The sequence below is a fragment of the Rahnella perminowiae genome, assembly GCF_019049695.1.
GTDB lineage: Bacteria > Pseudomonadota > Gammaproteobacteria > Enterobacterales > Enterobacteriaceae > Rahnella > Rahnella perminowiae.
In genome coordinates, this window is the sequence record NZ_JAFMOT010000176.1 from 1 (window position 1) to 57,553 (window position 57,553).

Here is a 57,553-nt window from a genome sequence, read left to right on the forward strand (position 1 = left end):
CGCCAGGAAAACCATTAACGACTGGAGGCAGGATTATAACGAGTGTCGTCCACATTCGGCACTGAATTATCTGACGCCATCAGAGTTTGCAGCACGGTGGCGAAATGGAAAATGTGAAGGTAAACAAACCGACATTACTAACTGACGGTTGTATCTAATCCTGGGGGCAGGTCACACTACATGCCATGGTTCGAAAACCATGTCCACACACTTCCTTCTTTGTATCGTAGCCCATAGTGCGCAGGGCCTTGTTGACAGTGTTTTCGCTGATTGGTTTGTCATCACGACTAAAACCTATGAACATAAGTTCTTTATCGCCACTGATAGAATGAAGTTTTTCGAGCAGGGTTTTGGCTTGTTTGCTCAATGGCACAAGGTGAGGGTTTTTCATTTTCGAGCCTCTGCCAGAATACTTAACCCCATCCAACTCTTGACGTTCGCCTGGGATCGTCCATAAGGAATTTTCGAAATTCACTTCGGACCAACGTGCGAACCTAAGTTCACTTGAACGGATGAAAGTCAGCAGAGTTAACTGGACTGCGATTTGCGTTATGCCTTTACCTTTATAAGCTTCAATTCGTCTTAGAAGCTCAGGTAGCTGTTCGAAGGGGAGAGCAGGGCGATGGGTGCTTTTAGGTGTTGTCACAGCACCCGAAAGGTCATAGGCGGGATTTTGGTCAATCAAAGCGTTATGGACGGCATATCGCATTATTGCTGTTATGCGTTGTTGTAAACGCGAAGCCACTTCAAGATGCCCGCTTTTCTCAGCGTTTTTTAGCGGAAGCAATAAATCACGGGTTTTGAGTTCAGTGATGTTCCGTTTACCAATAACTGGAAACAGATGAGTGATTAAGCTGTTTAACACTGTGGTTCTGTGACTATCAGACCATGCCCTGTTGCTCGAATGCCAATCTCTTGCAACCGTTTCGAATGTGAGCAACCCTTTTTCTTCAATCTTCTCAGATTTTCGCTTCTCACCCGGATCTATGTTGTTTGCGATTAGCTTTCTTGCTTCGTCTCTTCTAAGGCGTGCAGTGGCAAGAGAGATTTCAGGATAAACACCTAACGCCAACATTTTTTGTTTACCGCCAAAACGGTATTGCAGACGCCAATATTTCGAACCGCTGGGCTGAATTAGAAGGTGCATACCACTACCATCAGTCAGCTTTACCGGCTTCTCCGCAGGTTTAGCATTTCTTACTTTTACCTCAGTGAGTGCCATAGAAAACCTCCCATACTGATGGTATCTGCATTATCGAACTTACCATACCAACCGTTATACCAACAAAATGTGCAGGATGTTGATAAAAGTTATTGGAATTTGGTAGACGAGGTGATGGGGTTAACTTGCTGAATTTAGAGAATAAAATAGACTTGAGGGGACGTTTGTAGACATTAAAATGGTGTCCCCTACAGGAATCGAACCTGTAACTAGCCCTTAGGAGGGGCTTGTTATATCCGTTTAACTAAGGAGACACGGGCGCCTGTGGAAAGCGCCCGCGTAGTATACCCATTTTTCTGGTAATAATAAGATACCAAGCTGTCGTTTGGTTGTTTCCTCGCCAGTCAGGGTTTTGCGGCCTCTTTTCTGGCGGTTTCCTGTTCCTCTTTTTTCGCTTCGGCTTTCTTCTGATTACTCATGTCGTTACGGATCTGCGCGTGGCTTATCAGCGCGAAGATAAAGGTGCCGCCGAAGATGTTGCCAGCCAGCGTCGGCAGGGCGAACGGCCAGATAAATTCGTACCAGGGGATGGCGCCGGAGAATACCAGATACAGGATTTCAACCGAGCCGACGACGATGTGCGTCAGGTCGCCGATCGCCACCATATAGGTCATCAGCATGATTACCCACAATTTGGCGGTACCGGCGGAGGGGATCATCCAGACCATGGTGGCAATCAGCCAGCCGGACACCATGCCGCCGACAAACATGCCCTGGGGGTCTTTCTTCATGATCTCCATACTGATGGTGCGAAACGCTTCGTCGGTCGCCGTGTCGAAAAAGGGCACCAGATGAAACACCAGCGCCGCCAGTCCGCCGCCGATGACATTACCTGCCAGCACGATGCCCCATAAACGCAGCAGCAGCAGAATGTTTCTGCCTGTCGGTTTTTGCATAATAGGTAAAACAGCAGTCACCGTGTTTTCGGTGAATAACTGCTGACGCGCCATGATCACGATAATGAACCCGACGGTATAACCGATGTTCTCAATGAAGAAGCGTTCCGGTGTATCGGGCAGACGGGCATGAAGAATACCTTTCGCCATCAGCGAGGCGCTGATCGACAATCCGGCGGCAACCGCTGACCACAGCAATGCCTGTCCGTCGCGCTCAAGCTCTTTTTCTCCTTCCATGCGGATAACTTCGTGAACCGCTGCCGCTTTTGACGGCAGGTTCTCTTCGCCGGTCTCGATTTCTTTTCCCTGCGTATGTTCGTCGCTGTCAACATCCTTGTCATCGTGATGCTGTTTTTCTCCGGCCATTATGATTCCCCAAAACTCAAGCAAAGTAATTGCAGATAGGTTCCTGAGTAAGCATAGGCGAGGCAGAGAAATTATGAGCAGGTATACAAAAAAGTTACAAAGCGTTAACCCATGAACCCTATGGAACATTGAGAAGATGTTTGCTGGATTTCAGGGTTTTCAAGCTTGTAAACTGCGCCTCCCTGAGCTGCGGCTCATCGGGTGCCTGTGATATGATACGCACTTGTGAAAAATAAGAGACATCACCATGTTTGAAGCCTTTAATCTGAGCTGTGTTCGTGATGAAAGAACCCTGTTTAGCGGCTTAAGTTTTACTATCGAACCGGGTGATATGGTGCAGATCGAAGGCCGCAACGGTGCCGGTAAAACCAGTTTACTGCGGATCCTTGCCGGATTGTCCTCTCCGGACGCCGGTGAAGTCCGCTGGCAGGGCGTAAGTACCCGCCGTCAGCGCGATATTTTCCATCAGCAGCTTCTCTATCTCGGTCATCAGCCCGGTGTAAAGTCAGTACTTACTGCGTTTGAAAACCTTGCTTTCTATCTGTCCGTGAATGGCCCGACGGTCAAAGGTAACGCCAGCGCAGAAGCGATTTATCAGGCATTGGAAAACGTCGGATTGCTGGGTTATGAAGATGTGACGGTGGCGCAGATGTCCGCCGGACAGCAACGCCGCGTCGCACTGGCGCGTCTGTGGCTGAGTGATGCGCCGTTATGGATCCTCGATGAGCCGCTGACCGCCATTGATAAACAAGGCGTTGCTACCCTGATTACGCTGTTTGAACAGCATGCGCAGCAGGGCGGGATGGTGTTGCTGACAACGCACCAGGATTTACAGGGTGTTAACCGCCACGTGCGGAAACTTCGTCTGACCAGTGCTGAGCCGGTGTGACGCGAAGGGGATACAAAAGGAATGTTTACGAAAGTCCTGCGCCGCGAGCTGAAAATTGCCTTTCGCAAAAGCGCTGAAATTATTAACCCGCTGTGGTTTTTCCTGATTGTGATTACGCTGTTCCCGTTAGGGATCGGCCCTGAGCCTAAACTGCTGGCGCGTATTGCACCCGGCATTGTCTGGGTCGCCGCGTTGTTGTCCTCCCTGCTGGCGCTGGAGCGATTGTTCCGCGATGACTACCTGGACGGCACGCTCGAACAGCTTCTTTTGTTGCCTTCGCCGCTGGCACTCACGGTTCTGGGGAAAGTATGTGCTCACTGGGTGGTAACAGGATTGCCGTTACTGATCCTCTCGCCGCTGATTGCGCTGCTGCTCTCACTGGATTTTGAAACCTGGCAAGCCGTTGCGCTGACGATTTTACTGGGCACGCCGACGCTGAGCTTTATTGGCGCGATTGGTGTGGCGCTGACCGTCGGGCTGCGCAAAGGCGGTGTTCTGCTTAGCCTGCTGGTATTGCCGCTGTATATTCCGGTGCTGATTTTCGCCACCGGCGCGATTGATGCCGCATCAATGGCGATGCCCGTCGGCGGTTATCTGGCCATTCTCGGTGCGATGCTGGCAGGCAGTGCCACATTAGCGCCTTTTGCGACAGCTGCCGCTTTGAGAGTAAGTATCCACTGACACTTTTTGCCGGTAAAAGGCGATAGCACAGCATTATTTTACGTGTCGTTACAATAGAGAAGAAAAAACGCAACCTTTGACTAACATCACACTTCTCTATAGTGAACAATAGAGAGGCCAATAATAAGTGCGGATGATTTATAACCGACCGCGCAAGAGCCCACCGAGGTTCCACGGCATATCACACAGTGACATTTTAGAGTGAGCAACGATAACAATGTGGAAATGGTTACATCAACTCGCAAGGCCTGAACGGCTTTACCACGTCTGCGGGCGGTTCATCCCCTGGCTTGGGATTTTAGGTCTTGCCTGCCTGCTGATTGGCTGGGTATGGGGTTTTGGCTATGCACCACCGGATTACCAGCAAGGTAACAGTTACCGGATTATGTATATCCATGTCCCGGCGGCTATCTGGTCAATGGGGATTTACAGCGGGATGGCGATCGCGGCGTTTATCGGCCTGGTGTGGCAGATGAAAATGTCCGACCTGGCGGTGGCGGCAATGGCGCCGGTCGGGGCTGTATTCACGTTTATTGCCCTGGTGACCGGCTCGGCATGGGGCAAACCGATGTGGGGCACATGGTGGGTGTGGGATGCGCGCCTGACCTCCGAACTGGTGTTGCTGTTCCTGTATCTGGGTGTCATTGCGCTGTATAACGCCTTTGACGACCGTCGTCTGGCCGGGCGTGCCGCCGGTATTCTGGTCCTGGTCGGCGTGGTGAACATTCCCATTATTCATTACTCCGTAGAGTGGTGGAACACGCTGCATCAGGGGTCCACCGACATGCAGCAAACCATCGACCCGAGTATGCGTTATCCGCTGCGCTGGGCGATTTTCGGTTATCTGTTCTTCTTTATTACCCTGACGTTGATGCGTTTACGTAACCTGATTCTGGTTCAGGAACGTCTGCGTCCGTGGGTCGCTGGCCTGGTGAATAAGGAGCGTCGCGGATGAGCCCTGCATTCTCAAGCTGGCATGATTTTTTTGCGATGGGCGGCTATGCCTTTTATGTCTGGCTGTCGGTCGCCGCGACGCTGCTCTCGCTGATTGTGCTGGTGGCGCATACCTTTATTCAGCACCGGCAAATCCTCGGCGAAGTCCGTCGACGCCAGGCGCGCGAAAAACGCATCAGTCAGTCCCAGTCTAAAAAACAGCCAGTCGCACAGACGTCACCGCTGGAACCGGACGCTTCCGGGGAGAAGTTATTGTGAATCCACGTCGTAAAAAGCGGCTGTCGCTGGCGCTGGTGGTGCTGATTGGCCTTGGTCTGAGCATTTCACTGGTGATGTATGCGCTTCGCTCCAACATTGATTTGTTTTATACACCCAGTGAAATCTTGCAGGGCAAAGGCGAAGATCACGAGATGCCGACGGTGGGCCAGCGCCTGCGTATCGGCGGTATGGTGATGCCCGGCTCAGTGAAGCGTGACCCGAAAAGTTTGCAGGTTAGCTTTAAAATTTATGACGCACGGGGAGCGATTGCTGTGACCTATAACGGCATCCTTCCCGACCTGTTCCGTGAAGGGCAGGGTGTGGTGGCGCAGGGCGTGATGGAACCGGGGAATGTGGTGAATGCTATCCAGGTGCTGGCGAAACACGATGAAAAATATGTGCCGCCGGAAGTTGCCGACGCCATGAAAGAAAATCACAAAGGGCCTGCTTCGGCCTACGTGGGTAACAATACAGGAAACGACCGTTCATGATGCCGGAACTGGGAACATTTGCACTCTGTCTGGCATTAGGTCTGGCGGTGTTACTGAGTATTTATCCGCAGTGGGGCGCGGCCCGTCAGGACAGCCGGATGATGGCGATGGCGCGTCCGTTGTCTTACGGCATGTTCGCCTGCATTGTGCTGGCCTTTATTATTCTGGTGCATGCGTTTGTGGTGAACGATTTCACCGTCGCCTATGTTGCCAATAATTCCAATACCCGCCTGCCGGTGTATTACCGCGTGGCAGCTACCTGGGGGGCGCACGAAGGGTCGCTGCTGCTGTGGGTGTTATTACTCAGTTGCTGGACGCTTGCCGTGGCGTTGTTCAGCCGCCGGATGCCGCAGGATGCGGTGGCGCGCGTGCTGGCGGTGATGGGGATGATCACCGGCGGGTTCCTGCTGTTTATTCTGCTGACGTCCAACCCGTTCATCCGCTCGCTGCCGAATTTCCCTGTCGACGGCAGCGACCTGAATCCGGTGCTGCAGGATATCGGGCTGATTTTCCATCCGCCATTGCTGTACATGGGGTATGTCGGTTTCTCCGTGGCGTTTGCTTTCGCGATAGCGTCGCTGATGGCGGGGCGTCTGGATACCGCCTGGGCACGCTGGTCGCGGCCGTGGACACAAGCCGCGTGGGTATTTCTGACCATCGGTATTGTGCTCGGTTCGGCATGGGCGTATTACGAATTAGGCTGGGGCGGCTGGTGGTTCTGGGACCCGGTTGAAAATGCTTCCTTTATGCCGTGGCTGGCCGGTACGGCGCTGATCCACTCGCTCGCCGTTACCGAAAAGCGCGGGACCTTCAAAGCCTGGACGGTGCTGCTGGCCATCACCGCCTTCTCGCTGTGTCTGCTGGGCACATTCCTGGTGCGCTCCGGTGTGTTGGTCTCGGTTCACTCGTTTGCCTCTGATCCGGCACGCGGCATGTTTATCCTGGCTTACTTAGTGATTGTGATCGGTGGCTCGCTGCTGCTGTACGCTTTCAAAGGGAATTCGGTGCGCGCGCCGGGCCGTCACGAACTGCATTCCCGGGAGAGTTATTTGCTCGGCAATAACGTTCTGCTGGTGGCGGCGATGCTGGTGGTGCTGCTCGGTACGCTGCTGCCGCTTATCCACAAACAGCTTGGGCTGGGCAGTATTTCTATCGGCGAACCCTTCTTCAACACCATGTTTACCTGGCTGATGGCACCGCTGGCGCTGCTGTTAGGTATTGGCCCGCTGGTGCGCTGGCGTCGCGATGAGCCGAGCAAACTGTGGCGTCGTCTGGGCGTGGCGCTGGTGGTGACGCTGGTGCTGTCAATTCTTCTGCCGTGGCTGTTGCAGGATAAAATCGTCGGCATGACCGTAGTGGGTATGCTGATGTCGGTGTGGGTCATTGTGCTGACGCTGATGGAACTGCACGAGCGTGCCACGCACCGTCACTCGTTCTGGCGCGGTCTGACCAAACTTTCCCGCAGCCACTGGGGGATGGTGCTTGGGCACCTCGGGGTCGCGGTGACGGTGATCGGCATCGCCTTCAGCCAGAATTACAGCGTTGAACGTGATGTGCGCATGAAGTCCGGTGATACCGTGGATATTCATGATTATCACTTTATTTTCCGCGATGTCCGTGACATCACCGGACCGAACTATACCGGCGGTGAGGCGAACATTGATGTCACGCAGAACGGCAAAAAAATCACTACGCTGCATGCGGAAAAACGCTTCTACAGCGTGGCACGCAGTATGATGACTGAGGCGGCGATCGACGGCAATCTGGCGCGCGACCTGTATGCGGCGCTCGGCGAAGAACTGGACGACGGTTCGTGGGCGGTACGGCTGTACTACAAACCTTTTGTCCGCTGGATCTGGCTGGGCGGCCTGTTTATGGCGGCCGGTGGGGTGTTGTGTATTCTTGACCCGCGTTATCGCATGAGTAAAAAACTCAGGAAGCAGGGTCTGGCGGAGGCGGAAGAAGCATGAACCGGAAACTTCTCTTTATTCCGTTGATCCTGTTTCTGGCACTGGCTGCGGCTTTTCTGGTGCAACTGACCCGCAATGCAAACGGTGATGATCCGACGCTGCTGGAATCGGCTCTGATCGGCAAACCGGTGCCGGTATTCAAACTGGAATCACTGGCGCAGGCGGGAAAAACCTACGATCAGTCGGTGCTGCGTGACGGTAAACCGATGCTGCTTAACGTCTGGGCAACGTGGTGTCCGACCTGCCGGGCTGAGCATCAATATCTGAATTCGCTGGCAGCAAAAGGTGTACGTGTGGTCGGACTCAATTATAAAGATGACCGGCAGAAAGCGGTAAACTGGCTCAATACGCTGGGCAATCCTTACATGCTCAGCCTGTATGACGGCGACGGCATGCTGGGGTTGGATCTGGGCGTATATGGTGCGCCGGAAACTTTCCTGATCGACGGGCAGGGCATTATCCGCTATCGCCACGCCGGTGACTTGAACGAAAAGGTCTGGCAGACCGAGGTGTTGCCGCTGTACAAAAAATACGGAGGTCACCCATGAAACTGATTTCATCGCTGCCCGCGTTGCTGCTGGGCATGCTGCTGAGTGTCAGCGCGTTCGCTGCCATCGACACGTATCAGTTCAAATCGCCGGAGCAGGAACAGGCTTACCGCGAAATAACGGCACAGCTGCGTTGCCCGAAATGTCAGAACACTAATATTGCCGCTTCGGATTCGATTATCGCCGCCGATATGCGCACCAAGGTATTTCAGTTACTGAACGAAGGGCAGAACAAACAGCAAATCGTCGCGTATATGGTGGCGCGTTACGGCAATTTCGTCACTTACGAACCGCCGGTCACGCCCTCTACCTTTATTTTGTGGCTCGGGCCAGTGCTGGTCATCGTTATTGGCGCAGGCATGATTTTTATGCGTTCCCGCCGTGGTATTGCGCGCACTGAACACACAACCATATCTATGTCAGAACAAGAGAGACAGCGCCTGGCGCAGTTACTTAAAGACAGTGACGGGAAAGGATCATGAGCATTTTTTGGCTGTGCATTGTGGTGATGCTGGTTATCGCACTGGCGCTGTTTATCGTGCCGGTTATCCGTGGCGACCGCGCAGAACAGACTTCCCGCGATGCGCTGAACAAAGCATTTTACCATCATCGCCTGAGTGAACTGGAAGAAGACGAAGCGCAGGGCGTGGTCGACGAGCGCCCGGCGCATATTCAGGAATTACAGGAAAACTTACTGACGGATATTCCCGCCGGGCAGATGCCCGTCGCCATGCAGCCGATTGGACGCTGGACGCTGGTGCCGGGCGGCATCTTGCTGGTGATCATCACGTTGGGTGTGTATCTGTATGCCGGTGGTCTGGGGCAGGTCAGTGCATGGAATCAGGTGATGCAGCGTATGCCCGATTTGCGTCAGCGGATTGCCGATGATAACGGTGTGCCACTGACCGCCATGGATGTACAGGATTTAGGGCTCGGATTGCGTACTGATTTGCAGGCAAATCCGGATAATATCCGGGACTGGGTGATGCTTGGCCGTGTCGGAATGGCGCTCAATAATGCCGCTACTGCCACACAGGCCTACGCCCATGCCTATCAGCTTGCACCAGACGATATGTCAGTCAAACTCGGTTATGCCGAAGTATTAACCCGTTCGTCTGATCCGCAGGATAACCTTACCGGCGGAAATCTTTTACGCAGTATGCTGGAAAAGTCTCAGGGTGATCTGCGTGTGTTAAGTCTGCTGGCCTATAATGAATATGAACAGGGGCATTATCCGCAAGCCATTGGTGCGTGGGAAGTTATGCAGAAAATCCTGCCTGCCGGTGACAAACGCCTGGAGATGGTTAACGCCAGCATTGCGCAGGCAAAACAGAAAGCCGGTCTGGATCAGGTTAAACTGACGGTAAATGTCACGCTTTCTGCTGAGGCTCAGCAGAAACTTTCGCAAAATGGCACGGTCTTTATTTCAGTGACTGACGGCAGCAGTCCGGTGCCGGTTGCGGTGAAAAAACTGCCGCTCAGCCGCTTCCCGCTGACGGCCACCGTCGATGACAGCAACGCAATGATGCCGGAACGCTTGCTTTCTTCGCTGCATCAATTAAAAGTACGCGTTCGTATTTCACAAAATGGTCTGGCAACGCCAGCCTCAGGTGACTGGTACGGCGACAGCCCGCTGACCGATTTTGCCGGTAAAGGCCAGGTCAGCATCGACATTAATCAGCAGGTTCCATAATAAGGAACCGACGATCAAAAACAGGGAGATATCCATGAACTTACGCCTGACTGGGCTGGCGTTTGCAACAGTTTTACTGGTCGGTTGTGCCGGCACGTCCGGATCATCGGACAGCGAACAGCAGGGACGTTCTGATCCGCTCGAAGGTTTCAACCGGGTGATGTTCGATTTCAACTATAACTATATGGATCCGTACCTGGTGCGGCCTGTGGCGGTAGCCTGGCGTGATTATGTGCCACAACCGGCGCGTAACGGCACCAGTAACTTCCTGAGCAATCTGGATGAACCGGCCAGCATGGTTAACTCCCTGCTGAAAGGTGATCCGTACCGTGCGGCGATCCACTTCAACCGCTTCTTCCTGAACACGATTTTAGGGATGGGCGGTCTGATCGATGTTGCCGGAATGGCGAACCCGAAACTGGCGCGTGAAGAGGCGCAGGGCTTCGGCAGCACACTGGGTCATTACGGCGTCGGCTACGGTCCGTATGTGGTTCTGCCAGGTTACGGCAGCGCGACCGTCCGTGACGAAGGTGGCGACCTGGTTGATGATTTGTATCCGATGCTCAGCTATCTGACCTTCTGGATGTCAGCCGGTAAATGGGTACTGGAAGGGGTGGAAACCCGTGCGGAACTGCTCGATTCTGATGGCCTGATCCGTAACTCTTCGGATCCGTATCTGTTTATACGTGAGGCTTACTTCCAGCGTCATGATTTCCTGGCAAGAGGCGGTCAGCTGACGCCACAGGAAAATCCGAACGCGGCACTGATTCAGGGCGACCTGAAAGATATCGACTCGGAATAACCGTTCCGGACACACAAAAAAAGCGCCTTCCGGCGCTTTTTTCATATCAGGCGTATCACTCAGTTCATCAGAAGCTGTAGTTAAAGTTCGCGCCGTACAGCATGGCGGTCCCTTTGGCCTGGTATTCGTAATTCGGTACACCGTTAGCGACTTTCTCACTGATATTCACGGTCTGACCATGCATATAGGAGACACCCACATCCACAGACGCGTCTTTATTGAAGGCGTAAGTCGTACCGGCGGAAACCCAGAAGCGGTCCTGATCCGGAATAGAAATGGTGCGGTTATCTGCCGGAACCGGGCTGTCATCGAAGGCGATACCGGTACGGAACGTCCAGTTATCGTCGTAGTAATAGGTGGTACCCAACGCGATGCGGTAAGCATCATGATAACCTTCGTCTTTCTGGAACAGCGTCTGGCCGTTAGAACCGGTCGCTTTCAGCTCCTGGAACTGGCTCCAGCTGGTGTAAGCCAGGCTGTAGTGAATCGCCCATTTTGGTGCCACGCGGTTATAACCGGACAATTCCCACATTTCAGGCAAGTTCAGGGTCAGGGATCCCGGCACGGTCTGGCCACCCGTTCCGCCTAACGCTTTCGGAATGCCGTTACGGTATTCGCCGTCGAAGTCAATTTTCACTTCAGAACGGTAGGTGAAGCCGTAGCGGTTATTATCATCCACTTCATACAGGATACCGGCGTTCCAGCCGTAACCCCACTCATTGCCTTTCAGCTTGGCGGCTTCCGTATCCGCAGGCAGCAGACCGCCGGTTTGAATCGGCACCAGTTCACCGGCAGTACGGCGAATTTTCGCTTTCGCGTAAACGGCATCGAAGCCCAGGCCGAAGCTGAAATGCTGGTTCAAACGGTAAGCAACACTTAAGTTAGTGTTAACGGTGGTAAGGTCAGTTTCACCGCCGATCGGGCCAGCCGGATAATTATCGCTGAACTCAGTCGCCAGACCGTAGTTTGACGTAGCCGATGCACCGACCGCCCATTGATCATTGAGTGGCATAATAAAGTGGATATTAGGCACCCACTGATTCGGCGCAATGTTATCCGCATCAGTGCTCCTGCCTGTAACCGGCGAGTTGCCTGTTACTTTGACATCCGGGTCGACATAAATCGCACCCGCTGAGAAAGAGGGACGATCAAACATGGTCATGGTTGCCGGGTTACGGCTGCCGGATGCGGCAGTATCAGCGATGGCACCTTCACCCGAGAAAGAGCGGCCTAACCCCGCAGCGGTATATTCATTTAACTGAAAACCTGCTGCATAAACGTTGGAGGAAACAATTGCCACTGCAGCTGCCAGAGCAGATCTTTTAAACAGGTTTTTCTGGTTCATGACCAAAACCTCAATTTTATGTTTTTTATCAAACAATGTTACATCAAGTAACAATGAGCGCGGGATTGTAGGGTCCGTTATCAGTCTGACAAATCAGACCAGTGAGCGAAGTATAGGTCTGACCTGTGGTGTAGTTGCAATAATGTTTCATAGATATTTCTTATTTGATGCAAGAAATTGGATCCACTTAACAAAAAACAAACAATAAAAGTTCAATTAAGAAACGTTAAAGTGAGAACAGTGACGAAGTTATAAACGATTACTTACATATACGTGATCTGGATCACCTGAAAGGCACATAATAAGTAAGCACTAGTGTGTTGTCAGAACGGTGGCGTAAAATACAGGCTGGAAATAAAACCTTATTCGCAATCAGGCCAGACGGTGGACGTTGCCGCTGATGCCGGGGAGAAAATTATGTCTGACGTAACCATGTCCTCTAAATCCACCCAACCTCTGCATTCCATCAACAAATGTGGTGCGGAAGAAACCGCAGCCTGCTGCTGTGTCGATGTCGGAACCATCATGGACAATACGGATTGTACCGCTTCTTACAGCCGTGTTTTCGAAACCGAAGCTCAGGCGAACGAAACCCTGCAAGCCCTGACCGAACGCGCACGCGGCGTTGAATCTGAGCCATGTGAAATCAACAGCCGTATCGAAAAAGTGGATGGCGGCGTCGAACTGAATATCGATTTCACATTTAGCTGCCAGGCTGAAACGATGATCTTCCAGTTAGGCTTGAGATAATCCCCGTCATACTTTGAGCCGCAGATGCGTTGGCTGCACTCCGTAACCGAATTACTGATGTATATCAGTTCATCGGAATGACATCGATTGCCGCGTGACTCATCCTGCGATTCAAATTATTGAGAGGAAGTTCTAAGTTGTAATACCGCTTAAATAAGCGGTATTTCTTTGTCTGCTATTTCTGCCTGCCGCCTTTCTTCTCATTCTTATTTCAGAAAAATTTGCTGTTGCTCGCACTTCACTCCCTTTCGCTTTGCCAAATGTAAATACATAGTTAAAACTGAGTTATCAGGTCTGACCTCTTAAGACCCTATTTTTCTCAGGAGCTTGTATGAATAAAGTCGTTCCACTGGTGACGCGTGAGGGCGATCGCATTGCGATTGTCGACGGCTTACGTACGCCGTTTGCTAAACAGGCCACCGCCTATCACGGCATTCCTGCTGTCGATCTCGGTAAAATGGTGGTCAGTGAGCTGCTGGCAAAAAGTGGGATTGACCCGAAGGACATCGACCAGCTGGTTTTCGGTCAGGTGGTCCAGATGCCGGAAGCGCCGAATATCGCCCGCGAAATTGTGCTCGGTACCGGCATGGATGTATCGACCGATGCCTATAGCGTCTCGCGTGCCTGTGCCACCAGTTTTCAGGCGGTTGCTAACGTGGCCGAAAGCATCATGAGCGGGATGGTGCAGGTCGGGATCGCGGGCGGAGCGGATTCTTCTTCGGTATTGCCGATAGGTGTCAGCAAACGACTGGCCCGCGCCCTGGTGGATGTTAATAAAGCACGTACGCTGTCGCAGCGTCTCTCCATTTTCAGCAAACTCAAACTGCGCGATTTGCTGCCGGTGCCGCCTGCTGTGGCTGAATATTCTACCGGTCTGCGCATGGGCGATACCGCAGAGCAGATGGCGAAAAGCCATAACATCAGCCGCGTGCAGCAGGATGAGCTGGCGCACCGTTCTCATACGCTGGCCGCGCAGGCATGGGAGCAGGGGTATTTAACCTCGCAGGTCATGGCTGCACAGGTTCCGCCTTACCGTGAAGTGCTGCAAAAAGATAACAACATCCGCCTGAATTCTGAAATCAGTCAGTATGCCAAATTGCGCCCGGCTTTCGACCGTAAACACGGTACCGTCACCGCCGCCACCAGCACGCCGCTGACGGATGGTGCCGCGGCGGTATTAATAATGAGCGAATCCCGCGCACGTGAACTGGGCCTTGAACCTCTCGGCTATCTGAAAAGTTTTGCGTTTGCCGCTATCGGCGTCTGGGAAGACATGCTTCTCGGGCCTGCCTACGCCACGCCGCTGGCGCTGGATCGCGCAGGGCTGACGCTGGACGATTTGGATCTGATCGATATGCATGAAGCGTTTGCTGCACAGACGCTGGCGAATATCAAAATGTTAGCCAGTGATGAGTTCGCCCGTGAAAAACTTGGCCGTAGTCAGGCTGTAGGCGAAATAGACTGGGATAAATTCAATGTTCTGGGCGGTTCACTGGCCTACGGGCATCCTTTTGCGGCAACCGGCGCACGAATGATTACCCAGACGCTGCATGAATTACGTCGTCGTGGCGGGAAATATGGGCTGACCACTGCCTGTGCCGCCGGCGGCTTAGGCGCAGCAATGATCCTGGAGGCCGCGCAATGAGAGAACCTATGGAAAACCTGAATCCGGCAGACACTCAAGCAACCGAACCGGTCTCTGCTTTTTCACTGATATTTACCACGGAACATGTGGGGATTATCACCATCGATGTTCCCGGCGAAAAAGTGAATACCTTAAAGGCTGAATTTGCTCAGCAAATCAGCGCTATTTTGCACAAAGCACAGCAGTATCCCGGTCTGAAAGGTCTGGTGCTCATTTCGGGCAAAACAGATTCATTCATTGCCGGTGCGGATATCACCATGATTTCGGGCTGTCAGACAGCCGTCCAGGCCAGTGAACTGGCGCAAAAAGGCCAGACGGTGATGGCTCAAATCGCCTCGTTTTCTGTGCCGGTGGTGGCCGCTATTCATGGTGCCTGTCTCGGCGGTGGTCTGGAACTGGCGCTGGCGTGCCATGCCCGTGTGTGTTCGCTGGATGAAAAAACTCAGCTCGGCCTGCCGGAAGTACAGCTGGGTTTACTGCCGGGGTCCGGCGGTACGCAGCGGCTTCCGCGGCTTATCGGTGCGCCGAAAGCGCTGGATATGATGCTGACCGGTCGCAGTATTCGCGCGAAACAGGCGCTGAAAATGGGGCTGGTGGATGACGCAGTGCCCTATTCTATTTTGCTGCAAACGGCGCTGGAACGTGTGGCGAAAGGGCGTAAATCACGTCCGCCATTGCCGTGGCAGGCGCGTCTGGCCGGTGGGCCGGTGGGCAAAAGTTTGCTGTTCCATTTTGTGCGTAAACAGACATGGGCGAAAACACACGGCAATTATCCGGCCACCACAAAAATCATCGATGTGGTAAAAACCGGGCTGGACCAAGGCAGCGGTAACGGCTACCAGGCCGAAGCCAAAGCTTTTGGCGAACTGGTGATGACATCAGAATCGGCGGCATTACGCGGCCTGTTTTTCGCCTCCACCGCGCTGAAAAAAGAAAAGGGCGGTGATGCAGAACCTTTGCCGGTGCGCCGTGTGGGCATTCTCGGTGGTGGCCTGATGGGGGGAGGTATCGCTTATGTGACTGCCACCAAAGCCGGACTGCCTGTACGTATTAAAGACATTAATCACGACGGTATCCGCCATGCGCTGAAATACAGCTGGGATTTGCTGGAGAAAAAGCTGCGCAGCCGGAGGCTGACCCGCAGCGAACAGCAACGTCAGATGCTGCTGATTTCCGGTACTACCAGTTACAGCGGTTTTGCGCAGGCTGATATTGTGGTGGAAGCGGTATTTGAGGATTTATCGCTCAAACAGGCGATGGTGGCGGAAATAGAGCAAAACGCCGCACCGCACACGATTTTTGCATCAAACACCTCTTCTTTGCCCATTCAGAAGATTGCAGAGCGGGCTGACCGGCCGGAACAGGTGATCGGGCTGCATTATTTCAGCCCGGTCGATAAAATGCCATTGGTTGAAGTCATCCCGCATGCGGGCACCAGTGCACAGACTATTTCAACCACGGTTTCGCTTGCCAGGAAACAGGGGAAAACGGCCATTGTGGTAGGTGACAGCGCCGGATTCTATGTAAATCGTATTCTTGCGCCTTACATCAATGAAGCTGCGCGTTGCTTACTGGGCGGTGAACCGGTCGATCATATTGATAAAGCGCTGGTGAATTTTGGTTTCCCGGTCGGCCCGATCCAGCTGCTGGATGAGGTCGGTATTGATGTCGGCACGAAAATAGGTCCGATACTGGTGGACGCTTTTGGTGAGCGTTTTGCCGCTCCTGCCGGTTTTGATGCGGTGCTTAAAGATGACCGTAAAGGCCGTAAAAATGGCAAAGGTTTCTACCTTTACGGGCAGAAAGGGCGGACGGCGAAGAGAAAACAGGTCGACCCGGCGATTTATCGTCTGCTGAATGTCACGCCAAAAGCGCAGCAGTCAGAAGATGGGATTGCACAACGCTGCGTGATGCTGATGCTCAACGAAGCGGTGCGTTGTCTGGACGAAAAAGTCATCCGCAGTGCGCGTGATGGTGATCTTGGCGCTGTGTTCGGAATAGGTTTTCCGCCCTTCCGGGGGGGACCGTTCCGTTACATAGACCAGCTTGGCAGCGCCACTGTGGTGAAAATACTGGAGCAACTGGCGCAGCAGTACGGCGAGCATTTCACGCCATGCGAAGGGTTAATACGACGGGCGCAGCAGGGTGAACGGTTCTGTTCAGGTAACAGGGCGGGCGAAAAGGTCAGTGAAGTGTGATTGTGATCACTGCTTATTGCTGAGTTTCGCGAGAATCTGGAACAGATCCTGCTTAAAGCCAGGTACATGCCGGGGATCATTTTTATGGTGAGAATAACTTTGTACAGAAACAATCCCAAACGATTGATCTACAACCTGAGTGGTTAAATAATCGCCTGAATGGTTTACAAGCGGTAAGGGTTGGTGTAAAAAACAGCGTTTTATTTACGTGAAGTTTCAGGCAAAATGCCCGACCGCTGATGCTCATCATGCAGGGCATGTGGGCACAGCGTGTTAAGTGGATGTAATGCCTGACAGCTATCTTGTAATGAAAAACTTCAATCTGACAGTGATTGAAATGCTGGGCAATGGGTAATACAGCACGCAAGGCGTTTCTGTATAGCGCTATTTTTGTTAACAAAAGCGGTGCAATATGCAAGTTGTAATTATGCGTCACGGTGATGCGGTTCTCGAAGCTGCCAGCGACTCAGTTCGCCCGTTAAGCGAATGCGGATGTGACGAATCAGTACATATGGCTGCCTGGCTGAATGGCCGTGGCATCAAAATTGACCGCATTCTGGTCAGCCCGTACCTGCGTGCGCAGCAGACGCTCGAAAAAGTGCGCCAGTGTCTGGCGCTGCCCGGAAATGTTGAGATTGATATTCTCAAGGAACTGACACCGGGCGGAGATCCTGCTCTGGTCGCCAGTGAACTGCAGCATCTGGCACTGACCGGCGTCAACGCGGTACTGGTGGTGTCGCATCTGCCGCTGGTCGGTTATCTGGTAGCAGAACTGTGTCCGGGCGTTTGCCCGCCAATGTTCGCCACTTCCGCGATGGCAAGTGTTGAACTGAACGGCGAAACCGGGCAAGGTACCTTTGACTGGCAATTCAGCCCATGCCAGGTGATGGCTAAGGTCTAATCCCGTTTACTCATCATACTTCGAGCCGCAGATGCATTGGCTGCGATAAATTACCCGAATCACTTACCTGAGTAAGCTTATCGGGATAATTTTTCTTGCCGCCTTGCTGCAACTCGAATTATTTAGAGTAAGGCTTCGGTGAACAGCGCCAGACAAAAGAAAGGCACAGCTCCGGCTGTGCCTTTCTCGTTTATGAAGGTGGGGAGGAAGTCAGCTGATTTTATCGTCCAGCTCCACCAGTACCAGCAAAGCGGCGCTGCCACCCAGTTCTTTAGGAGCCTGATGGAAAGCCTCGACGTCCGGATGCTGTGCCAGCCACAACGGGGTTTGTTGCTTGAGGATATGTTTGCCGTGACCGTGCATCACACAGGCGCAATGTACATGTTCACGGCGGCAGGCTGCGATCAGCGCGCCCAGTTCCTGTTTGGCTTCTCTCTGCGTTAAACCGTGTAAATCCAGAAACAGCTCGGGCGAATAATCGCCGCGACGCAATTTTTTCAATTCAAAATGACTGACATCTGGCCGGATATGGCGAACCGGGCCTTCTTCCTGCAACATTGGCTGGAATTCATCAGAAAAGTAATAGCTCGCGTCCACCTGCTCCTGAATCAGCTTTTTAGGCGACAGGGTGACCAGCTTTTTTCGCGGCGGGCGGTGAGTAATCGTATCGTTTTTCAGGCGCTTGATGCCCGGAACAGCCTCGCGGAATAACGCCGCTTCCTCGGGGCTGAGCAGGTGTTTTTTCTTCATCTTTTTATCGTCATTATCGCTCAATACAGACAGTGTACCTTCCGTCACCCTGCGGTTTAAAGAAAACTCAGGGTTAAATTCTTCGGGACATCGCGCAAGTGCGTTGACTAGCTGCTGATTTGTGGCGGGCTTCGTGGCAAACTATGCGGCAAATAATGGGTTAAACGTCTGTTAAAAACCCGTGCACTGCCTGGAGAATAAAATTGGACAAAATTTTCGTCGACGAAGCTGTCAGTGAGCTGCATACCATTCAGGATATGCTGCGCTGGACCGTCAGCCGCCTGAACGCGGCCAATGTCTATTACGGTCACGGCACCGATAACCCGTGGGACGAAGCCGTGCAACTGGTTCTGCCAAGCGTGTTTTTACCGCTGGACATCCCTGAAGATATGCACACCGCACGCCTGACATCCAGCGAGCGCCACCGCATTGTTGAGCGTGTGATCCGCCGCGTCAACGAGCGGGTGCCGGTGGCCTATCTGACCAACAAAGCCTGGTTCTGCGACATGGAATTCTATGTCGATGAACGCGTACTGGTGCCACGTTCGCCTATTGGCGAGCTGATCAGCAACCGTTTCTCCGGCATTCTGAACGAACAGCCACAGCACATTCTTGATATGTGTACCGGCAGCGGCTGCATTGCTATTGCCTGTGCTTATGCGTTCCCTGAAACCGAAGTTGACGCTGTCGACATTTCTGCCGATGCGCTGGCGGTGGCTGAGCGCAATATCGACACACACGGCATTGAGAACTGGGTCACGCCCATCCGCTCCGACCTGTTCCGTGAATTGCCAGCCTTGCAATATGACCTGATTGTCACCAATCCGCCGTACGTGGACGAAGAAGACATGTCTGATCTGCCGCAGGAATACCGCCACGAGCCGGTTCTGGGGCTGGCTTCCGGCAGCGACGGTCTGAAACTGACCCGTCGCATTTTGGCCTGTGCACCCGATTACCTGACCGATAACGGCGTGCTGATCTGCGAAGTGGGCAACAGCATGGTACATCTGATGGATCAGTATCCTGAGATCCCGTTCACCTGGCTGGAGTTTGAAAACGGTGGTGACGGCGTCTTTATGCTGACCAAACAGCAACTTCTCGATTGCGCCGAAGAATTCCGCGCATACAAAGACTAATTCACTTTGACAATAATGACCGGCATTGCGCCGGTCATTGAGCATCCATCAACATAATGGTTAAGGAGCCGTGATGGCAGGGAACAGTATTGGGCAGTTTTTCCGCGTCACCACTTTTGGCGAATCCCACGGTGTGGCACTGGGCTGTATTATTGACGGTGTACCGCCGGGTATTGCCCTGACCGAAGCTGATCTGCAACACGATCTCGACCGTCGTCGTCCGGGCACTTCGCGTTACACCACACAGCGCCGTGAAGCTGATGAAGTAAAAATTCTTTCAGGTGTGTTTGAAGGCGTCACTACCGGCACCAGCATCGGTCTGATTATCCAGAACACCGATCAGCGATCCCAGGATTACAGCGCAATCAAAGATGTGTTCCGCCCGGGACATGCCGATTATACCTACGAGCAAAAATATGGCGTGCGCGATTACCGTGGCGGCGGCCGTTCGTCTGCCCGCGAGACCGCGATGCGTGTGGCCGCTGGCGCGGTGGCTAAGAAATACCTGCTGGAGAAGTTCGGTGTCAAAGTACGCGGTTATATGTCGCAAATGGGTGATATCACCTGCGAGCTGAAAGACTGGGATCTGGTGGACACTAACCCGTTCTTCTGCCCGGATGAAAGCAAGCTGGAAGCGCTGGATGAGCTGATGCGCGCGCTGAAAAAAGAAGGTGATTCGATCGGTGCCAAAATCACTGTGGTGGCAGATCATGTGCCTGTCGGCCTGGGTGAGCCTGTGTTTGATCGTCTGGATGCGGATCTGGCGCATGCACTGATGAGCATTAATGCCGTGAAAGGTGTGGAAATCGGCGATGGTTTTGCGGTTGTCGCCAAACGTGGCAGTGAAAACCGGGACGAAATTACGCCGGGCGGTTTCGAAAGCAACCACGCGGGTGGGATTCTCGGCGGCATCAGCAGCGGCCAGCCGGTTATCGCCCATCTGGCGCTGAAACCGACCTCGAGTATCACCGTACCGGGTCGTACGATTAACCGCGACGGTGAGCAGGTCGAGATGATCACCAAAGGGCGTCATGATCCGTGCGTCGGTATCCGTGCGGTACCGATTGCCGAAGCAATGATGGCGATCGTACTGATGGATCATTTACTGCGTCAGCGTGCTCAGAACGGCGACGTCCATTCCACCGTGCCACGCTGGTAATCTGTCCGATGAAACCTTTACGCACGTTCCCGGCGTTTCGTGCTGTTTGCGCCAGTCTTCTGGCGCTTGCACTTTGCGCACCTGCGATGGCGGCAACGCCGTGGCAGAAAATTACTCAGCCGATTTCCGGCACGCCGGAAGCGATTGGCAGTTATGCCAACGGTTGTCAGGTTGGTGCACAGCCCTTGCCGCTGAACTCTCCGGCCTATCAGGTGATGCGTACCGACCAGCGCCGCTATTTCGGCCAGCCTGATTTACTGGCATTTATCACCCGTCTGGGCACGCAGGCTCAACAAAAAGGACTGGGTACCCTGCTGGTCGGTGATATGGCGATGCCGGCTGGCGGGCGCTTCAGCAGTGGTCACGCCAGCCATCAGTCCGGGCTGGATGTGGATATCTGGCTGCAACTGCCGCGTCAGCGCTGGAGCGAACAGATGTTGCTCAGGCCGCAGCCTATCGATCTGGTCAGTGCCAACGGTAAATCCATTGTGCCCTCTCAGTGGCAGCCACGGATCGAAACGCTGATCAAAATGGCAGCACAGGATAAAGATGTGGTGCGGATCTTCGTCAATCCGGCTATCAAACAACAGCTCTGTCTTGATGCAGGAACGGATCGCGAATGGCTGCATAAGGTACGTCCGTGGTTTGGTCATCGCGCGCATATGCACGTTCGTCTGCGTTGCCCGGTAGGTAACCTCGAATGTGAGAACCAGGCACCACCGCCTGCGGGTGATGGTTGTGGCGCAGAGCTGCAAAGCTGGTTCCTGCCACCTAAGCCGGGCAGCGGAAACCCGGTGAAAAAAGAGCCCCCTCCGTTGCCGCCTTCTTGTCAGGCGTTGCTGGATAAACACGTTCTTTAACAGGTTTTACTTACTCTTCGCCACGCATAGCGAGCTGACAGAAAAATGGACTGGTTGATTGTTGCCCCGTGGGTTTTGGTTGTTTTATTTTTCGTTGCACTGTTTGCCGGTTTCATTGATTCCATTGCCGGTGGTGGCGGGCTGATCAGCCTGCCGGCGCTGCTTGCGGCAGGTGTGTCACCGGCACAGGCCATTGCGACCAATAAGTTGTCATCGATAGGCGGATCCTTCTCCGCCAGTCTTTACTTTGTACGGCGTGGTGTGGTGAATCTCAACGATCAAAAACTGAATATTGCCTGTACCTTTACGGGATCAGTGATCGGCGCGATCCTTATCCAGCATCTGCGCGCTGATATGTTACGTCAGGTTTTACCGCTGCTGATCATCTGCATTGGGTTGTATTTTTTGCTGACGCCGCGTCTGGGCGAAAGCGACCGGGCAAGGCGCTTAAATGCACTGCCGTATGCGCTGGTAGGCGGCGGTTGTGTCGGGTTCTACGATGGCTTTTTCGGTCCCGGTGCCGGTTCTTTTTACGCGCTGGCTTTTGTGACGTTATGCGGGTTTAATCTGGCAAAAGCCACGGCACATGCAAAAGTCCTGAATTTCACCTCCAACTTTGGCGGCCTGCTGTTTTTCATACTTGGCGGCAAAGTGGTGTGGGTGCTGGGATTTGTGATGATGACGGGGCAGTTTATCGGTGCACGTCTGGGCGCGCGGATGGTGCTGAGCAAAGGTCAGAAGATCATTCGTCCGATGGTGGTCATTGTTTCCGTGGTGATGAGCTGCAAGCTGATTTATGACAATCATGGCGCTGAAATCCATCAATGGATAAGCCTGCATTTATAATGGCAGGCGCTGCAAAATGCTTGCCTGAGGTCATGAAATCGGGTGTGTAAACAAGGGTATATTGTCGCCTTTCCCACTTACTGAGTTTTACCGTTTTATGTCAGATTCGACTGCAACACATAACTATCATCAACTGATCGACATTTTTGATTCCTGCTTCTTTGAGGAATTTAACGTTCGCCTGGTCAAAGGCGACGACGAGCCGATCTATTTGCCTGCTGATGAGCAGACCCCTTTTAACCGGATTGTGTTTGCACACGGTTATTATGCCAGCGGCATGCATGAAATTTCCCACTGGTGTGTGGCTGGCGCTGAGCGCCGCAAACGGGTGGATTTCGGTTACTGGTACTGCCCGGATGGCCGCGATGCGCAAACGCAAAGTGAATTCGAGAAAGTGGAAATCAAACCACAATCTTACGAATGGCTGTTCTGTGTGGCAGCCGGTTTTCGTTTCAACGTCAGTTGTGACAACCTGAGCGGCGATTGCGAACCTGACCGCGTGGGTTTTCAGAACAAAGTACGCGAAGAAGTGTTGCGTATGCTGGAACAGGGTATTCCTGAAAGACCGGCACGCTTTATTAAAGCGTTACAATCGTTTTACAATACGCCCCCATTGACGCCTGCAGATTTCCCTGCGTTGCAGCCGATCGAATAAGACCCCGAATACCTGTTACGAGAGGAAGAGTAATGATCGCAGAATTTGAAACGCGGATTTTAACGCTGATCGACGATATGGTCGAAAGCGCCAGTGACGACGAATTGTTTGCCAGTGGCTATCTGCGGGGCCATCTGACGGTCGCCGTGGCAGAAGCGGAAGAAAACGGTGAACACACTGCTGAAGCACTGAAAATCCGTGTTCAGGATGGCCTGGACAAAGCCATCAAAGCCGGTGAGTTGTCACCACGCGATCAGGCTTTAGTGCAGGGCATGTGGGAAAATCTGTATCAGGCTTCCCTGCCTCAGTTTTAGGGGACGCTATTTTGTGAAAAAGCGCAGCGACGGATTAACCGGCTGCGCTTTTTTATTGCCTCAGTGGCCGGTTAATGTGATTCGACCGGGCGGCCTTTCAGCAGTTTTCTGACCCACATCCGGTTTGGATTCAGCGCCGCCAGTGTATCGCTGTCGAGCGGCAATGGTTCACCGGCAATCTGTGCAGCCAGTATTTCTGCTCCCAGGGGGGCGGAGCTGAGGCCACGGGAGCCGAGCGCGCCAAACAGAAACAGGTTTTCATACACCGGCGCGTCTGCAATCGGGCGATGGCGCTGAATATCCAGATCCAGTTTTTTATAGCTTTCCAGCAACGCGTCGTAATCGGACACCGAACCGATCATCGGCAGATGATCCCGCGTTGCACAACGCACGCCGTTCCTCGCCTCACCCTGACTGACATCCACCTCATGTGGCCATGGTTGTTCCGGCAGGCAGTTCAGCAGCCGCTGGCGATTTTCCTGCTGATCGTCTTCACGGTAATCCGTGCATTTATCCGCACGGTGATAGCTTGCGCCAATGCAATGATGCTGATTTTGCGGACTGACCGGGGTCATATAACCGTCATAACACAAGACCTGTTTAAGTTTGCTCAGTACAGGTGTGGTCGGAATATGCGAAACCTGACCGCTGACCGCGTAAACCGGCAGTTTTTCGGTCTGGCTGAAATCAGTGATGTCCGCGCCGTTGGCCAGGACAACGCCCTGATGACGGGCAACATGGCCATCGGCAAAGGTCAGCACCCACTGTGAATCTGCATCATAATTTAATGCGGTTGCGCGCTGGCGATAATGCACGGTTAAGCCCCGGGTTTCGGCAAGCGAAATCAGGGACGCGGTCAGTTCAGCCGGACACAGCCAGGCACCGAGCGGATAAGTTACGCCGCCGCTGCCGCACGGCAATCCGCATAGTGCTTCCACGTCTTCTTCACTCAATCCTGTTGCCAGTTCTCCCGGCCAGCCACCGTTAATGATGCCGTCAATTTTGCCCTGACTTTTTTCGTCATACCCGAGTTGCGTGACGCCACTCCAGCCGTGATCGAAAGACACATCCGCCTTTTCAAGTTGCGCATACTGGCGGCGGGCGAAAGTGAAAGCATGGGCAAAGAAGTTCTCCAGTGTATCGCCGCGGCCGTTGAGCAACGGATAAACCGCCCCCTGACGGTTGCCGGAAGCACCGAGTGCCGGTTTTTCATCGGCGCAATACAGCGTGACCGCAAAACCACGTCGAAGTAATGCCAGCGATAACACAGCACTGGCGACGCCGCCGCCGAGAAGGGCAAATTCAGTGACATTTTTCGCCGCCGGACGCACATACCACGGTGCGGGATGAGGTACGTCAATTCCTGCGGGCAGCACACCGGCTAACATATGTCGCTTTTCGCCGAACCCCGGTACCTTACTGATGTCAAAACCTGCGCTTTGCAATCCGCGGCGGACAAAACCCGCCACGGTGAAGGTGGCGAATGTACCCTGCGGTCGGGTCATTTTCGCCATTGAACGGAATAAATCCTCTGTCCACATGTCCGGATTTTTGGACGGGGCAAATCCGTCGAGAAACCAGGCGTCGATCTGTTGATTCATACTGGTGTCACATGCCGGAAGCAGGGTAGTGACATCGCCGAACCACAGGTCAAGCGTGATACGCCCGTCTGCGAGCAGCAGGCGGTGACAGCCGGGAAAGGGCATTGGCCATTGTTCGCAAAGTTGTGCCGAATACGCGGCCAGCTCGGGCCATTGTGTGTGTGCTGTCGCCAGATCACGGGCGGACAACGGAAATTTCTCGTAGCTGATGAAATGCAGACGTTGCAGCGTAGCGTCGGGCTGCGCTTCGCGGAATGTCCCGAAGGCTTGCCACAGCGACATAAAGTTCAGACCGGTGCCAAAACCGGTTTCGGCGATAATGCACAGCGGGCGAGGGTGACCGGCAAAACGTGCCGGAAAATGATTGCCATTGAGAAAAACATGTCGTGTTTCCAGCAGGCCGTTCTGATTGGAAAAATAGACGTCATCAAAATGTCGGGAAACAGGTGTACCCTGTTCGTTCCAGCTTAATTCTGCGGGCGTGATCGGGTTGTGGCTCACGTGAAACTCTCTCAGTTCAAGGCGATGCCGAAGTTTAACGCTGCCTTAGAACCCGCGCAAATTTACCACGATTTACACAAGGAATTGCTGATCGGACTTGTTCGGCGTACAACTGTACGCTAGAGTGCGTGACGAAATCCCAAATGGTGAATAGTACAAGAGGTATTAAATGAAACGTGCAGTGATTACTGGCCTGGGTATCATCTCGAGCATCGGTAACAACAAGCAGGAAGTTCTTGCATCTCTGCAGGAAGGTCGCTCTGGGATCACCTTCTCGCAAGAGCTGAAAGATGCCGGGATGCGTAGTCACGTCTGGGGTGATGTCAAATTAGACACCGCAGGCCTTATCGATCGTAAGATTGTGCGTTTCATGAGTGATGCCTCGATCTACGCTTACTTATCCATGCAACAGGCGATTGAAGACTCCGGTCTGACCCCTGAAATGGTATCCAACGAACGTACCGGCCTGATCGCAGGTTCCGGCGGCGGTTCTCCGCGCAATCAGGTCGCGGGCTCCGACGGTATGCGTGCCAAAGGCCTGCGCGGCGTAGGCCCTTACATGGTGACCAAAGCGATGGCTTCCGGCGTGTCTGCCTGCCTCGCAACACCGTTCAAAATTCGCGGCGTTAACTATTCCATCAGTTCTGCCTGCGCCACCTCTGCACACTGCATCGGTAACGCGGTAGAAATGATTCAGCTGGGCAAACAGGATGTGGTGTTTGCCGGTGGCGGTGAAGAACTGTGCTGGGAAATGGCGTGTGAATTTGACGCGATGGGCGCACTGTCCACCAGCTACAACGAAACGCCGGACAAAGCATCCCGTACCTACGACAAAGCGCGTGACGGTTTCGTTATCGCAGGTGGCGGCGGTATGGTTGTTGTCGAAGAGCTGGAACACGCTCTGGCGCGTGGCGCGCATATCTATGCAGAAATCGTTGGCTACGGCGCAACATCTGACGGCGCAGATATGGTGGCTCCTTCTGGCGAAGGCGCAGTGCGTTGCATGAAAATGGCAATGAACGGTGTAGATACTCCAATCGATTACGTTAACGTTCATGGGACTTCTACCCCGGTCGGCGACGTTAAAGAACTGGGCGCTATCCGTGAAGTGTTCGGTGACAAAACGCCGGCGCTGTCTTCGACCAAAGCCATGACCGGTCACTCTCTGGGTGCCGCAGGCGTTCAGGAAGCGATCTACACCTTGCTGATGGCTGAATACGGCTTCATCGCGCCAAGCATCAACATCGAAAACCTTGATGAGCAGGCCGAGGGCATGGATATCATCACTCAGCCAACGCAGCGTGAACTGACGACGGTGATGTCTAACAGCTTCGGTTTCGGTGGCACCAACGCCACGCTGGTGATGCGTAAGCTGAAAAACGACAAATAATACTGTCCGTTAATGTCTGTATAAAAGCCTGCTTCCGAGCGGGCTTTTTTGTCTCCGCCATCCTTCAGGCCGCCTCTGCGTTGGCGTGCCGGGTTTCTGAGGAATTATTCGCCCGCGGCCGTGATAGAACCTGAATGATTTCGGGTGTATATCTCAACAATTCAGGTACAATTTCGCCGCTTCTTATTTTCACCTTGTTGACATAATGCTCTCACTCCGACACATCCATCATCGACATTTGCACTTCCCGGCCTGGCTCGGGATGGTGGCGATACTGATGTTGTTTATTGCGCCCGTGGTGTCTAAATCGCTGGTGGCAGAGGGTGCGCAGCATAGAATGATGCCCGGCATGATGATGTCCGGGATGGACATGTCGGACGGGGAAATGGCTGACATGGATATGTCAGTGCATTCTGTATCATCGGAGGAGCATTGCCAGACGCCCGCCTGTCAGTCTGCGCCGCAGGATACCGTGAAAGCTATGCTTTCTGGCGACATGAGCGATGCCGCGTGCGGTTATTGTGTGTTGCTGGTGCATTTACCCCTGCTCGATTTGCAGGCTATGCCCATGCAGTGGTCGCTGGATGTTTCCAGCCGTGCTCCACCGTGCGCTGCCATACCGCATCTTATTCCTTCGCTGATATTCACGGATTCCCAACCCCGCGCACCGCCTGTTTTTCTGTAACTGCCTCTGAATAATTTCTTTCAAGTTAACCGCGATTTTTATCGCTGTTGACAGCGTGTTATTTGAAATTCAGGAAACCAGATTTATGAATCAACCTGCAAACCTGCCTTCCAGCGCGGGTAAAAAAATGCCTGCGCAAGCGGCCTTTATGGCGTTGCTGCGCCGTGTGCATTTTTACATTGGCCTGTTCGTCGGACCCTTTATTTTTGTCGCTGCGCTGACCGGTACACTGTATGTGCTGACACCTCAGTTGGAAAATTATCTCTATGCCGGCGCATTATTTACCGCCTCAAAAGGAGAGGCGCAGCCGCTCTCCCGTCAGATAGATGCGGCGCTACAGGTTGCCGGTCAGGATAAAAAAATCTACGCCGTCAGACCGGCCCCCTCTGCGGGGGAAACGACGCGGGTGATGTTTTCTGATCCGCAACTCGGAGCATCTAAGAGCCGTGCAATTTTCATCGACCCCATCACGCTGGCGGTGAAAGGCGACATGACGGTGTACGGCACCAGCGGCATTTTGCCTTTCCGCACCTGGCTGGATGATTTACATCGCGGCTTATTGCTGGGCGATACAGGCCGGATATACAGCGAGCTGGCTGCCTCCTGGTTGTGGGTGGCAGCATCGGGTGGCGTCGTGCTCTGGTTCAGCGGTCGCCGGAAACCCCGACCACTGCGTAAGGTCAGTGGCAAGGTACAACAGCAGCAAAACAGCCGTCGCTGGCACAGCTCGCTCGGCCTGGTTTTGCTCGCCGGTTTACTGTTTTTCTCCGCCACCGGCCTGACCTGGTCACAATGGGCGGGGGACAATATCGGCGTGTTACGTGCCCATATGGGCTGGATGACGCCCGGCGTGAAAACCAGTCTGGATCCACAGACGGTCGCCGGACCGGTCAGTGAACATGCCGGGCATCAAGCGCCGATGGCTGATATGCCTGATATGCCGGGAATGAACATGTCGGCACACAGCATGCCTGCTGCATCACCAGCCGCCGTTGTTTCTGCACAGACTTTTGATGCGGTAGTACAGGCAGCGCGTGAGGCGGGTATTGCGGCGAACAAGATTGAAATCCGTCCGGCGTATAACACGGGGAAAGCCTGGACAGTGACCGAAGTTGATCGCAGCTGGCCAACGCAGGTGGATGCGGTATCGGTCAATCCCCGTTCCCTGCTAATCGTCGATCACGTGCGGTTTGCTGATTTCCCGCTGCTTGCCAAACTCACCCGCTGGGGTGTGGATGCGCATATGGGCATTCTGTTTGGCATCTGGAATCAGGCCATTCTGGTGATTTTTGGTGCCGGGCTTTGTGTGATGATTGCCTGGGGATATCGCCTGTGGTGGCTGCGCCGCAGCGTCAACAGTACCGACAGTCATCCGGCCACGACATTGCTACAAACCTGGCGGTCTGTGCCGTTCAGTCTGCAATGCCCGATTTTGGTGATCACGATCGGTCTGGCAATTTCATTGCCCGTGATGGGCGCGAGCTTACTTATTTTCCTGCTGATTGATGTTATCCGCTGGCAGCGGCGCAATTCTTCGCGTAACGTCAGCGAATTCTGAACAGTGAAGAAAAGACATGTTGATGGCGGCGTTCGGCTCTGTACTTAAGCCTTTTTTACGTGACAGATTTTTGCATCTGTTAATTCTGCTTGGTGTCATTCTGACCCTGTTTCAGCCTGAGGAAATCAGCCAGTTTCCGCAGTTTGTGGACTGGGACACGATCGTCACGTTGCTGGGTTTACTGATGCTGACCAAGGGCGTTGAGGTCAGCGGTTACTTTGATTTTGTAGGCCGTAAGATGATTAACGCCATCGACAATGAGCGGTGGCTGGCGCTGTTTCTGGTCACTGCTGCAGCACTGTTGTCCACGTTTATGACCAATGACGTCGCGTTATTTATCATCATCCCGCTGACGATCACGCTGAAGAAACTGACGTCGTTACCGGTGACGCGGCTGATTATCTTTGAAGCACTGGCGGTGAATGCCGGTTCACTGCTTACGCCGATCGGTAACCCGCAAAATATTCTGTTATGGAATAAATCCGGTCAGTCCTTCCTGCATTTTATCGGACAGATGACACCGCTGGCGCTGGTCACTCTGGCTGCCTTATTGCTGGTGACCTGGTTTTGTTTTCCGTCGCACAGCCTGAAAAAAATTGAGAACAATCAGAGATATCCTTTTCTAAAAGGTCTGCTGGTGAGCTGTGTTGTGCTCTACGCGGTATTTATCGCCTGTGTTGATCTGGGGCTGGCCCTGTATGGTTTGCTGGCGGTGATCCTGTGTTTTTTACTGCTGGCGCGAAATGTCCTGCTGCGCATCGACTGGCCGCTGATCCTGGTGTTTATCGTGATGTTTATCGATGTGCGTTTACTGGTCGGGATGAATGCCCTGCAGCCAGCGTTTACGCATATTCACGGGCTGCCGGATTACGGTCATTATCTGCTGAGCATCGGGCTTTCTCAGGTCATCAGTAATGTGCCCGCGACAATCCTGATGATTAATTATTTACCCTCCGGACCGTTGCTGGCCTACGCCGTCAATGCCGGTGGTTTCGGGCTGGCGATAGGATCGCTGGCCAATCTTATTGCGCTGCGCATGGCGAATGACAAGAAGATCTGGCTGCGGTTTCACTATTATTCTTTCCCGTTCCTGTTGTTCAGCGGCGGCGCGGGCTGGTTGTTATTGACGCTGTTTGTTAAATGACTGGCACCTTCAGCGACGCCAGACGGTTTACTGCGGTGGTGATTTCAGCCGGGGTTAATGCCGAGAAACCGAGCAGCCAGCCGTCCTGATGTTGGGTCACTAAACCGGCGCTGGCGGTAAACAGAGGTGAAAGCCGTGGCGTTTCGACACCGGCCTGGGCGGCAAGCGCGCTGAAATGCTGTTCCTGTCCGGCAGGCAGACGGGCGGCGAGTTGTAACCCCCCGGCGGCAACCTGAGGGCTCAGCCATTCAATTTTTTGCTTAATTTGCGTCAGCAGATGGTCACGTCGGCTGTGGTAAAGCTGACGCGAAAAGCGCAGATGTGAAGCGAAATGCCCGGCCTGCATAAATTCCGCCGTGACGGCCTGCATCAGCTGTGAAGAATGACCGTCATTCACGGTGCGCAGCGTCACCATCGGTGCCACCAGCGCAGGCGGTAAGACGGTATAGGCCAGCCGCAAAGACGGGAATAAAACTTTCGAGAAGGTTCCCAGATAAATGACCTGCTGATGTTTATCCAGCCCTTGCATAGCCGGAAGCGGCCGCCCGTCGTAATGCAGTTCACTATCGTAATCATCTTCGATGATCCAACTGCCGTGACGTTTCGCATAGCCGAGCAGATGTAAACGGCGTGACAAACTCAGGCTGACACCGGTCGGATAATGGTGCGACGGCGTCAGGTATATCAGACGCGGCACAGGTGAATCAGCGCCCGGCACCATTCCCTGTTCATCAACCTCAATAGCGCAAATATCGGCTCCGGCGCTGGCAAACGCGTTGCGTGCCCCCGGATAACCCGGCTGCTCAAGCCACACCTTATCTGCGGGATCAATCAGGAGCATCGCCAGCAATTGCAGTGCCTGTTGCGAACTGGTGGTGATAAGGATTTGTCCGGCGCTGCAAATGACCCCGCGTGACTGCTGAAGATAGCTGGCAAGCGCCTCGCGCAAGGGCAAATACCCCTGCGGGTCGCCATATCCCAGCAGGCGTTCGCCCTGAGTCCGCAGCTGTCTGGCGGTTATTTGCTTCCAGATTTTCAGCGGGAAGGCGCGCAGATCAGGCGAACCGGCTGCAAAGGCGACGGGCGCTTGCGGGTCACGACAGCCGCCGTTGGCGATAATTTTCTCACCCCGCGCTGACAAGCGCGCAAACCCAGGCGATAAGACCTGGCTGTTTCGGGAGGACAGGGCGGTGGGCAGTGAGCGGCTGACAAAAGTCCCCTTGCCGGTATGGCGCTGAAGATAACCCTCTGCTTCTATCTGTGCGTAGGCGGCTTCTACGGTGACCCGTGAGAGTTTCAGGTCAGAGGCCAGAATACGCGAAGACGGCAGGCGTTCTCCTCCGGTCAGCGCACCGGTATGAATAGCCTTGCGCAACGCTGAACACAGCCGGTCACGCAAACCTGCCGCAGCGTCTGAACCGGTGATGGCTGTGTTTTCGAAAAGCGTAATCAGTGCAGAGGGCTGAGACAAGATGCGCATAATGGGTCTTATGATTGGCTTGAAATTGGCATTAATCATAAGACCAAAAACGGCGATGATGGAACTGTTTTCAGTCATATCATTTAACGAGGAAGTGTTTATGCAACCAGAGTCTTATGTTTTAGGATTTGCACCACCATCACCTGAAATCAGTGCTGCATATCTGTTGTCGAAACTGAGCTTTTATACCGATGCCGCCGATGTCGCTGCGGATTTACAAAACGGTGTGAACACAATCGTGGTGATTGATACCCGCTCTGCTGAACATTATGCAGGTGGCCACGTGCCGGGCGCGGTCAGTTTTCCGCATAAACTGATGACGGCAGAAAGTACCTGCGAACTCAGTAAAGACGTGGTTTACGTGACCTATTGTGACGGAATCGGATGCAACGGTTCGACGCAGGGCGCGTATAAACTGGCACGGCTTGGATTCAGGGTGAAGGAAATGATTGGCGGACTGGATTTCTGGATCCGCGATCAACACCCGGTTGCGGTGGGTGAAGAACGCGGACAGTATTCACGGAAACAGGCACCGCCAGATTGCAGTTGCTGAAAAGAGGTTAACGGCGTGCTTAAAACAGTAACCACAGCAGAAGCAGAACCACCACGAACGCAATAAATACCAGCGGCTTGCCGCCCATCGCCTGCATGGAAGGGGGCAACATCGCGATAAACGGGTTCATGATCGGTTGCGGATCGGTACGTGTCACCGTGGTGAAGGTATCGTCTATGTCTTCTGTGCGCGCAGAGCGGTCAACCCGCTGGCTGAACAGAACGCCAATCAGATCACTGACCTGAACCTGCGTCAGCGGCGTGGACAGCGTCGCGCTGAAACGATTTTCGGCATATTCCGTCAGTTGATGAATTTCATGGGTGCTGGCCGGCTGCTTGAGCACGCTCAGCAACGTGGTCAGCGTCGGTGCGGTGGTCTGCTGGCTGAGCGACGCTTTCACCTGCATAAACTGGCTGAGCACCTGAAAATGCTTCGCCGGTATCGGTTCGCCCACTTTCACACCAACCAGCGTAAACAGTTCCTGCCAGACTTTCACAGGGGCTTCGCCGGTAGCAGCGCTGAGACGGGTTACCAGTTGTTGCAGGCTGTTATGCTCGGCAGGCAGCAACGGACGATCGGTGACCGGTGTCTGCTGGGGCTGCGGAATATTCATCTGACGGGTCTGGATCAGATCCAGCACCTGTTGCAGCTGCGGATGTGTCAGCTGACTCAGTACGGTATGACCAAAATTCTGGCGGATAAAATCGCTCACCGCCTGACGGTTGTTACCCTGCGGCAGCAGCTCGGTCAGTTGCAGCATCAGCTGGCGTGAGGCAAGGCTGTCCTGGGCCTGTGTAAGTTTTCCCTGTAACAGCGCTTCGGCCTGCGGGAATTGCTGAGAGGTGATTTCCGCACCGTTTGGCAACGCAAGTTCGTGGCGCAGATTGGCCCAGATCTCAGCAGATTTGATGGGCGTCAGCGCCATCAGTTTGACGATCAGTTTTTCCAGCGTGGTGCGCTGTACCGGCGTTAAGGGCAGTTCAGCGCCCGTTTTAGCCGGAACGGTCTGACCCTGCGGTTGTGTTCTGTTGTCGCCAACCGGCATGCCCGGGCCGCTCAAAGGTTGCATATCACCGTCCTTCGCTGGAAATTTAAAACGTCGCTTAAACTCAATGATAAGTCAAAAGCACGGCGCAGAGCGCGGAAGCGCCTCATCATACCTGCAAAGTGTTTTAATCGACACCGTGAATAGCAGGCTGAGAAAGATTCTTCAGAATATTGTTTCCTAAAACAGCAGAGAAAAACGTCTGGCGGGGCGCGAAAGCAGAAAGTGGGGGAGGTGCCACCCTCTTATTAAGGATGGCATACCCTTTAGCGAATTTTGTTTTGTTCCGCAGGCGCGGCGCGGGTGAACAGCGGTTTACGCAAACGCTGCGCCAGAATGACCCCGACAAGCGTGATACCGCCGCCAATCAGATGGTAGCTGTGCAGGTGCTCGTGCAGGAACAGCACGGCGATCACTGCCGTGAAAATCGGCGACAGGTTCATGAAAATAGACGCTTTGTTGGCACCCAAACGGATCACACCCTGGATCCACAAAAACGGCGCGATGATCGACGCCGGGATCCCCGCGAAAAGCACCAGCGGAATATTATGTGCGGTCAGGCTGACATCCTTCGCGAGCAGAAAGTTTGGCAGCAATAATAAAACGCCGAAAATGATCTGCACATATAACGATTGCCAGTTCGGCAGCGGGATCGCCCAGCGCTTGGTCAGCACCCCATACAGCGCATAGGAGGCCGAAGCCGCAAACATCATCAGCTCACCGGTGCCGATACCGTGTTGCAGCAGCTGCGCCGGCGAACCGGCACTGACCAGCCAGACTAAACCGCCGAGTGAAATAATACTGCCCAGTGCGACGCCCACTGTTGGCACTACGCTCAGCACAAACAGGCCAATCAGCACGGTCAGCAGCGGGATCAGCGAATTCAGGATGCCCATAAACAGCGCACTGACGCTGTGTGCGGCGTAGTATGCCAGACTCTGATACAGCACCATGCCCAGCAAGCCCAGTATCAGCAGTTTCCACCCGTATTGTTTCACCGCCCGGAGGTTACGCAGCACACCGGGCAGCACGAAAGGTGTCAGCGTCAGCAGTGCCAGAAGCCAGCGGTAGAACGAAATGGCAGCAGGATCAATTGCGCTGGCCGAGGCTTTACTGACCACAGCATTCAGTGACCAGATCAGGACGGCAAGCAGGGGAAAGAGCACATTCATTGAGTCGTATTCCTGAATAAATCGTCACGCCAGTGTACGGTTGTCTTGTTTGTTATATATAACGATAATCAGACAACACATTGCGTAATTCAGACAATCCCCGTTTGGCGCACAGATAAAAGGTTTTTATGCCCGCACCGCGTCCTTCTTTACCCCGATATTACCCGCCGTTACCTGAGAAGATACCGGTTACTCTGCTTTTTCGGGGTGAAATTGTGGAGGGGAATTCTGAGTATGTTGAGCATTCCCATCCGTGGAGCCAGATTATCTGCGTAAAATCCGGCGTTCTTGCCATGCGCGTGGCCGGACAGCGCTATCTTGCCCCGCGCGAATTCGCCATCTGGATACCTGCCGGGGTTGAGCATTCAAGCTATAACCGCAAAACCACACGTTTTTGCGTCATTGATATCGCCCCCGAACTGGATATCCATCTGCCTGTTGAGCCTTGCCTGCTGACGCCGACAGCCATTTTTAACGCCATTGCTGATGACTGCTTCTCACGAAATATGACTGAACCGCAGAGTGAAACGGATCTGCGTATGTGTCGCGTTTTGCTGGATCAAATCAGTCTGGCACCCCGTCAGAACACTTATTTACCCACATCGGAAAATAAATTACTGTCCCCCGTGCTGAGCGCACTGGAAAAGAATCCGGCGGATAACACGTCGCTGGCACAATGGGCGAAGCAGGTGTATACCACCGAACGAACCCTGTCGCGGCGTTGCCAGCAGGAACTGGGGATGAGTTTTGCCCAATGGCGTCAGCGGCTGCGCTTCCTGCATGCTGTCTCTTTGCTGGAGCAGGGGAAAACGGTACAGGAGGTCTCACTCGAACTGGGTTACAGCTCGTCTTCGGCCTTTATCGCCATGTTCCAGCAGGTGTCGGGCACCACACCGCAGCGTTTTCGTAACGACAGGTAAACCCGTGCCCTGAAAGTTGGGATCTGACCCTGTATCGTGGCAAAATCAATGCCCTCTTTATTTTCTATTCTTTCTTTAGGCCATGCTGCCGGAGACAAACGTGAAAATCCTGGTTGATGAAAATATGCCGTATGCCGTCGAGCTTTTTAGCCGGCTGGGCAACGTGCAGGCCGTTCCTGGTCGTCCTATCCCGCAAGATGCGCTCAATGATGCCGATGCGCTGATGGTGCGGTCTGTGACCAAAGTGAACGAGAGTTTGCTGGCGGGAAAACCGGTGAAATTCGTGGGGACTGCCACGGCGGGCACCGATCATGTCGATGATGCATGGCTTGCCAGCGCAGGGATTGGTTTCTCGGCCGCGCCTGGCTGTAATGCGATTGCCGTGGTGGAATATGTCTTTTCTTCATTGCTGATCCTCGCACAGCGCGATGGTTTCCAGCTGCGCGATAAAACGGTCGGGATCATTGGTGTCGGTAACGTCGGGTCACGCCTGCATGCCCGCCTCGAGGCACTGGGGGTCCACACGCTGCTGTGCGATCCGCCGCGTGCCGATCGGGGTGATGCCGGTGAATTCTGGCCGCTTGAGAAACTGGTCGCCGAAGCCGATATCCTGACATTCCATACGCCACTGAATATGTCCGGCCCTTATGCCACATATCATCTGGTGGATGCGGATTTACTGGCGCGTCTGCCTGCTGAGCGCATCCTCATCAACGCCTGTCGTGGCGAAGTGGTGGATAACGCTGCGCTGCTCGGCGCACTGAACGGCAGCAAAAAGCTGACCGCTGTGCTGGATGTCTGGGAACCGGAACCCGATTTGTCGCTGGCGTTGCTGGATAAAGTTGCCATCGGCACGGCACATATCGCCGGTTACAGCCTGGAAGGGAAGGCACGCGGCACCACGCAGGTGTTCGAAGCATTCAGCCAGTTTATCGGTCAGCCACAAACGGTGCCGCTGGAATCGTTACTGCCCGCGCCTGAATTTGCCGAAGTGACACTGAGTGGCGCGCTGAGCGAAGCCAAACTGCTGCGTCTTATTCACTTAGTGTATGATGTGCGCCGCGATGACCGGCCTTTGCGCCGTGTAGCCGGAAAACCGGGCGAATTCGACAAGCTGCGTAAGTTCTATGAAGAACGTCGTGAATGGTCATCTTTACGGGTGATTTGCGACGATGCAGCGACCGCCGGTGTGCTGAAAAAACTGGGTTTTAACAGCCAGTTAGCCACGGCGTAAATCATTGAGTTCCTGCCCTGATATTTCACGTTGAAATATGACGGGTAAAACGCGTTAAAACAGGGCGGTGATGTTCATCGCCCCTTTGTATTTTGTACTTTATATTTTCTGGAGAATACCAACATGTCTGATGGCTGGAATATTGCGCTGCTTGGCGCAACGGGCGCAGTCGGTGATGCGTTACTGGAATTATTGGCTGATCGTCAGTTCCCGGTTGGTGAGCTCTTCCCGCTGGCCAGTGAACGCAGTGCCGGTCAGACCGTGCGCTTTAATGGCAAAAGCCTGCGCGTACAACAGGCATCTGAGTTCGACTGGTCTCAGGTTCAGCTGGCATTCTTTGTTGCAGGCTCTGAAGCCTCTGCCTTGTATGCCGAGGAAGCTGCAAATCAGGGATGTCTGGTGATTGACAGCAGTGGCCTGTTCTCGCTTGAACATGACATTCCTCTGGTGGTGCCGGGCGTGAACCCTGATGCGCTTTCTCATTACCGCAATCGTAATATCGTGGCCGTGGCTGACAGCCTGACCAGCCAGTTGCTGACTGCCATCAAACCACTGACCGAACAGGCGGGTTTGTCCCGTCTGCACGTGACCTCTTTGCTGTCTGTTTCTGCGCTGGGCAAAGCCGCTGTTGACGATCTGGCCGGGCAAAGTGCCCGTCTGCTTAACGGAATTCCGGCAGAAGAGGGTATCTTCAGTAAACAGCTGGCGTTTAACCTTTTGCCGCTGGTCAGCGATGAAGAGGGCAGTGTGCGTCAGGAACGCCGTCTGGTGGATCAGGTTCGCAAAGTGTTGCAGGACGATGGCCTGCCGGTTTCCGTCAGCTGCGTGCAGTCGCCGGTGTTCTACGGTCATGCGCAGGTGGTACATATGGAAGGTCTGCGTCCGCTGTCAGCAGAAGAAGCACGCGCTGAACTTGAACGCATTGATGATATCAATCTGAGCGATGAAGATGATTTCCCGACGCAGGTCAGCGATGCATCCGGCAATGCCAATCTGAGCATCGGGTGTATCCGTAATGACTACGGCATTCCTGAGTTACTGCAATTCTGGTCAGTGGCTGACAACGTTCGTTTTGGCGGCGCACTGATGGCGGTGGAAACCGCAGAGAAGCTGATTAATGAGTACTGGTACTGATTATGTCCGATGAAGTGATCGCTGACGTCAGCACCGCACCGGTTGCCGGGCGTGTGGCGTTAGGCATTGAATATGACGGCAGTGCTTATTTTGGCTGGCAGCGTCAGCAGGGTGTTGCCAGTGTGCAGGAGTGTCTGGAAAAGGCACTGAGCCGGGTGGCCAATTCACCGATCGTGGTGTTTTGCGCCGGACGGACAGACGCAGGCGTCAGCGCGACGGGGCAGGTGGTGCATTTTGACACGCCGGTGTTGCGCAAAGACGCGGCGTGGACGATGGGGGTGAATACCCATTTACCCAAAGATATTGCTGTGCGCTGGTGCGCGAATGTGGGCGAAGATTTTCACGCCCGTTTCAGCGCCACTGCGCGCCGCTATCGCTACGTTATTTACAATAACCGTTACCGTTCAGCAATTTTGCATGCCGGCGTGACGCATGTTCACATGCCACTCGACGTCGGAAAAATGCAGATTGCCGGCAAGGCGCTATTGGGCGAGAACGATTTCACGTCTTTTCGTGCATCACAGTGCCAGTCGCGTACACCGTGGCGTTATGTGATGCATGTGAATGTGAGCCGTCACGGCAGTTATGTGGTGGTGGATATCAAGGCTAATGCATTTGTTCATCATATGGTGCGCAATATCGTGGGCAGTCTGGTGGAAATCGGTGCCGGTAACCAGCCTGTTGGCTGGATGGGAGAACTGCTGGCAGCGAAAGATCGCAATCTTGCGGCAGCCACCGGCAAGCCGGAAGGGTTGTATCTGGTTGCAGTCGATTACCCTGAGAAGTTTGCGCTGCCTCAGGTGAATATGGGACCCCTGTTCCTCGAAGACTAAGGAACGGATAAAGCGATTGTTTAAATGGGCTGTTAAACCGAAAAAGGGGGAGTAAATCAAATGGGTTTTATTCACTTTGTCATTGATTTTATTTTGCATATTGACGTGCATTTAGCGGAGCTGGTTGCGCAGTATGGCATCTGGGTTTACGGCATTTTATTCCTGATTTTGTTTTGCGAAACCGGTCTGGTGGTGACACCTTTCCTGCCAGGGGACTCATTATTGTTTGTGGCAGGCGCGCTGGCGGCGTTGCCGGGCAATGACATTAACGTCCATCTGATGGCATTCCTGATGGCCATTGCGGCGATCCTGGGCGATGCGGTGAACTACACTATCGGACGGGTATTTGGTGAACGTCTGTTCAGTAATCCTGATTCAAAGATTTTCCGTCGCAGTTATTTGGACAAGACGCATAAGTTTTACGAGAAACATGGCGGTAAAACGATTATTCTTGCGCGCTTCGTGCCGATCGTCCGCACGTTTGCACCGTTTGTGGCCGGTATGGGACATATGTCTTACCGCCATTTTGCTGCGTATAACGTGATTGGTGCACTGGTTTGGGTACTGTTATTTACCTATGCTGGCTACCTTTTCGGTGATCTGCCGATTGTTCAGGAAAATCTGAAATTACTGATCGTGGCGATCATTGTGGTTTCCATCCTGCCGGGTGTGGTTGAAATCTGGCGGCACAAACGCGCAGCGGCCAAAGAAAAGCGTCAGCAGGATTAATTCCGCACGTTTTTTACGCAAGCGCTTTAAAATTTAAGGCATTAAACCTGAGGGTAAGACCAGTTTTTTATCCACAGTGTCTGGCCGTTATGGTTTAATGAGCGACAATTTATGGTCTGTTCCTGCGAACAACCCTTCTGTGGCGCGGTGTGTGAGGTTTTTTATCACCCCGCACACAGGTGATTTTGGGTAGGTTTCAGGGGACTTGTTACAGCATGAACAGCGGACTGGCTTCGGCCGGGTTCAAACAGAAAGGTTATCGATGAGCTGGATTGAACGAATTCTTAGTAAGAGCACTGACTCGCAGACCCGTAAGGCAAGTATTCCCGAGGGCGTCTGGACTAAATGTGATAGCTGCGGGCAGGTTCTTTACCGCGCCGAGCTTGAGCGCAACCTCATGGTGTGCCCTAAGTGTGACCACCATATGCGCCTCAGTGCGCGTATGCGTCTGTCCACTTTCATGGACGAGGGCAGTGAGGTTGAATTAGGCAGCGAGCTTGAGCCTAAAGATGTTCTGAAGTTTAAAGATTCCAAAAAATACAAAGATCGTCTGGTTGCAGCACAAAAAGAAACCAACGAAAAAGACGCCATGGTCGTCATGAAAGGTACGCTGTTTGGCATGCCAATCGTGGTCGCGTCCTTTGAGTTTGCCTTCATGGGCGGATCAATGGCGTCTGTGGTAGGGGCCCGTTTTGTACGTGCCGTTGAGCAGGCGCTGGAAGATAACTGCCCGCTGGTCTGTTTCTCTGCCAGTGGCGGCGCCCGTATGCAGGAAGCGCTGATGTCGCTGATGCAGATGGCGAAAACCAGTGCAGCATTGGCGAAATTACAGGAACGCGGCTTGCCGTACATTTCTGTACTGACTGACCCGACCATGGGCGGTGTTTCTGCCAGTCTGGCAATGCTGGGCGACATTAACGTCGCTGAGCCGAAAGCGCTGATCGGTTTTGCCGGTCCACGCGTTATCGAGCAAACCGTGCGTGAAAAACTGCCGCCGGGCTTCCAGCGCAGTGAATTCCTGATCGAAAAAGGTGCGATTGATATGATCGTACGCCGTCCGGAAATGCGAGCTAAACTGGGCAGCGTTCTGGCGAAATTAACCGGGCAACCGGAGCCGAACGTGGCTGACGTCCATGTTGCTGTCAACGGTTCTGCCGCTGACAATCAGGATGCCTGATCGAACAGGGTAAACGCCGGTCAGTTATTCGGGCGGCCATCGTGTGTTGTGCCGCCCACACTGTTTTTCTGCAAAACTGTTTTTCTGCAAAAAAGACAGCCGTGCTTTTACTCTGTTGGTATGATCTGACAAAGAGGGCATTGCCTGCTGTCACAGTCTGGTGATGTAGCGTCGAAGTGAACCTGACAAGGTTGAACGGGACTCATGCAAAATCAACTTATTCCCCAAGCCACGTCGCCTTTGGCCACGTGGCTTTATTATCTCGAACATCTTCACTCTCAGGCGATTGAGCTTGGTCTTGATCGGGTTAAAGCGGTAGCCGCGAAACTCGATTTACTGACGCCTGCGCCACAAGTTTTCACTGTGGCCGGAACCAACGGTAAAGGCACCACCTGTGCAACGCTGGAATCCATCCTGATGGCAGCGGGCTACCGTGTGGGCGTTTACAGTTCCCCGCATCTGGTGCGCTACACCGAACGTGTCCGTATCCAGGGTGAAGAATTAGCAGAATCTGCGCATTGCGAATCTTTTGCGCTGCTGGAAGCTGGCCGTGGTGATATTTCGCTGACCTATTTTGAATACGGCACATTGTCGGCGTTGCAGCTGTTTAAACAGGCTAAGCTGGATGTGGTGATCCTTGAAGTCGGGCTGGGCGGGCGTCTGGACGCGACCAATATTGTCGATGCCAGTGTGGCAGTCGTGACCAGTATTGCGCTGGACCATACTGACTGGCTGGGATCTGACCGCGAAAGCATTGGCCGTGAAAAAGCCGGTATTTTCCGCGCCGGTAAACCGGCCGTGGTCGGTGAACCGGATATGCCGCAATCTATTGCTGCCGTTGCGCAGGAAAAACACGCGGATTTATACCGCCGTGAGGTGAACTGGCATTTTTCTGCGGATGCCGGTCACTGGCGCTGGGCAGCACTGGAAGAAGGCCATGAGGTTAACGTGCTGGAAGGTTTACCGTTGCCGAATGTGCCGCTCGCCAACGCCGCGACCGCGCTGGCCGCGCTGCATTATTCCACTCTGGATATTCCTGAAGCCGCGTTGTACAGCGGTTTACAACGTGCGGCACTGCCGGGACGTTTCCAGACGGTGAGTGAATCACCTCGTCTGATCCTGGATGTCGCGCACAACCCGCATGCGGCGGCGTATCTGGCCGGACGTCTGGCGGAACAGCCGCGAAATGGCGGTAAAGTGCGTGCTGTCGTCGGAATGTTGAAAGACAAAGATATTGCCGGTACGCTGGCTTGCCTGTCGCCTCAGGTGGACGAATGGTATTGCGCGCCGCTGGAAGGTCCGCGCGGGGCCAGTGTTGAAGAGCTGACGGCACACCTGCCGCAGGCGCACCGGTTTGACGATGTGGAGTCTGCCTGGAAACAGGCTATGCAGGAGGCTGCTCCTCAGGATATTGTGATTGTCTGCGGCTCGTTCCATACCGTAGCTCACGTAATGGATGCTATAGACACGGGGAAAACCAGTGGCAAGTAAGTTTCAAAATCGTCTGGTCGGGACGGTCATTCTGGTGGCGCTGGGCGTCATTATTTTGCCCGGTTTACTCGACGGCAAGAAAAAGCATTACGAAGACGAATTTGCGTCTATTCCATTGGTGCCAAAACCGGGTGATGTTGAGGAACAGGACTCGGTGCCACCGGTCACGCAATCTTTGCCGGCTCAGCCACCGGAAGGTGCGGATCAGGCGATGAACGGTGCTGCGCAGGAGTCGGAAGGTTCGGCGAATAACACGAATGCCGCGAATAAGGGCAATGTTGCACCGGGCAATACCACGATAGAAGCACCGCCGGTCACCACATTGCCTGAGCAGAAAAAAACGGTGCAGACTGCACCGGTAAAACCTGCGGCGCAGAAACCTAAAGTCATCGAACCTAAACCGATGGTGGAAGCGAAGCCAACGGTGAAACCGAAGGTCGTCGAGCAACCAAAACCGGTCGAGCAGCCGAAGGCCGTGGCTGAACAGCCAAAACCGGCAGAACAGCCGAAGCCTGCGCCGGAAGAAAAAGCGCCGGCAGGGCAGTCCTACGTGGTGCAGCTTGGCGCACTGAAAAATGCTGCTAAAGCCAATGAGATTGTGGCGAATCTGCGTTTGTCTGGTTTCCGCGCTTATACGGTTCCGTCAACGCCGGTACAGGGGCAGATTACGCGCCTGTACGTCGGGCCGGATGCGTCGAAGCAGAAGCTTGAGGCTTCACTTCCGCAACTGCAACAGCTGAGTGGATTAGGCGGGCAGGTTCGCGCCTATTCTGCTCACTGACTTTGCACCTCCTCCTGCAAAGGGGGAGGTGGCCGTTAAAACATAAAAAATACCACGGAGGGCACAAGCGATTGGTGCCCTTTTTCTATAAGATCCTCTGGTTGAGTTTTTATAGGTTTATGCTGCGATTGAGGTTTTTTTAATCGCTATTATTAATTTGTCTGACCGGCTGATTTCCCCTACGCAAACGTTTTCTTTTTCTGTTAGAATTCGCCGCGAACTGGATGCCGGGGCAGATGTGACTGGATTAGACACTGGAATAGTTAATGGCCTGGATTGATTACGTCATTATTGCGGTTATCGGATTTTCTGCTTTAGTCAGTTTAATCCGTGGCTTTGTCCGTGAGGCTTTATCGCTGGTAACCTGGGCTTGCGCCTTTTTTGTTGCCAGCCATTATTACCCTTACCTCGCCATCTACTTCACACGTTTCGAAGATGAATTAGTTCGAAACGGGATCGCAATTGCCATCTTGTTCATCGCGACGTTGATCGTAGGTGCAATTGTCAACTATGTGATTGGTTCACTGGTTGAAAGAACCGGGTTGTCCGGCACTGACAGGGTGTTAGGTGTGTGCTTCGGCGCACTGCGTGGGGTGTTAATCGTTTCCGCGATGCTGTTCTTCCTCGATACTTTTACCGGTTTTTCGCAAAGTGAAGACTGGAAACAATCCCAGTTGATCCCACAATTCAGTTATATCATCAGGTGGTTCTTTGACTACCTGCAGAGCACGTCGAGTTTCTTGCCAAAACATATTTAGTTCTGGCAGCGCTGAAGAGGAAAAGACAACATGTGCGGTATTGTCGGTATCGCCGGTTTCATGCCGGTAAACCAGTCGATTTATGACGCGTTAACGGTGTTACAACACCGTGGTCAGGATGCCGCAGGCATCACCACCATCGACGCGAATAATAACTTCCGTTTACGTAAAGCCAATGGCCTGGTGAAGGATGTTTTCGAAGCCCGCCATATGCAACGCTTACAGGGCAACATGGGTATAGGCCATGTGCGCTACCCAACGGCTGGCAGTTCCAGCGCTTCAGAAGCTCAACCTTTTTACGTCAACTCTCCGTTCGGCATCACCCTTGCCCATAACGGTAACCTGACCAATGCTCACGAATTGCGAAGCAATCTGTTCGAAGGCCAACGCCGTCATGTGAACACCACTTCCGATTCTGAGATTTTGCTGAATATCCTGGCGAGTGAGTTGGATCGTTTCCAGCACTACCCGCTGGAAGCTGACAACATTTTTGCTGCGGTTGCTGCAGTGAATCTGAAAATCCGCGGTGCTTACGCTTGTGTGGCGATGATCATCGGTCATGGCATGCTGGCGTTTCGTGACCCGCATGGCATTCGTCCGCTGGTGATTGGTAAACGTACGCTGGCAGATGGTCGTAATGAGTACATGGTGGCCTCTGAGAGCGTGGCACTTGATACGCTGGGCTTTGAATTCCTGCGTGACGTTGCGCCGGGCGAAGCGGTGTACATCACTGAAAAAGGTCAGCTGTTCACCCGTATGTGTGCTGAGAACCCGCAGTACAATCCTTGCCTGTTCGAATACGTCTATTTTGCACGTCCGGATTCCTTCATCGACAAAATTTCCGTCTACAGCGCCCGTGTACGTATGGGTGAAAAGCTGGGCGCGAAAATTGCCCGTGAATGGGAAGACATGGATATCGACGTGGTGATCCCGATCCCGGAAACTTCCTGCGATATCGCGCTGGAAATTGCCCGTATTTTGGATAAACCGTACCGTCAGGGGTTTGTAAAAAACCGCTATGTGGGCCGTACCTTCATCATGCCGGGTCAGCAGGAGCGCCGTAAATCAGTACGACGTAAACTGAACGCTAACCGCGCTGAGTTCCGTGATAAAAATGTCTTACTGGTCGATGATTCCATCGTGCGTGGTACCACCTCTCAGCAGATTGTTGAGATGGCGCGTGAAGCCGGGGCAAAACGCGTTTATCTGGCCTCTGCGGCACCGGAAATCCGCTTCCCGAATGTTTACGGTATCGATATGCCAAGCGCGAACGAGCTGATTGCCCATGGCCGTGAAGTCAGTGAAATCAATCAGATGATTGGGGCTGATGCGTTAATCTTCCAGGATCTGAGCGACCTTATCGCCGCAGTGAAAGAAGACAATATGGATATCGAGAAATTCGAATGTTCAGTCTTCGACGGTGTTTACGTCACCAAAGATGTGGACCAGAACTATCTGGAATATCTTGAAGCGCTGCGCAACGACGATGCTCAGGCATTGCGTGGCCAGCAGGAAGCTGAAAATCTCGAGATGCACAACGAAGGCTGATCAGCCGGTTGCTGACATTCTCTCTGGCGCGCCCCTCCGGTGAACACCGGGCGGGCGCGTTTTTTTATGCCTGAATTTATGTCAGTATTGGCACCACCGGATCCGGGTTTATTTTTTCTAAGGCAGTGTTGATGAAACGACTTATTGTCGGTATTTCCGGCGCCAGCGGCGCAATATATGGTGTCAGGCTCTTGCAGGTATTGCAGAGTGTGCCTGATATTGAAACTCATCTGGTGATGAGCAATGCAGCCCGTCAGACACTGACACTGGAAACGGATCTCACCCTGCGTGATGTTCAGGCACTGGCAGATGTGGTGCATGATTCCCGCGATATCGCGGCCAGCATCTCCTCCGGTTCTTTTAAAACTGCCGGCATGGTGATTTTGCCTTGCTCGATCAAAACGCTCTCGGGCATCGTGAACAGTTATACCGACGGTTTGCTGACCCGTGCGGCTGACGTAGTGATGAAAGAACGCCGCCGTCTGGTGTTATGTGTGCGCGAAACGCCGTTGCATCTGGGCCATTTACGACTGATGACACAGGCGGCTGAACTGGGCGCAATCATCATGCCGCCGGTTCCGGCGTTTTATCACCGCCCTGTTTCTGTGGAAGATATTATTGATCAGACGGTAAACCGGGTGATCGATCAGTTTGATATCGAGCTGCCGGAAGACTTATTTGTTCGATGGCAGGGCAGTCGTTAAACTTTCACGTCCCTATACGCACTTATTTCGCGCACTTTCGTTACATTGCACCAACAATGATCACAATTTGATTCATTGGGGTGCAGTGTCCAACCTTGCTTCGGCTATCCTTCGTTCAGACCTTTGAAAACTTTGATTATCCCGATGCTTTTTTGACCGGTTTTCACTCTCTCGCTGTGCAAAACGGCTATGCAGAGAAACGGCACGAAAAGTGCATGAGAAAATCTGGCAAAAAGCCATTTGCATCGTTCAGCAAACTATAAAAAGACGTTCATTCACGCACACGCAACCACAACAGATGAATAATCACTGAGGCTAATGTATGAAAAAGTTGTTCAAGGTTCTTCCGCTGGTTCTGGTTTTAGCCAGCGCAGGTAGTGCATTTGCTGCCGCGCCTAAAGCAATTAACATCGGTACTGATCCGACTTACGCCCCATTTGAATCGAAAGACTCCAGCGGTAAGCTGGTGGGTTTTGATATCGACCTGGCAAACGAGATGTGTAAACGTGCAGCCATTAAATGTACCTACGTTGAAAGCGATTTTGATGCGCTGATCCCGTCCCTGAAAGCGAAAAAGATTGATGCGATTATTTCCTCATTATCCATCACTGAAAAACGTCAGCAGGAGATTGATTTCACAGAGAAACTTTACGCTGCTAACGCCCGTCTGATTGCGCCTAAAGGCTCTAAAGTTCTGCCCACTCTGGATGCGCTGAAAGGCAAAAACGTCGGTGTTCTGCAGGGGTCCACTCAGGAAGCTTATGCGAATGCCATGTGGCAGCCAAAAGGCATCAATGTGGTGGCTTACCAGAACCAGGATCTGATTTATGCGGATCTGGCTTCCGGTCGTCTTGACGCAGCATTCCAGGACGAAGTGGCAGGCAGCGAAGGCTTCCTGAAACAGGCAGCGGGTAAAGATTATGCGTTTGCGGGGCCGTCGGTTAAAGATGATAAGTTCTTCGGCGTAGGTACCGGCATGGGCCTGCGTAAGAATGAAACGGACCTGAAAGATGCGCTGAACAAGGCATTTGACAGCATGCGTAAAGACGGCACTTACGACAAACTGGCGAAAAAATACTTCGACTTTGATGTTTACGGCGGCTGATATTCGTCGTGAGACATGCCAAAGGGGGCGGTACGCCGCTCCCTGCGGTTCTGACGCCGGTGGTCGTGTTGCCTGCGCAGGGATCCACTAAAGACAGGAAAAAACCATGCTGTATGGGTATTCCCAGGTAATTATCCAGGGCACGTTAGTGACACTGGAGCTGGCGATTTCGTCAGTCATTCTGGCGCTGGTGATAGGGTTAATCGGCGCGGGCGGGAAACTGTCAAAGAACCGGATCGTTTCTGGTTTTTTTGGTTGCTACACCACGCTCATTCGCGGCGTACCTGATCTGGTATTGATGTTATTGATTTTCTACGGTTTGCAGATTGCGCTTAACAGCATTACAGAATCACTGGGGCTGACACAAATTGATATCGACCCGATGAGCGCCGGTATTATCACCCTGGGCTTTATCTACGGGGCATATTTCACTGAAACGTTCCGCGGTGCGTTTATGGCGGTCCCGCGTGGACAAATCGAAGCTGCGACGGCTTTCGGGTTCAGCGGTTCACAAATCTTTCGTCGAATTTTATTCCCGGCCATGATGCGTTTTGCGCTGCCGGGCATTGCCAATAACTGGCAGGTTATTCTCAAAGCCACCGCACTGGTGTCGTTGCTGGGTCTCAATGATGTGGTGAAAGCCACGCAACTGGCCGGGAAGGGGACATATCAGCCGTTCTATTTTGCGATTGTGGCCGGTGTGGTTTATCTGATTTTCACCACGCTGTCGAACGGCGTGCTGGTGTGGCTTGATCGCCGTTATTCGCTGGGTGTGAAGAGGGCTGATCTATGATCGAAATTTTACAACAGTACGGTATGTCCCTGCTTTACAGCGACGGCTACCGTTTCACCGGTCTGGCTATCACCTTATGGTTACTGATCAGTTCCGTTGTGATAGGCGGATTACTGGCTGTGCCGATGGCGGTGGGGCGTGTGTCTTCCAACAAATTCCTTCGCTATCCGATCTGGCTGTATACCTATGTTTTCCGCGGGACGCCGTTGTATGTGCAGTTACTGGTGTTTTATTCCGGCATGTACAGCCTGGAGATCGTGCGTGGCACCGACTTCCTGAATGCTTTTTTCCGCAGCGGGCTCAATTGTACGATTCTGGCACTGACGCTCAACACCTGTGCATACACCACCGAAATTTTTGCGGGTGCGATCCGCGCGGTGCCGCACGGCGAAATTGAAGCGGCCAACGCTTACGGGTTTTCACGTTTTAAATTGTATACCTGCATTATTTTACCGTCTGCATTACGCACGGCACTGCCTGCGTACAGTAATGAAGTCATTCTGATGTTGCACTCCACCGCGCTGGCGTTTACCGCCACAGTACCGGACGTGCTGAAAATAGCCCGCGACATTAACTCGGCAACGTATCAGCCGTTTTATGCCTTCGGGATTGCTGCGGTTATTTATCTTTGCATCTCTTTTATATTGATTGGGCTGTTCCGCATGGCGGAAAAACGCTGGCTGGCACATGTAAAGCCTCAAACTCACTAATAAGAATTATTTTTGCGGAATCACGTTATGCCAGAAAACAAATTAGCGGTTCTCGATCTCCACAAACGTTATGGCGACCATGAGGTGTTGAAAGGTGTTTCATTGTCGGCGAATGCGGGTGATGTGATCAGTATTATCGGTTCATCAGGATCCGGTAAAAGTACCTTCCTGCGCTGCATTAACTTCCTTGAGAAACCAAGCGAAGGCTCGATCAGTGTCAATAATCAGGATATCCGGATGGTGCGCGACACCGATGGTCAGCTGAAAGTGTTTGATAAAAAGCAGCTGCAACTGTTACGTACCAAACTGACGATGGTGTTTCAGCACTTCAACCTGTGGAGCCACATGACGGTGCTGGAAAATGTCATGGAAGCACCGGTTCAGGTGCTGGGGTTGAGTAAGGCAGAAGCGCGGGAACGCGCGGTGAAATACCTCGATAAAGTGGGTATTGATGCCCGCGCACAAGGGAAATATCCGGTGAATTTGTCCGGTGGCCAGCAGCAGCGCGTGTCCATTGCCCGTGCGCTGGCGATGGAACCGGAAGTGTTACTGTTTGACGAACCGACCTCCGCCCTTGACCCTGAACTGGTCGGCGAAGTACTGCGCATCATGCAAAAGCTGGCGGAAGAGGGGAAAACCATGGTGGTAGTGACACATGAAATGGAGTTTGCCCGTCACGTCTCCAGCCACGTCATTTTCCTGCATCAGGGGGTGATTGAAGAGCAGGGCGAGCCTTCCGAGGTGTTCGGTAACCCGAAAAGTGCGCGGCTGCAACAATTCCTCTCAGGTGCTTTGAAGTGATTTTCGTACTCCTTCCCCTCTCACGAGGGGAAGGCTGGGATGGGGTGTGGGTTTTGCTCAGCTAAAATAGCATCAGCCTTTCGCGGCCAGCAGGCACAGCTGAACGGTCAGCTCGTAGGATTTCACAAACGAATTCACCGGCAGGAACTCAAATTTTGAGTGGAAATTATGCGCGCCGGTAAAGTAGTTCGGCGTCAGCAATCCTTTGGCCGACAATGCCGCACCATCGGTGCCGCCGCGCATCGGGATCACTTTGGGCTCCACGCCAATTTCTTTCAGTCCTGCAAAAATCAGGTCGATCGCCCGGCGATCTTCGCCGATGGCACTGCTGATATTGCTGTAGGTGTCGCTGATCTCCACCGAGACTTTTGCGCTAGGATACTGCGCGGCAATCTCTTGTGCCACGTCCTGAATTTTCTGCTTACGGGCGGCAAAACTGACGTTGTCAAAATCACGGATTGAGGCTTTCAGTTCTGCTCCCTGCTGGGATGCGCTCATGCCGTTGAACCAGATATAACCTTCCCGGCCTTCGGTGTTTTCAGGGGTTTCAGCACGGTCAAAATGGCTGATGAAATCCTGTGCCATCAACAGCGGATTCACCAGTACGCCTTTGGCCGACATCGGATGCGCTGTCACGCCGGTGAAGGTAATTTCTGCCGCCGCCGCATTGAAGTTTTCATACACCACTTCGCCCAGTTCGCAGCAATCGATGGTATAAGCAAAGTCCACATCGAAGCGGGCGAGATCCAACGCCTTGGCACCGCGCAGGCCGATTTCTTCGTCTGGCACGAACGCCACCACGATATCGCCGTATTCCTGCTCAGTCGTCAGGTTTTCCAACAGTGTCATCACTACCGTGACCGCCGCTTTATTGTCCGCGCCCAGCACGCTGGTGCCGTCGCTGAAAATAATGTCCTCACCTTTATACGGCAGGATTTCCGGGCGTTCGGAAGGGCGCAGCCAGATATCCAGTTCTTTGTTCAGACACACATCCTCACCGGTAAAACGCAACGTCTGGGGATGAATATCCGGACGCAGGCCGACATCGACCGTATCTATATGCGTAATGAACCCGATGCGCGGACCGCCTTTTTTGGTGCCGGGTTTTACTGCCGTCACGGTCGCCTGTTCGTCGATCTGAATATTTTTCAGGCCCAGCTGATGCAGTTCCTCAGCCAGTAGCCGCGCCATATCATGCTGGCCTGGCGTGCTTGGCAGGGTGGTCGCGCTGGCATCACTCTGTGATGTTACGCTGAGATAACGGTAGAAACGTTCGGTAAGCTGTTTTGCGATTGTTGTCGACATCTTGACCTCTGAATGTGCGCAAATATTGTTCCCTGTTATAAGATTTTCATATATAACAAAGTATTACTACGTGTTATCCAGATGTTAATCTGTTTTTGCTTTAGGTTCCACGATGAAGAAGATTTAAACACTCTCCGGACAGGGAAAATAGGGAAAAGAATGAAACACAACATCTTAAAAATAAGCACAGGCTTACTGGCGTTAACTCTCACTGGCGGCGTTTGTGCTAAAACGCTGGTTTACTGTTCCGAAGGTTCGCCTGAGCAATTCAACCCGCAGCTTTATACGTCGGGCACCTCTGTGGATGCCAGCGCCGCGCCAATTTATAACCGTCTGGTGGATTTCAAAATCGGTACCACTGAACTGGTGCCGGGTCTGGCAGAAAGCTGGGAGGTCAGTGCGGACGGTAAAACCTATACCTTCCACCTGCGCAAGGGCGTGAAATTTCAGAGCAGCAAGCTGTTCAAACCGACCCGTGATTTCAACGCTGACGACGTGATCTTCTCGTTCATGCGCCAGAAAGACGAAAATAATCCTTATCATAAAATTTCCGGCGGTACTTACCTTAACTTCGACAGCCTGAAAATGGGTGACCTGATCGGCAGTATTGATAAGGTGGATGATTACACCGTGCGCTTCAACCTGACGCGCCCTGAAGCGCCGTTCGTGGCCGATCTGGCATGGTATTTTGCTTCCATCCTCTCGGCGGAATATGCCGATCAGATGCTCAAAGCCGGCACGCCGGAAAAAGTCGATCAGGATCCGATTGGTACCGGGCCGTTTGAACTGGTGCAATACCAGAAAGACACGCGTCTGCTGTACAAAGCTTTCCCGGACTACTGGCAGGGTAAATCCAAAATTGACCGTCTGGTGTATACCATTACGCCTGATGCCTCAATGCGTCTGGCCAAACTCGAGAAGAATGAATGTCAGGTGATGCCATTCCCGAATCCGGCTGATCTGGAGCGTATGCGTGCCAATAAAGACATCAATCTGATGAGTAAGGCTGGCCTGAACACCGGTTTCCTGTCCTTCAACACTCAGAAACCCCCGCTGGATAATGTGAAAGTGCGTCAGGCGCTGACCATGGCGATCAACAAACCGCAAATCATAGAAGCCGTATTCCATGGTACGGGAACCGTGGCGAAAACACTGCTGCCGACCGGTGTATGGAGCTATAACGACAAACTGGTGGATTACGATTATTCACCGGAGAAAGCCAAAGCCCTGCTGGCCGAAGCGGGTATGCCGAATGGTTTTGATATCGATTTGTGGGCGATGCCGGTTCAGCGTCCGTATAACCCGAACGCCCGGCGTATGGCGGAAATGATCCAGGCTGACTGGGCCAAAATCGGCGTGAAGGCGCATATCGTCAGTTACGAATGGGGCGAGTATCAGACCCGTATCCGTAACGGTGAACACATGGCGGCGCTGATGGGCTGGACGACGGCGAACGGCGATCCGGATAACTTCTTCGGCCCGCTGTTTACCTGTAATGCCGCGAAGGGCGGTTCAAACTCAGCCAAATGGTGTTACGCGCCGTTTGATAAGCTGATCACCGAAGCCAAAGAAACGACCGATCATGCAAAACGTGTAGCGCTTTACGAGCAGGCCCAGCAAATGATGCACGATCAGGCACCGGCGGTAATGATTGCTCACTCGACCATTTTCGAACCGGTACGTAAAGAAGTGACCGGCTATGAAGTGGATCCGTTTGGGAAACATGTGTTTTATCAGGCTGATATTAAGGAGTAAATCCTGAGCGGGATTAGAACGGATGAAAATTGAAACTGTGAAAGTTTCGGTTTCTCAATAGCAGTTCTCATACGAGATATTTTGCCGAAACCGAGCAGAGGGGAAAGGCTTTTCCCCTCTGCACTCCCCTCGCTTTTTCACTGCGCGCTGTCGCTGGAACGAAGGACATGTTCTGGTCGTTCTGAGTGTGGCGCAAAATGTCATCGCTCCGCGATTCCCTCATTTCAGGCTTCGAGCCTTAGGTCTCGAACCGCTCATTCGGTGCCATTTTTGAGCACGCCAATCAACATTTCTAAAAGATAAAAAACAATCTGCCTTTGAATTTAAGATCGCACGGGCGTTTCAGAAAGCTTGCTGAATGAGAGGTTGCAGACCCAAGGCTGCAATCCCGAAATGAAGGCACCGCGCAGCGGCAAGATTTCCAGCCTGTCGCAGTGATACCTGAAACATAGCTAGCGAGCGTTAGCGCTTGTTGAAAAAGCGAGGAGGAATCCAAAGGAGGAAAAGCACTTTCCTCCTTTGGGCGGTTTCGGCGCAGAAAGTTAAGTAATCTCAGTTATTGAGAAACCGAAACATCCCCAGTCTGGTACGGCAGGGTGAAGGGCTGCAAGACCCGTCACCCGAGCAAATCCTCCAGCGCCTCTTTCAACTCCTGATGCTTAAATATAAACCCTGCGGCTTCCAGCCTGCGCGGGACGGCACGCTGTCCGCCGAGTACCAGCACGGCTGATTCCCCCATCAGTAACCTTATTACCGGCGCGGGTGCCCGCATAAATGCCGGACGGTGCAATACTTCGCCAAGCAGAGCGCTGAATTGCTCGTTACGTGCCGGGTACGGCGACACCATATTGAACGGGCCGGAAAGTGTTTCGTGTTCCAGCAGGAAAATAATCGCGTCAATCATGTCGCTGATGTGGATCCAGGGCATGTATTGCTGACCATCACCGAGCGGGCCACCGAGACCGGCACGGTAGGGCAGAACTATTTTTGCCAGCGCACCGCCTTTTTCAGCCAGGACGATGCCGGTACGCAGCAAACAAACACGCGTTGCCGGGCTTTGTGCTGACATCGCCAGTGCTTCCCAGCGGGCACATAACTGCCAGGTAAACTGCTTATTAGGTGGCTCGTCTTCCGGCACGAGCGCCTGACCCTGATCGCCGTAATATCCGACCGCTGAGCCGGAGATAAACACAGAAGGCGGCTTTTCACTGGCATTAATCAGCGTTGCCAGTTGTTCGGTCAGTTTCCAGCGGCTTTCACAAAGCAATGCTTTATACTCTTTGGTCCAGCGTTTGTCGGCAATCGGTTCACCGGCAAGATTAATTACGGCATCGAAACCATCGAGTGAGGTTTTTCCTTGCAGCGTTTCCCAGACGGAAACCTGAGTGCCGAGTAACTTCGCCGCGCGTTCAGGTGCACGGCTCAGGGCGGTGATCTGATGAGATTGCGCAAGCAGCCGTTCGGTGAGTTTCCTTCCGATGAGGCCGGTGGCGCCGGTAATCAAGATCTTCATATCGGGATCCTTAACTGTCTGAATACGCGGATGAACTGCCTTTAATCATAGATGAGTCATCGCTATTAACGCGCGATATGGAGCACAATTAAGGGTTTTTTATTTTGAGACATTCACAATGCTGCCGGCAAACTGAAGGGGCTTACGGAACCTGCGCCAGCGCGTAGGCTTTTTGTGTCGCCGGGCGGCTTTTAACCCTTTCGAACCAATTGCGCACGGCTGGGTATTGTGCGAGATCAATTCGCTGACGTTCATGAGCCGCTACCCACGGATAAGTGGCTATGTCGGCGATACTGTAATTCTCCCCGGCGATATACGCGTTTTTCTCTAACTGGCGGTTCAGCACACCATACAGACGCTGAGTTTCCTGTAAATAACGCTCAATGGCATAAGGGACCGGTTGCGGCGCGTAATGCGTAAAATGGTGGTTCTGACCCAGCATCGGACCAAAGCTGGCTACCTGCCAGGTGAGCCATTCCAGTGTCGCAGTCCGCTCGCGCAACTCTTTGCTGAGAAATTTTCCGGTTTTTTCTGCCAGATATTGCAAAATTGCGCCAGACTCAAAAATACCGATCGGTGCGCCGCCGTCAACGGGCTGACTGTCAACAATCGCCGGGATTTTGTTGTTTGGCGAAATGGCCAGAAATTCAGGTTTGAACTGTTCTCCGGCGCTGATATCAACGCGATGGAGCCGGTATTGCAGGCCACTCTCTTCAAGAAAAAGAGAAATTTTATGGCCATTCGGTGTGGGAGCGTAATAAAGATCGATCATATTGCCTCCTGCGTTGTTTTAATCACTGTCGCGACTGGCGGGGACGGGATACGCCAATAGGGAACGGGTAATCACAAACTTCTTATCCGGTTTATTAGGTTATCATAATGTAGATGTTTAGAAGTCTATGTCAGACTTGTCTGATGGCGAACTTTGCGGGGTAACATAGCTTTTAGGTTGCATCAACGCATCCATAGCTATTGAAGCTAACCAGCAGACCCAGATAGAATCTCAGCACATTATCGACGTGTTGCAAAATCACAGCGCACAGACTTATTGCGCACAGATCAGCGCTTAAAAGAGAAGGTTCCAGCGGATGTCAGAACAAGAGCAAAACATCAGTACGGATGAGTGGGTGGATATCGTCAACGAAGACAACGAGGTCATTGCCCAGGCCAGCCGACAACAAATGCGTGCTCAGGTCCTGCGTCACCGTGCCAGCTATATTGTGGTTCATGATGGAATGGGGAATATTTTGGTTCAGCGTCGGACTGAAACCAAAGACTTCTATCCGGGCTGGCTTGATGCAACGGCCGGTGGTGTAGTGCAAAGCGGTGAAAATATTCTTGATTCTGCCCGCCGTGAAGCCGAGGAAGAACTGGGCATCGCCGGTGTGCCGTTTGCAGAGCACGGTCAGTTCTACTTTGAAGAAGAGAACAAATGCCGCGTATGGGGTGCACTGTTCAGTTGTGTATCCCACGGTCCGTTTGCCCTGCAGGAAGAAGAAATTGATGCCGTGCGCTGGATGACACCGGAAGAAATTACCGCGCGCTGTGATGAATTTACGCCAGACTCGCTGAAAGCACTTTCTCTGTGGATGACGCGCAACAATGAAAAAGAACACGGTAAGCCTCTGACCCGTGAAGCCGCCGCTCCTGTGGCTGACGCGTCTGTCTCTGAAGACCCTAAAAACGATGCCGTGGTGTCGTCACCAAAAGACGCTATCTGAGACACATTACGGGCGAGCTCATATCGCCCGTTTTCTTTAGCAACTCTCCCGCTTGCACAACGACGAAGCGATCATCACTTCTTCCCACTCCTCGTCATTAATCCTCGCCAGTAACGCCTGGGCAGCCCGTATCCCGATTTCTTTATGCGGTATGGCAATGGTGGTCAGCGGTGGCTGGCATACTTTACTGACATCGGCGTTGCCAAAGCCGACCACGGCAAGATCGTCAGGCACTTTGATGCGTCTGCGCTGACATTCATACAATGCGCCACAGGCGAGATCGTCGGAAACACACACCAGCGCGTCAATTTCCGGCCAGGCGAGCAGAAATTCCGGCAATTGCTGAGCGCCGGTGGAGAAGCTGGCTGGCTCAGCGGCGTTTATCACCCGGTGCGGAGACATGTGCGCTTTTAACATGGCCTTGCGCCAACCCTGAAGGTGTTGCTGGAAAATCCACTGCTCCTGATTAGCACACAACATGCCGATATTCTGATACCCCCTGGCGATCACCGTCCGGGTTAGCTGAAACATCGCCTCGACATAATCAATGCCGATATTCATGTCGATCGGCGAATCGGTCAGCGCGCCGATTTCCAGCACCGGTATGGTCAGGTTATCCAGCCATTGCCGTACGTTGGCCGAATGCTCAACGGACAGCAAAATCGCCGCCGCCAGATTATAGGAAAGCAGCGTTTCCAGCAGTTTTTCTTCCCGCTCAATACGATGCTGAGATTCCGCCAGCATGATCTGATAACCCGCCGGTTGTAGCACTTTCTGTAACCCGGCAAACATCTCGGCGCAGCCCGCTTCGGAAAGGCTCGGCACAATCATCGCAATGGTATTTGATGAGGCAGAAGCCAGCGAACTGGCGGCCTGATTGGGCAGGTATCCGAGCTGGCTCACGGCCTCTTCGATCTTCTCCCGCAGCTTGTCGGAGACCTGTTCAGGTGTTCGCAGTGCACGGGAGACGGTCATACTGCCCACGCCTGCCAGCTGCGCAACATCGGCCAGCGTCACTCTTCCGGTACTGCGTCTCTTCTTGTTAATGGACATTCACGATCCTGACCTTAACTGCGCATCTTGCGCACAATGTATACCCACGGGTATAGCGAAAAAAGCGGGCCGCAGCAGGACCGGCAAAACGGGAACCACGGCAGAATTCGGTAAATTATCGGCAATTTCCAGACAAAGTATACCGTTATTTATGTGATCCACGGGACGGTGGTACCGCCGCGCGATTATTTTTGATAGCGCTATCACAGTTCTCAATGATAGAAGCTTGGTAGCGCTATCTTTGAGATGTGTGTCACAGATGTTAACGCTATCGCTGAAGTAGAGTCAGGATCGTTGGTGCGGTCTGGGGGAAATTTGACCGGCCATCTTAAAAAAATACGGAGCCTGACTATGTTAAATGATTGGCTGACATCTGAACGAATTCAGATCAGAACGGATATCACGGACTGGCGGCAGGCGGTGGAGGTCAGTGCACAACCCCTGCTGAAAGAAGGGACCATAACCCCGGATTACCTGACGGCAATTTTCGCTCAACGGGAAAAGCTGGGGCCGTATTTTGTTCTGGCACCGGGTATTGCCATGCCGCATGCCAGACCAGAAGAAGGGGCGAACGGGTTGGGACTCTCGTTACTGACACTGCCACACGGCGTGGTGTTTAATTCAGAGGATAACGACCCGGTCTATACGGTGGTGATGTTATCAGCTGCTGATAAACACAGTCATGTTGAACTGATTTCTGAACTGGCGGAATTATTTTCCAGTGAAGAAGATATGCAGAAAATACATCAGGCAAAAACGATCAGAGAAATTCAGGACATTATATCCCGCTATTAGTCTGCCTTTATATCAGAAAGGCATGGGGTTCAAGCCTAAAGAAATCCTGAAATTCAGGGGCATGAATATGTGCAACTGAACTGTGATCCTACGCAATGTAAACTTTTAAAAAACAGATAAAGAACAGGTGAAAAAATGAAAATCATGGCGATTTGTGGCTCCGGTTTAGGCAGCAGTTTTATGGTTGAAATGAACATCAAGAAGGTCCTGAAAAAACTTAATATTCAGGCAGATG

57 protein-coding genes and 1 tRNA gene (1 of these 58 cut by a window edge) are annotated in these 57,553 nt (G+C 53.1%); 45 read left to right on the plus strand and 13 right to left on the minus strand.

From position 1 onward, the window contains the following. Positions 1-145: integrase core domain-containing protein (locus J1781_RS12600; protein WP_217233714.1), on the plus strand; the 145-nt coding region annotated here is incomplete at its 5' end. Between the two features lie 9 nt (positions 146-154). Here J1781_RS12600 and J1781_RS12605 read toward each other — a convergent pair. The 3 genes from J1781_RS12605 to J1781_RS12615 all read right to left on the minus strand — a co-directional run bounded on the left by J1781_RS12605 (position 155) and on the right by J1781_RS12615 (position 2,484). Next, positions 155-1,222 carry a tyrosine-type recombinase/integrase gene (locus J1781_RS12605; protein WP_238483526.1) on the minus strand — a complete coding sequence of 356 codons (1,068 nt, stop codon included), beginning with the start codon at positions 1,220-1,222 and terminating at the stop codon, positions 155-157. A gap of 179 nt (positions 1,223-1,401) precedes the next feature. After that, positions 1,402-1,476 (minus strand) — tRNA-Arg (locus tag J1781_RS12610). 90 nt (positions 1,477-1,566) lie between these two features. Beyond that, positions 1,567-2,484: a formate/nitrite transporter family protein gene (locus J1781_RS12615; RefSeq protein ID WP_129952270.1), complete on the minus strand. Its 918-nt coding sequence runs from the start codon at positions 2,482-2,484 to the stop codon at positions 1,567-1,569. Positions 2,485-2,731: 247 nt separating this feature from the next. Here J1781_RS12615 and ccmA point away from each other — a divergent pair, with 247 nt between their 5' ends. The 10 genes from ccmA to mlaA all read left to right on the plus strand — a co-directional run bounded on the left by ccmA (position 2,732) and on the right by mlaA (position 10,770). Further along, complete coding sequence (gene ccmA, locus J1781_RS12620; protein WP_217139010.1) at positions 2,732-3,373, plus strand: cytochrome c biogenesis heme-transporting ATPase CcmA; 642 nt, start codon at positions 2,732-2,734, stop codon at positions 3,371-3,373. 21 nt (positions 3,374-3,394) lie between these two features. Continuing rightward, on the plus strand, positions 3,395-4,054 hold the full coding sequence (gene ccmB / locus J1781_RS12625; protein ID WP_129952272.1) for a heme exporter protein CcmB: 660 nt from the start codon (positions 3,395-3,397) through the stop codon (positions 4,052-4,054). Positions 4,055-4,271: 217 nt separating this feature from the next. Then, positions 4,272-5,009 (plus strand): heme ABC transporter permease, encoded by a 738-nt coding sequence (locus tag J1781_RS12630; RefSeq protein ID WP_129952273.1) that lies wholly within the window; start codon positions 4,272-4,274, stop codon positions 5,007-5,009. Then, positions 5,006-5,266: a heme exporter protein CcmD gene (gene ccmD, locus J1781_RS12635; RefSeq protein WP_217233691.1), complete on the plus strand. Its 261-nt coding sequence runs from the start codon at positions 5,006-5,008 to the stop codon at positions 5,264-5,266. Before J1781_RS12630 ends, ccmD begins: the two co-directional genes overlap by 4 nt. After that, positions 5,263-5,757: a cytochrome c maturation protein CcmE gene (ccmE, locus tag J1781_RS12640; protein WP_217233692.1), complete on the plus strand. Its 495-nt coding sequence runs from the start codon at positions 5,263-5,265 to the stop codon at positions 5,755-5,757. Before ccmD ends, ccmE begins: the two co-directional genes overlap by 4 nt. Next, positions 5,754-7,727: a heme lyase CcmF/NrfE family subunit gene (locus J1781_RS12645; RefSeq protein WP_217233693.1), complete on the plus strand. Its 1,974-nt coding sequence runs from the start codon at positions 5,754-5,756 to the stop codon at positions 7,725-7,727. Before ccmE ends, J1781_RS12645 begins: the two co-directional genes overlap by 4 nt. Further along, positions 7,724-8,275 (plus strand): DsbE family thiol:disulfide interchange protein, encoded by a 552-nt coding sequence (locus J1781_RS12650; protein ID WP_217157988.1) that lies wholly within the window; start codon positions 7,724-7,726, stop codon positions 8,273-8,275. Before J1781_RS12645 ends, J1781_RS12650 begins: the two co-directional genes overlap by 4 nt. Further along, on the plus strand, positions 8,272-8,757 hold the full coding sequence (locus J1781_RS12655; RefSeq protein WP_129952278.1) for a cytochrome c-type biogenesis protein: 486 nt from the start codon (positions 8,272-8,274) through the stop codon (positions 8,755-8,757). Before J1781_RS12650 ends, J1781_RS12655 begins: the two co-directional genes overlap by 4 nt. Next, positions 8,754-9,968, plus strand: coding sequence for a c-type cytochrome biogenesis protein CcmI (gene ccmI, locus J1781_RS12660; RefSeq protein WP_217233694.1), 1,215 nt, complete (start codon positions 8,754-8,756; stop codon positions 9,966-9,968). Before J1781_RS12655 ends, ccmI begins: the two co-directional genes overlap by 4 nt. Before the next feature lie 34 nt (positions 9,969-10,002). After that, entirely contained in the window at positions 10,003-10,770 is a 768-nt protein-coding gene (gene mlaA, locus J1781_RS12665) for a phospholipid-binding lipoprotein MlaA (protein ID WP_129952280.1), read from the plus strand. Positions 10,771-10,837: 67 nt separating this feature from the next. Here the strand turns inward: mlaA and fadL are convergent, their stop codons facing one another. Then, positions 10,838-12,115, minus strand: coding sequence for a long-chain fatty acid transporter FadL (gene fadL, locus J1781_RS12670; protein WP_129952281.1), 1,278 nt, complete (start codon positions 12,113-12,115; stop codon positions 10,838-10,840). 417 nt (positions 12,116-12,532) lie between these two features. Between fadL and J1781_RS12675 the strand changes: the two genes are divergently transcribed. From J1781_RS12675 to sixA, 4 genes are all read left to right on the plus strand, one after another. Then, positions 12,533-12,865 carry a YfcZ/YiiS family protein gene (locus tag J1781_RS12675; protein WP_129952282.1) on the plus strand — a complete coding sequence of 111 codons (333 nt, stop codon included), beginning with the start codon at positions 12,533-12,535 and terminating at the stop codon, positions 12,863-12,865. 331 nt (positions 12,866-13,196) lie between these two features. Next, positions 13,197-14,510, plus strand: coding sequence for an acetyl-CoA C-acyltransferase FadI (fadI, locus tag J1781_RS12680; RefSeq protein ID WP_217233695.1), 1,314 nt, complete (start codon positions 13,197-13,199; stop codon positions 14,508-14,510). Then, complete coding sequence (gene fadJ, locus J1781_RS12685) at positions 14,507-16,708, plus strand: fatty acid oxidation complex subunit alpha FadJ (RefSeq protein ID WP_217233696.1); 2,202 nt, start codon at positions 14,507-14,509, stop codon at positions 16,706-16,708. The genes fadI and fadJ overlap by 4 nt, the downstream gene beginning before the upstream one ends. 412 nt (positions 16,709-17,120) lie before the next feature. Beyond that, entirely contained in the window at positions 17,121-17,609 is a 489-nt protein-coding gene (gene sixA, locus J1781_RS12690; RefSeq protein WP_129991746.1) for a phosphohistidine phosphatase SixA, read from the plus strand. A 210-nt stretch (positions 17,610-17,819) separates the two neighbouring features. Here sixA and smrB read toward each other — a convergent pair whose 3' ends face one another. Next, entirely contained in the window at positions 17,820-18,359 is a 540-nt protein-coding gene (smrB, locus tag J1781_RS12695) for an endonuclease SmrB (protein ID WP_129952776.1), read from the minus strand. Positions 18,360-18,562: 203 nt separating this feature from the next. On the opposite strand from smrB, the gene prmB reads away from it, so the two are divergent. From prmB to J1781_RS12725, 6 genes are all read left to right on the plus strand, one after another. Next, a complete protein-coding gene (gene prmB, locus J1781_RS12700) occupies positions 18,563-19,495 on the plus strand; it encodes a 50S ribosomal protein L3 N(5)-glutamine methyltransferase (RefSeq protein ID WP_129991747.1) in 933 nt (310 codons plus the stop codon). 73 nt (positions 19,496-19,568) lie between these two features. Next, complete coding sequence (gene aroC, locus J1781_RS12705; protein ID WP_217139014.1) at positions 19,569-20,654, plus strand: chorismate synthase; 1,086 nt, start codon at positions 19,569-19,571, stop codon at positions 20,652-20,654. A gap of 8 nt (positions 20,655-20,662) precedes the next feature. Beyond that, positions 20,663-21,514 (plus strand): penicillin-insensitive murein endopeptidase, encoded by an 852-nt coding sequence (gene mepA / locus J1781_RS12710; RefSeq protein WP_165383708.1) that lies wholly within the window; start codon positions 20,663-20,665, stop codon positions 21,512-21,514. A 45-nt stretch (positions 21,515-21,559) separates the two neighbouring features. Beyond that, positions 21,560-22,360, plus strand: a complete 801-nt coding sequence (locus tag J1781_RS12715; RefSeq protein ID WP_217233697.1) for a sulfite exporter TauE/SafE family protein — start codon at positions 21,560-21,562, stop codon at positions 22,358-22,360. Between the two features lie 97 nt (positions 22,361-22,457). Next, entirely contained in the window at positions 22,458-23,015 is a 558-nt protein-coding gene (locus J1781_RS12720) for an elongation factor P hydroxylase (RefSeq protein ID WP_129952289.1), read from the plus strand. 32 nt (positions 23,016-23,047) lie between these two features. Further along, the gene (locus J1781_RS12725; RefSeq protein ID WP_129952290.1) at positions 23,048-23,329 is read left to right on the plus strand and encodes a YfcL family protein; all 282 of its coding nucleotides are present in this window, start codon (positions 23,048-23,050) and stop codon (positions 23,327-23,329) included. A gap of 71 nt (positions 23,330-23,400) precedes the next feature. Here the strand turns inward: J1781_RS12725 and mnmC are convergent, their stop codons facing one another. Beyond that, positions 23,401-25,431: a bifunctional tRNA (5-methylaminomethyl-2-thiouridine)(34)-methyltransferase MnmC2/FAD-dependent 5-carboxymethylaminomethyl-2-thiouridine(34) oxidoreductase MnmC1 gene (gene mnmC / locus J1781_RS12730; protein ID WP_129991749.1), complete on the minus strand. Its 2,031-nt coding sequence runs from the start codon at positions 25,429-25,431 to the stop codon at positions 23,401-23,403. Between the two features lie 169 nt (positions 25,432-25,600). Here mnmC and fabB point away from each other — a divergent pair, with 169 nt between their 5' ends. From fabB to J1781_RS12750, 4 genes are all read left to right on the plus strand, one after another. Continuing rightward, positions 25,601-26,821 carry a beta-ketoacyl-ACP synthase I gene (gene fabB / locus J1781_RS12735; RefSeq protein ID WP_129952292.1) on the plus strand — a complete coding sequence of 407 codons (1,221 nt, stop codon included), beginning with the start codon at positions 25,601-25,603 and terminating at the stop codon, positions 26,819-26,821. 205 nt (positions 26,822-27,026) lie between these two features. Then, positions 27,027-27,506 carry a DUF2946 domain-containing protein gene (locus J1781_RS12740; protein ID WP_217233698.1) on the plus strand — a complete coding sequence of 160 codons (480 nt, stop codon included), beginning with the start codon at positions 27,027-27,029 and terminating at the stop codon, positions 27,504-27,506. 85 nt (positions 27,507-27,591) lie between these two features. Further along, positions 27,592-29,064 (plus strand): PepSY-associated TM helix domain-containing protein, encoded by a 1,473-nt coding sequence (locus J1781_RS12745; protein ID WP_217233699.1) that lies wholly within the window; start codon positions 27,592-27,594, stop codon positions 29,062-29,064. Between the two features lie 16 nt (positions 29,065-29,080). Next, complete coding sequence (locus J1781_RS12750) at positions 29,081-30,208, plus strand: SLC13 family permease (protein WP_217233700.1); 1,128 nt, start codon at positions 29,081-29,083, stop codon at positions 30,206-30,208. Here the strand turns inward: J1781_RS12750 and pdxR are convergent. After that, positions 30,201-31,688 (minus strand): MocR-like pyridoxine biosynthesis transcription factor PdxR, encoded by a 1,488-nt coding sequence (gene pdxR / locus J1781_RS12755; protein ID WP_238483527.1) that lies wholly within the window; start codon positions 31,686-31,688, stop codon positions 30,201-30,203. The two genes, J1781_RS12750 and pdxR, sit on opposite strands and share 8 nt — an antisense overlap. 100 nt (positions 31,689-31,788) lie before the next feature. On the opposite strand from pdxR, the gene J1781_RS12760 reads away from it, so the two are divergent. Next, complete coding sequence (locus J1781_RS12760; protein ID WP_129952297.1) at positions 31,789-32,241, plus strand: rhodanese-like domain-containing protein; 453 nt, start codon at positions 31,789-31,791, stop codon at positions 32,239-32,241. Positions 32,242-32,260: 19 nt separating this feature from the next. Here J1781_RS12760 and flk read toward each other — a convergent pair whose 3' ends face one another. Together flk and J1781_RS12770 are read right to left on the minus strand one after the other, a co-directional pair. Next, positions 32,261-33,310 carry a flagella biosynthesis regulator Flk gene (gene flk, locus J1781_RS12765; RefSeq protein ID WP_129952298.1) on the minus strand — a complete coding sequence of 350 codons (1,050 nt, stop codon included), beginning with the start codon at positions 33,308-33,310 and terminating at the stop codon, positions 32,261-32,263. A gap of 242 nt (positions 33,311-33,552) precedes the next feature. Next, positions 33,553-34,458, minus strand: coding sequence for a DMT family transporter (locus J1781_RS12770; protein WP_129952299.1), 906 nt, complete (start codon positions 34,456-34,458; stop codon positions 33,553-33,555). A 128-nt stretch (positions 34,459-34,586) separates the two neighbouring features. Here J1781_RS12770 and J1781_RS12775 point away from each other — a divergent pair, with 128 nt between their 5' ends. From J1781_RS12775 to hisP, 15 genes are all read left to right on the plus strand, one after another. After that, on the plus strand, positions 34,587-35,378 hold the full coding sequence (locus J1781_RS12775) for an AraC family transcriptional regulator (protein WP_217220987.1): 792 nt from the start codon (positions 34,587-34,589) through the stop codon (positions 35,376-35,378). A gap of 100 nt (positions 35,379-35,478) precedes the next feature. After that, positions 35,479-36,612, plus strand: a complete 1,134-nt coding sequence (gene pdxB / locus J1781_RS12780; RefSeq protein WP_217233702.1) for a 4-phosphoerythronate dehydrogenase PdxB — start codon at positions 35,479-35,481, stop codon at positions 36,610-36,612. A 123-nt stretch (positions 36,613-36,735) separates the two neighbouring features. Then, positions 36,736-37,746, plus strand: coding sequence for an aspartate-semialdehyde dehydrogenase (locus tag J1781_RS12785; RefSeq protein ID WP_129952302.1), 1,011 nt, complete (start codon positions 36,736-36,738; stop codon positions 37,744-37,746). 2 nt (positions 37,747-37,748) lie between these two features. Beyond that, a complete protein-coding gene (truA, locus tag J1781_RS12790; protein ID WP_217233703.1) occupies positions 37,749-38,579 on the plus strand; it encodes a tRNA pseudouridine(38-40) synthase TruA in 831 nt (276 codons plus the stop codon). A gap of 60 nt (positions 38,580-38,639) precedes the next feature. Next, positions 38,640-39,308: a DedA family protein gene (locus J1781_RS12795; protein WP_129952304.1), complete on the plus strand. Its 669-nt coding sequence runs from the start codon at positions 38,640-38,642 to the stop codon at positions 39,306-39,308. Between the two features lie 262 nt (positions 39,309-39,570). After that, a complete protein-coding gene (gene accD, locus J1781_RS12800; RefSeq protein ID WP_129952305.1) occupies positions 39,571-40,485 on the plus strand; it encodes an acetyl-CoA carboxylase, carboxyltransferase subunit beta in 915 nt (304 codons plus the stop codon). Between the two features lie 204 nt (positions 40,486-40,689). Further along, the gene (folC, locus tag J1781_RS12805; RefSeq protein ID WP_217233704.1) at positions 40,690-41,976 is read left to right on the plus strand and encodes a bifunctional tetrahydrofolate synthase/dihydrofolate synthase; all 1,287 of its coding nucleotides are present in this window, start codon (positions 40,690-40,692) and stop codon (positions 41,974-41,976) included. Next, positions 41,966-42,757, plus strand: coding sequence for a cell division protein DedD (dedD, locus tag J1781_RS12810; RefSeq protein WP_129952307.1), 792 nt, complete (start codon positions 41,966-41,968; stop codon positions 42,755-42,757). Before folC ends, dedD begins: the two co-directional genes overlap by 11 nt. Positions 42,758-43,023: 266 nt before the next feature. Then, positions 43,024-43,515: a colicin V production protein gene (cvpA, locus tag J1781_RS12815; RefSeq protein ID WP_217233705.1), complete on the plus strand. Its 492-nt coding sequence runs from the start codon at positions 43,024-43,026 to the stop codon at positions 43,513-43,515. Between the two features lie 30 nt (positions 43,516-43,545). Next, positions 43,546-45,063 carry an amidophosphoribosyltransferase gene (gene purF / locus J1781_RS12820; RefSeq protein WP_129952308.1) on the plus strand — a complete coding sequence of 506 codons (1,518 nt, stop codon included), beginning with the start codon at positions 43,546-43,548 and terminating at the stop codon, positions 45,061-45,063. A 131-nt stretch (positions 45,064-45,194) separates the two neighbouring features. Next, positions 45,195-45,767: a UbiX family flavin prenyltransferase gene (locus J1781_RS12825; protein ID WP_129952309.1), complete on the plus strand. Its 573-nt coding sequence runs from the start codon at positions 45,195-45,197 to the stop codon at positions 45,765-45,767. Positions 45,768-46,089: 322 nt separating this feature from the next. Further along, the gene (gene argT, locus J1781_RS12830; RefSeq protein WP_129952310.1) at positions 46,090-46,872 is read left to right on the plus strand and encodes a lysine/arginine/ornithine ABC transporter substrate-binding protein ArgT; all 783 of its coding nucleotides are present in this window, start codon (positions 46,090-46,092) and stop codon (positions 46,870-46,872) included. Positions 46,873-46,978: 106 nt separating this feature from the next. Beyond that, positions 46,979-47,665 (plus strand): histidine ABC transporter permease HisQ, encoded by a 687-nt coding sequence (locus J1781_RS12835; RefSeq protein WP_129952311.1) that lies wholly within the window; start codon positions 46,979-46,981, stop codon positions 47,663-47,665. Beyond that, positions 47,662-48,375, plus strand: a complete 714-nt coding sequence (locus tag J1781_RS12840) for an ABC transporter permease (protein WP_129952312.1) — start codon at positions 47,662-47,664, stop codon at positions 48,373-48,375. The genes J1781_RS12835 and J1781_RS12840 overlap by 4 nt, the downstream gene beginning before the upstream one ends. Positions 48,376-48,402: 27 nt before the next feature. Beyond that, positions 48,403-49,176, plus strand: coding sequence for a histidine ABC transporter ATP-binding protein HisP (hisP, locus tag J1781_RS12845; RefSeq protein WP_129952313.1), 774 nt, complete (start codon positions 48,403-48,405; stop codon positions 49,174-49,176). Positions 49,177-49,248: 72 nt separating this feature from the next. On the opposite strand, the gene pepT is transcribed toward hisP, so the two are convergent. After that, positions 49,249-50,481 (minus strand): peptidase T, encoded by a 1,233-nt coding sequence (pepT, locus tag J1781_RS12850; protein WP_129991758.1) that lies wholly within the window; start codon positions 50,479-50,481, stop codon positions 49,249-49,251. Between the two features lie 159 nt (positions 50,482-50,640). On the opposite strand from pepT, the gene J1781_RS12855 reads away from it, so the two are divergent. Continuing rightward, the gene (locus J1781_RS12855; RefSeq protein WP_217139025.1) at positions 50,641-52,236 is read left to right on the plus strand and encodes an ABC transporter substrate-binding protein; all 1,596 of its coding nucleotides are present in this window, start codon (positions 50,641-50,643) and stop codon (positions 52,234-52,236) included. Between the two features lie 616 nt (positions 52,237-52,852). Here J1781_RS12855 and J1781_RS12860 read toward each other — a convergent pair. Continuing rightward, complete coding sequence (locus J1781_RS12860) at positions 52,853-53,749, minus strand: TIGR01777 family oxidoreductase (RefSeq protein ID WP_129991759.1); 897 nt, start codon at positions 53,747-53,749, stop codon at positions 52,853-52,855. Between the two features lie 142 nt (positions 53,750-53,891). Next, positions 53,892-54,521, minus strand: coding sequence for a GSH-dependent disulfide bond oxidoreductase (gene yfcG, locus J1781_RS12865; RefSeq protein ID WP_129952317.1), 630 nt, complete (start codon positions 54,519-54,521; stop codon positions 53,892-53,894). A 316-nt stretch (positions 54,522-54,837) separates the two neighbouring features. Between yfcG and yfcD the strand changes: the two genes are divergently transcribed. Next, entirely contained in the window at positions 54,838-55,470 is a 633-nt protein-coding gene (gene yfcD / locus J1781_RS12870) for an NUDIX hydrolase YfcD (protein WP_217139026.1), read from the plus strand. Positions 55,471-55,506: 36 nt separating this feature from the next. On the opposite strand, the gene J1781_RS12875 is transcribed toward yfcD, so the two are convergent. Next, positions 55,507-56,523, minus strand: coding sequence for a LacI family DNA-binding transcriptional regulator (locus J1781_RS12875; protein ID WP_129952319.1), 1,017 nt, complete (start codon positions 56,521-56,523; stop codon positions 55,507-55,509). Between the two features lie 351 nt (positions 56,524-56,874). On the opposite strand from J1781_RS12875, the gene J1781_RS12880 reads away from it, so the two are divergent. Next, a complete protein-coding gene (locus tag J1781_RS12880) occupies positions 56,875-57,318 on the plus strand; it encodes a PTS sugar transporter subunit IIA (protein WP_129952320.1) in 444 nt (147 codons plus the stop codon). A gap of 135 nt (positions 57,319-57,453) precedes the next feature. Beyond that, on the plus strand, positions 57,454-57,553 hold the beginning of the coding sequence (locus J1781_RS12885) for a PTS sugar transporter subunit IIB (protein ID WP_129952321.1). 182 nt of this gene lie beyond the right edge of the window; the window shows 100 of its 282 coding nt (coding positions 1-100); its start codon is at positions 57,454-57,456; its stop codon lies beyond the right edge, outside the window.

Bases quoted from the DNA above. Each gene is read 5' to 3' on its own strand.
- ccmB (WP_129952272.1), top strand. From the start codon at position 3,395: ATGTTTACGAAAGTCCTGCGCCGCGAGCTGAAAATTGCCTTTCGCAAA.
- J1781_RS12605 (WP_238483526.1), bottom strand. From the start codon at position 1,222: ATGGCACTCACTGAGGTAAAAGTAAGAAATGCTAAACCTGCGGAGAAG.
- ccmI (WP_217233694.1), top strand. From the start codon at position 8,754: ATGAGCATTTTTTGGCTGTGCATTGTGGTGATGCTGGTTATCGCACTG.
- J1781_RS12725 (WP_129952290.1), top strand. From the start codon at position 23,048: ATGATCGCAGAATTTGAAACGCGGATTTTAACGCTGATCGACGATATG.
- yfcD (WP_217139026.1), top strand. From the start codon at position 54,838: ATGTCAGAACAAGAGCAAAACATCAGTACGGATGAGTGGGTGGATATC.
- J1781_RS12875 (WP_129952319.1), bottom strand. From the start codon at position 56,523: ATGTCCATTAACAAGAAGAGACGCAGTACCGGAAGAGTGACGCTGGCC.
- fadL (WP_129952281.1), bottom strand. From the start codon at position 12,115: ATGAACCAGAAAAACCTGTTTAAAAGATCTGCTCTGGCAGCTGCAGTG.
- J1781_RS12740 (WP_217233698.1), top strand. From the start codon at position 27,027: ATGCTCTCACTCCGACACATCCATCATCGACATTTGCACTTCCCGGCC.
- folC (WP_217233704.1), top strand. From the start codon at position 40,690: ATGCAAAATCAACTTATTCCCCAAGCCACGTCGCCTTTGGCCACGTGG.
- mlaA (WP_129952280.1), top strand. From the start codon at position 10,003: ATGAACTTACGCCTGACTGGGCTGGCGTTTGCAACAGTTTTACTGGTC.
- accD (WP_129952305.1), top strand. From the start codon at position 39,571: ATGAGCTGGATTGAACGAATTCTTAGTAAGAGCACTGACTCGCAGACC.
- J1781_RS12615 (WP_129952270.1), bottom strand. From the start codon at position 2,484: ATGGCCGGAGAAAAACAGCATCACGATGACAAGGATGTTGACAGCGAC.
- J1781_RS12825 (WP_129952309.1), top strand. From the start codon at position 45,195: ATGAAACGACTTATTGTCGGTATTTCCGGCGCCAGCGGCGCAATATAT.
- sixA (WP_129991746.1), top strand. From the start codon at position 17,121: ATGCAAGTTGTAATTATGCGTCACGGTGATGCGGTTCTCGAAGCTGCC.
- purF (WP_129952308.1), top strand. From the start codon at position 43,546: ATGTGCGGTATTGTCGGTATCGCCGGTTTCATGCCGGTAAACCAGTCG.
- J1781_RS12630 (WP_129952273.1), top strand. From the start codon at position 4,272: ATGTGGAAATGGTTACATCAACTCGCAAGGCCTGAACGGCTTTACCAC.
- cvpA (WP_217233705.1), top strand. From the start codon at position 43,024: ATGGCCTGGATTGATTACGTCATTATTGCGGTTATCGGATTTTCTGCT.
- pdxR (WP_238483527.1), bottom strand. From the start codon at position 31,688: ATGCGCATCTTGTCTCAGCCCTCTGCACTGATTACGCTTTTCGAAAAC.
- J1781_RS12835 (WP_129952311.1), top strand. From the start codon at position 46,979: ATGCTGTATGGGTATTCCCAGGTAATTATCCAGGGCACGTTAGTGACA.
- ccmA (WP_217139010.1), top strand. From the start codon at position 2,732: ATGTTTGAAGCCTTTAATCTGAGCTGTGTTCGTGATGAAAGAACCCTG.
- flk (WP_129952298.1), bottom strand. From the start codon at position 33,310: ATGCAACCTTTGAGCGGCCCGGGCATGCCGGTTGGCGACAACAGAACA.
- aroC (WP_217139014.1), top strand. From the start codon at position 19,569: ATGGCAGGGAACAGTATTGGGCAGTTTTTCCGCGTCACCACTTTTGGC.
- smrB (WP_129952776.1), bottom strand. From the start codon at position 18,359: ATGAAGAAAAAACACCTGCTCAGCCCCGAGGAAGCGGCGTTATTCCGC.
- J1781_RS12760 (WP_129952297.1), top strand. From the start codon at position 31,789: ATGCAACCAGAGTCTTATGTTTTAGGATTTGCACCACCATCACCTGAA.
- J1781_RS12855 (WP_217139025.1), top strand. From the start codon at position 50,641: ATGAAACACAACATCTTAAAAATAAGCACAGGCTTACTGGCGTTAACT.
- J1781_RS12840 (WP_129952312.1), top strand. From the start codon at position 47,662: ATGATCGAAATTTTACAACAGTACGGTATGTCCCTGCTTTACAGCGAC.
- J1781_RS12795 (WP_129952304.1), top strand. From the start codon at position 38,640: ATGGGTTTTATTCACTTTGTCATTGATTTTATTTTGCATATTGACGTG.
- J1781_RS12655 (WP_129952278.1), top strand. From the start codon at position 8,272: ATGAAACTGATTTCATCGCTGCCCGCGTTGCTGCTGGGCATGCTGCTG.
- mepA (WP_165383708.1), top strand. From the start codon at position 20,663: ATGAAACCTTTACGCACGTTCCCGGCGTTTCGTGCTGTTTGCGCCAGT.
- hisP (WP_129952313.1), top strand. From the start codon at position 48,403: ATGCCAGAAAACAAATTAGCGGTTCTCGATCTCCACAAACGTTATGGC.
- J1781_RS12770 (WP_129952299.1), bottom strand. From the start codon at position 34,458: ATGAATGTGCTCTTTCCCCTGCTTGCCGTCCTGATCTGGTCACTGAAT.
- J1781_RS12860 (WP_129991759.1), bottom strand. From the start codon at position 53,749: ATGAAGATCTTGATTACCGGCGCCACCGGCCTCATCGGAAGGAAACTC.
- J1781_RS12745 (WP_217233699.1), top strand. From the start codon at position 27,592: ATGAATCAACCTGCAAACCTGCCTTCCAGCGCGGGTAAAAAAATGCCT.
- ccmD (WP_217233691.1), top strand. From the start codon at position 5,006: ATGAGCCCTGCATTCTCAAGCTGGCATGATTTTTTTGCGATGGGCGGC.
- J1781_RS12650 (WP_217157988.1), top strand. From the start codon at position 7,724: ATGAACCGGAAACTTCTCTTTATTCCGTTGATCCTGTTTCTGGCACTG.
- truA (WP_217233703.1), top strand. From the start codon at position 37,749: ATGTCCGATGAAGTGATCGCTGACGTCAGCACCGCACCGGTTGCCGGG.
- yfcG (WP_129952317.1), bottom strand. From the start codon at position 54,521: ATGATCGATCTTTATTACGCTCCCACACCGAATGGCCATAAAATTTCT.
- J1781_RS12645 (WP_217233693.1), top strand. From the start codon at position 5,754: ATGATGCCGGAACTGGGAACATTTGCACTCTGTCTGGCATTAGGTCTG.
- fadI (WP_217233695.1), top strand. From the start codon at position 13,197: ATGAATAAAGTCGTTCCACTGGTGACGCGTGAGGGCGATCGCATTGCG.
- J1781_RS12785 (WP_129952302.1), top strand. From the start codon at position 36,736: ATGTCTGATGGCTGGAATATTGCGCTGCTTGGCGCAACGGGCGCAGTC.
- pepT (WP_129991758.1), bottom strand. From the start codon at position 50,481: ATGTCGACAACAATCGCAAAACAGCTTACCGAACGTTTCTACCGTTAT.
- argT (WP_129952310.1), top strand. From the start codon at position 46,090: ATGAAAAAGTTGTTCAAGGTTCTTCCGCTGGTTCTGGTTTTAGCCAGC.
- J1781_RS12775 (WP_217220987.1), top strand. From the start codon at position 34,587: ATGCCCGCACCGCGTCCTTCTTTACCCCGATATTACCCGCCGTTACCT.
- J1781_RS12715 (WP_217233697.1), top strand. From the start codon at position 21,560: ATGGACTGGTTGATTGTTGCCCCGTGGGTTTTGGTTGTTTTATTTTTC.
- fadJ (WP_217233696.1), top strand. From the start codon at position 14,507: ATGAGAGAACCTATGGAAAACCTGAATCCGGCAGACACTCAAGCAACC.
- J1781_RS12880 (WP_129952320.1), top strand. From the start codon at position 56,875: ATGTTAAATGATTGGCTGACATCTGAACGAATTCAGATCAGAACGGAT.
- fabB (WP_129952292.1), top strand. From the start codon at position 25,601: ATGAAACGTGCAGTGATTACTGGCCTGGGTATCATCTCGAGCATCGGT.
- J1781_RS12750 (WP_217233700.1), top strand. From the start codon at position 29,081: ATGTTGATGGCGGCGTTCGGCTCTGTACTTAAGCCTTTTTTACGTGAC.
- J1781_RS12720 (WP_129952289.1), top strand. From the start codon at position 22,458: ATGTCAGATTCGACTGCAACACATAACTATCATCAACTGATCGACATT.
- J1781_RS12675 (WP_129952282.1), top strand. From the start codon at position 12,533: ATGTCTGACGTAACCATGTCCTCTAAATCCACCCAACCTCTGCATTCC.